Origin of the sequence: Catellatospora paridis, from assembly GCF_009720365.1 — a bacterium.
Lineage (GTDB): Bacteria > Actinomycetota > Actinomycetes > Mycobacteriales > Micromonosporaceae > Catellatospora > Catellatospora paridis.
The window spans coordinates 1-51,014 of record NZ_WBZD01000053.1 but is presented as its reverse complement, the minus strand read 5'-3'; the positions used below and the strand labels follow the sequence as shown (position 1 = coordinate 51,014).

At 73.8% G+C, this 51,014-nt stretch carries 44 protein-coding genes, 1 tRNA gene and 1 pseudogene; 24 read left to right on the top strand and 22 right to left on the bottom strand.

The window, feature by feature from the left end; all coding sequences use genetic code 11:
• The 5 genes from F9C41_RS40475 to F9C41_RS40455 form a co-directional block, all read left to right on the top strand.
• The coding region (locus F9C41_RS40475; RefSeq protein ID WP_155391654.1) for a carbohydrate ABC transporter permease at positions 1-546 on the top strand (546 nt) is incomplete at its 5' end.
• A gap of 142 nt (positions 547-688) precedes the next feature.
• The gene (locus F9C41_RS40470) at positions 689-1,708 is read left to right on the top strand and encodes a LacI family DNA-binding transcriptional regulator (RefSeq protein ID WP_155392152.1); all 1,020 of its coding nucleotides are present in this window, start codon (positions 689-691) and stop codon (positions 1,706-1,708) included.
• 208 nt (positions 1,709-1,916) lie between these two features.
• A complete protein-coding gene (locus tag F9C41_RS40465) occupies positions 1,917-3,917 on the top strand; it encodes an endo-1,4-beta-xylanase (RefSeq protein ID WP_230690390.1) in 2,001 nt (666 codons plus the stop codon).
• Between the two features lie 145 nt (positions 3,918-4,062).
• Entirely contained in the window at positions 4,063-4,518 is a 456-nt protein-coding gene (locus F9C41_RS40460; protein WP_155392150.1) for a MaoC family dehydratase, read from the top strand.
• Complete coding sequence (locus tag F9C41_RS40455) at positions 4,515-4,946, top strand: NUDIX hydrolase (protein ID WP_155392149.1); 432 nt, start codon at positions 4,515-4,517, stop codon at positions 4,944-4,946. The genes F9C41_RS40460 and F9C41_RS40455 overlap by 4 nt, the downstream gene beginning before the upstream one ends.
• A gap of 12 nt (positions 4,947-4,958) precedes the next feature.
• On the opposite strand, the gene F9C41_RS40450 is transcribed toward F9C41_RS40455, so the two are convergent.
• From F9C41_RS40450 to F9C41_RS40435, 4 genes are all read right to left on the bottom strand, one after another.
• Positions 4,959-5,396: a hypothetical protein gene (locus F9C41_RS40450; protein WP_155392148.1), complete on the bottom strand. Its 438-nt coding sequence runs from the start codon at positions 5,394-5,396 to the stop codon at positions 4,959-4,961.
• Between the two features lie 259 nt (positions 5,397-5,655).
• Positions 5,656-6,543: a MauE/DoxX family redox-associated membrane protein gene (locus F9C41_RS40445; protein ID WP_196280170.1), complete on the bottom strand. Its 888-nt coding sequence runs from the start codon at positions 6,541-6,543 to the stop codon at positions 5,656-5,658.
• A gap of 118 nt (positions 6,544-6,661) precedes the next feature.
• Positions 6,662-7,264, bottom strand: a complete 603-nt coding sequence (locus F9C41_RS40440) for a cell wall protein (RefSeq protein ID WP_155392147.1) — start codon at positions 7,262-7,264, stop codon at positions 6,662-6,664.
• 14 nt (positions 7,265-7,278) lie between these two features.
• Positions 7,279-7,689: a septal ring lytic transglycosylase RlpA family protein gene (locus F9C41_RS40435; RefSeq protein ID WP_230690389.1), complete on the bottom strand. Its 411-nt coding sequence runs from the start codon at positions 7,687-7,689 to the stop codon at positions 7,279-7,281.
• Positions 7,690-7,987: 298 nt separating this feature from the next.
• Here F9C41_RS40435 and F9C41_RS40430 point away from each other — a divergent pair, with 298 nt between their 5' ends.
• Entirely contained in the window at positions 7,988-8,794 is an 807-nt protein-coding gene (locus F9C41_RS40430) for a hypothetical protein (RefSeq protein ID WP_155392146.1), read from the top strand.
• Positions 8,795-8,798: 4 nt separating this feature from the next.
• On the top strand, positions 8,799-10,634 hold the full coding sequence (locus F9C41_RS40425) for a glycoside hydrolase family 15 protein (protein WP_155392145.1): 1,836 nt from the start codon (positions 8,799-8,801) through the stop codon (positions 10,632-10,634).
• An 80-nt stretch (positions 10,635-10,714) separates the two neighbouring features.
• Here F9C41_RS40425 and F9C41_RS40420 read toward each other — a convergent pair whose 3' ends face one another.
• Positions 10,715-11,389, bottom strand: a complete 675-nt coding sequence (locus F9C41_RS40420; RefSeq protein ID WP_155392144.1) for an esterase/lipase family protein — start codon at positions 11,387-11,389, stop codon at positions 10,715-10,717.
• Positions 11,390-11,507: 118 nt separating this feature from the next.
• Here F9C41_RS40420 and F9C41_RS40415 point away from each other — a divergent pair, with 118 nt between their 5' ends.
• Positions 11,508-14,276, top strand: coding sequence for an ATP-binding protein (locus F9C41_RS40415; RefSeq protein WP_230690388.1), 2,769 nt, complete (start codon positions 11,508-11,510; stop codon positions 14,274-14,276).
• 13 nt (positions 14,277-14,289) lie between these two features.
• Positions 14,290-14,397, top strand: a pseudogene (locus F9C41_RS41725) (AsnC family transcriptional regulator); the annotation flags it as partial.
• A 188-nt stretch (positions 14,398-14,585) separates the two neighbouring features.
• Here F9C41_RS41725 and F9C41_RS40405 read toward each other — a convergent pair.
• From F9C41_RS40405 to F9C41_RS40365, 9 genes are all read right to left on the bottom strand, one after another.
• A complete protein-coding gene (locus tag F9C41_RS40405; RefSeq protein ID WP_230690387.1) occupies positions 14,586-15,401 on the bottom strand; it encodes a class F sortase in 816 nt (271 codons plus the stop codon).
• On the bottom strand, positions 15,382-15,888 hold the full coding sequence (locus F9C41_RS40400) for a hypothetical protein (protein ID WP_155392143.1): 507 nt from the start codon (positions 15,886-15,888) through the stop codon (positions 15,382-15,384). Before F9C41_RS40400 ends, F9C41_RS40405 begins: the two co-directional genes overlap by 20 nt.
• Before the next feature lie 71 nt (positions 15,889-15,959).
• On the bottom strand, positions 15,960-17,333 hold the full coding sequence (locus F9C41_RS40395) for a vWA domain-containing protein (protein ID WP_230690386.1): 1,374 nt from the start codon (positions 17,331-17,333) through the stop codon (positions 15,960-15,962).
• A complete protein-coding gene (locus F9C41_RS40390) occupies positions 17,330-18,508 on the bottom strand; it encodes an AAA family ATPase (protein WP_155392142.1) in 1,179 nt (392 codons plus the stop codon). Before F9C41_RS40390 ends, F9C41_RS40395 begins: the two co-directional genes overlap by 4 nt.
• An 88-nt stretch (positions 18,509-18,596) precedes the next feature.
• Positions 18,597-20,246, bottom strand: coding sequence for an ankyrin repeat domain-containing protein (locus F9C41_RS40385; RefSeq protein WP_155392141.1), 1,650 nt, complete (start codon positions 20,244-20,246; stop codon positions 18,597-18,599).
• The gene (locus F9C41_RS40380; protein WP_230690385.1) at positions 20,243-21,385 is read right to left on the bottom strand and encodes a leucine-rich repeat domain-containing protein; all 1,143 of its coding nucleotides are present in this window, start codon (positions 21,383-21,385) and stop codon (positions 20,243-20,245) included. Before F9C41_RS40380 ends, F9C41_RS40385 begins: the two co-directional genes overlap by 4 nt.
• Positions 21,382-22,872 (bottom strand): SDR family NAD(P)-dependent oxidoreductase, encoded by a 1,491-nt coding sequence (locus tag F9C41_RS40375; protein WP_230690384.1) that lies wholly within the window; start codon positions 22,870-22,872, stop codon positions 21,382-21,384. The genes F9C41_RS40380 and F9C41_RS40375 overlap by 4 nt, the downstream gene beginning before the upstream one ends.
• Before the next feature lie 25 nt (positions 22,873-22,897).
• A tRNA-Cys gene (locus F9C41_RS40370) sits at positions 22,898-22,970 on the bottom strand.
• 414 nt (positions 22,971-23,384) lie between these two features.
• Positions 23,385-24,221, bottom strand: a complete 837-nt coding sequence (locus F9C41_RS40365) for a patatin-like phospholipase family protein (protein WP_155392139.1) — start codon at positions 24,219-24,221, stop codon at positions 23,385-23,387.
• A 331-nt stretch (positions 24,222-24,552) separates the two neighbouring features.
• Here F9C41_RS40365 and F9C41_RS40360 point away from each other — a divergent pair, with 331 nt between their 5' ends.
• The 6 genes from F9C41_RS40360 to F9C41_RS40335 all read left to right on the top strand — a co-directional run bounded on the left by F9C41_RS40360 (position 24,553) and on the right by F9C41_RS40335 (position 37,289).
• A complete protein-coding gene (locus F9C41_RS40360; RefSeq protein ID WP_155392138.1) occupies positions 24,553-25,488 on the top strand; it encodes a DUF4132 domain-containing protein in 936 nt (311 codons plus the stop codon).
• Positions 25,485-30,266, top strand: a complete 4,782-nt coding sequence (locus F9C41_RS40355; protein ID WP_155392137.1) for a hypothetical protein — start codon at positions 25,485-25,487, stop codon at positions 30,264-30,266. Before F9C41_RS40360 ends, F9C41_RS40355 begins: the two co-directional genes overlap by 4 nt.
• Entirely contained in the window at positions 30,263-31,420 is a 1,158-nt protein-coding gene (locus F9C41_RS40350; RefSeq protein ID WP_155392136.1) for an ATP-binding protein, read from the top strand. The genes F9C41_RS40355 and F9C41_RS40350 overlap by 4 nt, the downstream gene beginning before the upstream one ends.
• Positions 31,404-35,027: a DUF5682 family protein gene (locus tag F9C41_RS40345; protein WP_155392135.1), complete on the top strand. Its 3,624-nt coding sequence runs from the start codon at positions 31,404-31,406 to the stop codon at positions 35,025-35,027. The genes F9C41_RS40350 and F9C41_RS40345 overlap by 17 nt, the downstream gene beginning before the upstream one ends.
• 25 nt (positions 35,028-35,052) lie before the next feature.
• Positions 35,053-36,882 carry an SWIM zinc finger family protein gene (locus tag F9C41_RS40340; RefSeq protein WP_155392134.1) on the top strand — a complete coding sequence of 610 codons (1,830 nt, stop codon included), beginning with the start codon at positions 35,053-35,055 and terminating at the stop codon, positions 36,880-36,882.
• 146 nt (positions 36,883-37,028) lie between these two features.
• Complete coding sequence (locus tag F9C41_RS40335) at positions 37,029-37,289, top strand: hypothetical protein (RefSeq protein WP_155392133.1); 261 nt, start codon at positions 37,029-37,031, stop codon at positions 37,287-37,289.
• Positions 37,290-37,377: 88 nt separating this feature from the next.
• Here F9C41_RS40335 and F9C41_RS40330 read toward each other — a convergent pair whose 3' ends face one another.
• The 4 genes from F9C41_RS40330 to F9C41_RS40315 form a co-directional block, all read right to left on the bottom strand.
• Complete coding sequence (locus tag F9C41_RS40330; protein WP_155392132.1) at positions 37,378-38,145, bottom strand: SigB/SigF/SigG family RNA polymerase sigma factor; 768 nt, start codon at positions 38,143-38,145, stop codon at positions 37,378-37,380.
• A gap of 190 nt (positions 38,146-38,335) precedes the next feature.
• Positions 38,336-39,112: a GAF and ANTAR domain-containing protein gene (locus tag F9C41_RS40325; protein WP_155392131.1), complete on the bottom strand. Its 777-nt coding sequence runs from the start codon at positions 39,110-39,112 to the stop codon at positions 38,336-38,338.
• A 54-nt stretch (positions 39,113-39,166) separates the two neighbouring features.
• Positions 39,167-39,916 carry an ANTAR domain-containing protein gene (locus F9C41_RS40320; protein ID WP_230690383.1) on the bottom strand — a complete coding sequence of 250 codons (750 nt, stop codon included), beginning with the start codon at positions 39,914-39,916 and terminating at the stop codon, positions 39,167-39,169.
• 216 nt (positions 39,917-40,132) lie between these two features.
• On the bottom strand, positions 40,133-40,975 hold the full coding sequence (locus tag F9C41_RS40315) for an SDR family oxidoreductase (protein ID WP_155392130.1): 843 nt from the start codon (positions 40,973-40,975) through the stop codon (positions 40,133-40,135).
• A 155-nt stretch (positions 40,976-41,130) separates the two neighbouring features.
• On the opposite strand from F9C41_RS40315, the gene F9C41_RS40310 reads away from it, so the two are divergent.
• Positions 41,131-41,385, top strand: a complete 255-nt coding sequence (locus F9C41_RS40310) for a DUF6343 family protein (protein WP_155392129.1) — start codon at positions 41,131-41,133, stop codon at positions 41,383-41,385.
• 68 nt (positions 41,386-41,453) lie between these two features.
• A complete protein-coding gene (locus tag F9C41_RS40305; protein WP_155392128.1) occupies positions 41,454-41,807 on the top strand; it encodes a VOC family protein in 354 nt (117 codons plus the stop codon).
• 54 nt (positions 41,808-41,861) lie between these two features.
• On the opposite strand, the gene F9C41_RS40300 is transcribed toward F9C41_RS40305, so the two are convergent.
• Positions 41,862-42,440, bottom strand: a complete 579-nt coding sequence (locus F9C41_RS40300) for a TIGR03086 family metal-binding protein (RefSeq protein WP_155392127.1) — start codon at positions 42,438-42,440, stop codon at positions 41,862-41,864.
• 105 nt (positions 42,441-42,545) lie between these two features.
• Between F9C41_RS40300 and F9C41_RS40295 the strand changes: the two genes are divergently transcribed.
• Genes F9C41_RS40295 through F9C41_RS40275 form a run of 5 tightly spaced genes read left to right on the top strand, consistent with a single transcriptional unit; the run spans position 42,546 to position 46,209 of the window.
• Positions 42,546-43,151, top strand: coding sequence for a hypothetical protein (locus tag F9C41_RS40295; protein WP_155392126.1), 606 nt, complete (start codon positions 42,546-42,548; stop codon positions 43,149-43,151).
• 38 nt (positions 43,152-43,189) lie between these two features.
• On the top strand, positions 43,190-43,810 hold the full coding sequence (locus F9C41_RS40290) for an SGNH/GDSL hydrolase family protein (protein ID WP_155392125.1): 621 nt from the start codon (positions 43,190-43,192) through the stop codon (positions 43,808-43,810).
• Positions 43,811-43,868: 58 nt separating this feature from the next.
• The gene (locus F9C41_RS40285) at positions 43,869-44,561 is read left to right on the top strand and encodes a glycine zipper family protein (RefSeq protein ID WP_196280169.1); all 693 of its coding nucleotides are present in this window, start codon (positions 43,869-43,871) and stop codon (positions 44,559-44,561) included.
• 33 nt (positions 44,562-44,594) lie between these two features.
• Positions 44,595-45,605: an aldo/keto reductase gene (locus tag F9C41_RS40280; RefSeq protein WP_230690382.1), complete on the top strand. Its 1,011-nt coding sequence runs from the start codon at positions 44,595-44,597 to the stop codon at positions 45,603-45,605.
• Between the two features lie 13 nt (positions 45,606-45,618).
• On the top strand, positions 45,619-46,209 hold the full coding sequence (locus F9C41_RS40275; protein ID WP_155392124.1) for a TetR/AcrR family transcriptional regulator: 591 nt from the start codon (positions 45,619-45,621) through the stop codon (positions 46,207-46,209).
• A gap of 1 nt (position 46,210) precedes the next feature.
• On the opposite strand, the gene F9C41_RS40270 is transcribed toward F9C41_RS40275, so the two are convergent.
• Positions 46,211-46,870 (bottom strand): class I SAM-dependent methyltransferase, encoded by a 660-nt coding sequence (locus F9C41_RS40270; RefSeq protein ID WP_155392123.1) that lies wholly within the window; start codon positions 46,868-46,870, stop codon positions 46,211-46,213.
• Positions 46,871-47,036: 166 nt separating this feature from the next.
• Between F9C41_RS40270 and F9C41_RS40265 the strand changes: the two genes are divergently transcribed.
• A complete protein-coding gene (locus tag F9C41_RS40265; protein ID WP_155392122.1) occupies positions 47,037-48,128 on the top strand; it encodes a hypothetical protein in 1,092 nt (363 codons plus the stop codon).
• A 61-nt stretch (positions 48,129-48,189) separates the two neighbouring features.
• Here F9C41_RS40265 and F9C41_RS40260 read toward each other — a convergent pair whose 3' ends face one another.
• A complete protein-coding gene (locus F9C41_RS40260; protein WP_155392121.1) occupies positions 48,190-48,687 on the bottom strand; it encodes a hypothetical protein in 498 nt (165 codons plus the stop codon).
• A gap of 263 nt (positions 48,688-48,950) precedes the next feature.
• Positions 48,951-49,877 carry a LysR family transcriptional regulator gene (locus tag F9C41_RS40255; RefSeq protein WP_155392120.1) on the bottom strand — a complete coding sequence of 309 codons (927 nt, stop codon included), beginning with the start codon at positions 49,875-49,877 and terminating at the stop codon, positions 48,951-48,953.
• 95 nt (positions 49,878-49,972) lie between these two features.
• On the opposite strand from F9C41_RS40255, the gene F9C41_RS40250 reads away from it, so the two are divergent.
• Positions 49,973-51,014 (top strand): DMT family transporter (locus tag F9C41_RS40250; protein WP_155392119.1); only part of this gene is annotated, 1,042 nt, incomplete at its 3' end.

The following is a 51,014-nucleotide window of genomic DNA, read 5'->3' as shown; positions in this document are numbered from 1 at the left end:
TTCGCCCGCTTCGCCTTCCGCGGCCGCGAACTCCTGTTCACCCTGTTCGCCATCGGCCTCATGTTCCCCTTCGCCGTGGCCATCCTCCCGCTGTTCATCCTCCTACGCAGCATGGAACTGCTCGACAACCCCCTCGGCGTCATCCTCCCGCAAGCCGCCTTCGGACTACCCACCACGATCATCATCCTGCGCCAGTTCTTCCGCACCATCCCCGCCGAAGTAGAAGAAGCCGCCACCCTCGACGGCTGCACCCCCTTCGGCTTCTTCTGGCGCGTCCTACTACCCATGGCCCGACCCGCCCTGGCCACTGTCTCCGTCCTGGCCATCGTCGCCAGCTGGAACAACTTCTTCCTACCCCTGGTCGTCTTCACCGACCAGACCTGGTGGACCCTGCCCGTAGGCGTCCAAGCCTTCCAAGGCCAATACGCCGACGACACCGCCCGCGTCCTCGCCTACGTCGTCCTGTCCATGATCCCCGCCCTCGGCTTCTACGCCATCGCCGAACGACAACTCATCGGCGGCCTCGCCGGCAGCGTCAAGGGTTGACGGCGGACCGGGTTCTTCCGGTATATTTCCGCAACTTCTCGGGTGCCGAAGGGTCGGCGCGACGGCTCGGGCGTGCCCCAGGTACGCTCTGCCCGCCGAAACCCTCCGGCCGTAGGCTGAAGCGGTGACGAAGGAGCTGCCCGTGGCTGCGGACGAATCCCGCAAGATCACTATCGCCGCGATCGCGCGCCTGGCCGGGGTGTCCGTGCCGACGGTCTCGCGCGTCATCAACGGCCGCTCCGACGTCTCCCCACAGACCCGCGAACGCGTCGAGGAACTGCTCACCCGCCACGGCTACCGCCGCCGCCCGGCCAGCATGCGGGTCAACTCCGGGCTGGTCGACCTGGTCTTCCCCGATCTCGACAGCCCGTGGGCCGTCGAGATCATCCGCGGCGTCGAGGACGTCGCCCACACCGCCGGCATCGGCACGGTCGTCTCCGCCGTGCACCGGCGCTCTTCCTCGGCCAAGCAGTGGCTGGACAACATGCGCAGCCGGGCCACCGAGGGCGTCATCTTCGTGACGTCCACCCTGGAGCCGCCGCTGCAGGCCGAACTGCGCCGCCTCAACATCCCCGTCGTCATCGTCGACCCGGCGGGCGTGCCGCCGATGGACGCGCCCACCATCGGCGCGACCAACTGGGCCGGCGGCCTGCGCGCCACCGAATACCTGATCGGCCTCGGCCACCGGCGCATCGGCTTCATCGCCGGCCCGCCGCGCCTGATGTGCAGCCGCGCCCGGCTGGACGGCTACCGGGCCGGGCTGGAGTCGGCCGGCCTGCCCGTCGACGACAGCCTGATCTACCAGGGCGACTTCTACCACGAGTCCGGGTACGCGGGCGGCACCGTGCTGCTGGAGCAGGCCGACCCGCCGACCGCCATCTTCGCCTCCAGCGACCAGATGGCCCTGGGCGTGTACGAGGCCATCCGCCGCCGTGGCCTGCGGGTGGCCGACGACGTCAGCGTCGTCGGCTTCGACGACCTGCCCGAGGTCCGCTGGTCCTCCCCGCCGCTGACCACGATCCGGCAGCCCCTCGCCGAGATGGGCATGGTCGCCGCGCGCACCGTGCTGCGCCTGGCCCAGCGCGAGAAGATCGAGAGCCCTCGTATCGAGCTGGCCACCGAACTCGTCGTACGGGACAGCACCGCGCCGCCGCGGTCCTGAGTTCCGGTCGATAGTTTCCGGAAGTTATTGACTTAACCCGATGGCGGGGCGCAGGATTGGGAGCGCTTCCATCGATGTGTGCCGTGTCCTATACCGAGTGTCCTCAATCGCCGGCGTCCCCTGCCCGGACCAGACGCCGCACCGTCCCACGCGCGCGAGGCACTCCGGGGCACCGCACTGACGCTCCGCCATCATGAGGAGGACACCCATGACGCCCCCACGCGTCCCCGTCCACAGAGCACGCCGCCGCCTCGTCCAGCTCGCCGTGGTGGCGCTGCTGTCGGCGTTCGCCGTGCCGGTGCTGTCGGCCTCGCCCGCCAGCGCCTCCGGGCCCCTGCGCACCCACGCCGCGGCCCGGGGCAAGTTCATCGGCTTCGCGGCGGCCACCAGCCCACTGGCCAACGAGGCCGCCTACCGCACCATCGCGCAGACCGAGTTCAGCCAGATCACGGCTGAGAACGTGATGAAGTGGGACACCACCGAGTCGTCGGACAACAACTGGAACTTCAGCGGCGCGGACCAGATCGTCGCGTTCGCGGCCGCGAACAACCAGCAGGTCCACGGGCACACCCTGGTGTGGCACAGCCAGACCCCCGGCTGGGTGCAGGGCCTGGGCGCGACCGCGATGCGCACCGCCATGCAGGACCACATCGCGACGCTGGTCGGCCGCTACGCGAACAACGCGTCCGTGGTGTCGTGGGACGTGGTGAACGAGGTGTTCGACGAGAACGGCGGCTTCCGGTCCAGCTTCTGGTACAACACGCTGGGTCAGAGCTTCATCGCGGACGCATTCCGCTACGCCCGTGCCGCCGACCCTGACGCCCGCCTGTGCATCAACGACTACAACGTCGAGGGCATCAACGCCAAGAGCACCGCGATGTACAACCTGGTCCAGTCGCTGCGGGCGCAGAACGTGCCGGTCGACTGCGTCGGCTTCCAGGGTCACCTGGCCACGCAGTACGGCTTCCCGAGCGACCTGCAGCAGAACATGCAGCGCTTCGCGGCGCTGGGCGTGCAGGTCCGGGTCACCGAGCTCGACGTGCGCATCCAGATGCCGCGGACGGCGGCCAAGGACGCCACCCAGGCGACCTACTACGGCAACGTGATCAACGCCTGCCTCGCGGTGACGGCCTGCGCGGGCGTCACCATCTGGGGCTTCACCGACAAGTACTCCTGGGTCCCGGACACCTTCCCCAGCGAGGGCGCGGCACTGCTCTACGACGCCAATTACCAGCAGAAACCGGCGTACACGGCGGTGCACAACGCGCTCGACAACGGGACCTCGGACACCCAGGCCCCGAGCACGCCGAGCAGCCTGGCCGCCTCCGGGATCACGTCGAGCAGCGTGAACCTGTCCTGGACCGCGTCGACGGACAACGTGGCGGTGACCGGCTACGACATCCTGCGCGCTCCGGGCACCTCCGGCGGGACGTTCGCGTCGGTGGGCACGTCGGCCACGGCGTCGTTCAGCAACACGGGCCTGTCGGCGAACACGTCCTACCGCTACCAGGTCCGCGCCCGTGACGCGGCCGGCAACACCTCGGCCGTGTCCAACACCGTCACGGTCACCACGACCGGCGGCGGCACCGGCGACACCCAGGCCCCGACCGCGCCGAGCAGCCTCGCCGCGTCGGGCACCACGTCCAGCAGCACCAACCTGACCTGGACCGCGTCGACCGACAACGTCGGGGTCACCGGCTACGACATCCTGCGCGCCCCCGGCACCTCCGGCGGCACGTTCGCGCAGGTCGGCACGTCGACCACGACCTCGTTCAGCAACACGGGGCTGTCGGCGAACACGTCGTACCGCTACCAGGTCCGGGCGCGCGACGCCGCGGGCAATGTCTCCGCGGTGTCCAACACCGTCACGGTCACCACGACCGGCGGTGGCACCGGCGGCGGCTGCTCGGTCACCGCGACCGTGCAGACCTCGTGGAACGGCGGCTACGTCATGCAGCCGATCACCGTCACCAACACCGGCACCTCGGCGATCACCAGCTGGACGGTCACGTTCACGCTGCCGCCGAACCACACGCTCGTCGGCCAGTGGAACGGTGTGATCACCACCAGCGGCGGGACCGCGACGGCGAAGAACGCGCCCTACAACGGCAACCTCGCCCCCGGCGCGAGCACCACGTTCGGGTTCCAGGTCGCCCGGCCCAACGGCGACGGCAACACGGCGAGCGGCTTCGCCTGCACCACCCCGTAGTGAGCACAGGATCGCGGCCCCCTCCCTTCGGGCCGTGATCCACCCCCGATGGGCTGCCCGACGGCGCGGGCAGCCCATCTCCACGTCCGCGTCCGGCCGGGGCGCTCTAGGATCTGCGGGACCAGCCGTGATCCGGAGGTATGCCGTGAGAGTGTTCATTTCTGCCGCCGACTTGGCCGAGGCCGTCGGGCAGAGCATCGGGCCCGGCCCGTGGCACCCGGTCGAGCAGGCACGGGTCGACACGTTCGCCGACGCGACCGGCGACGACCAGTGGATCCACACCGACCCGGCGCGCGCCGCGGCCGGGCCGTTCGGCGGGACCATCGCGCACGGATACCTCACGCTGTCGCTGCTTCCGCTGCTGGTGCGTGACCTGTACCGGTTCGAGGGCGCCCGGATGGTCGTCAACTACGGGCTGAACAAGGTGCGCTTCCCCGCGCCGGTGCCGGTGGGGGCGTCGGTGCGGCTGTCCGCGTCGCTCGTCTCCGTCGAGGAGGTCGCCGGCGGGGTGCAGGTCACCGCCCGGATGACGATCGAGACCGACCGCTCCGACAAACCCTGTTGCGTCGCCGAGACGGTGACGAGGGTGTTCTTCGCATGAAGCGGGTGAGCAAGGTCGTCGCGTACATCGTGCGCGACGGGCGGCTCGTGGTGTTCGCCCACGGCGACCACGACACCCTGGCGCTGGCCGGGATCCAGGTGCCCGCGGGCACCGTCCGGCCCGGCGAGCTGCCCGAGGACGCGGTGCTGCGCGAGGCGTACGAGGAGACGGAGCTGCCCGGCCTGCGCCTGGTCCGCTACCTGGGCGTCGGCGAGTACGACACGCGCCCCTCGGCCGACGCCGTGCACGTGCGCCACTTCTACGAGCTCGCGGTCGACGCTGACGAGGTGCCCGAACGCTGGACGACGTACGAGACCGGCGACGGCTCCCACGACCCCATCCGCTTCGACCTGTACTGGATGCCCCTGGCGCAGGCGCACGTGCTGGTCGGCGGCCAGGGCTCCCACCTCGGCCGCCTCTTCGACTGAGGCGGCGGGCCGTCAGTCCCAGTCGAGGCTGAGGAGCAGGTCGAGGAAGTCGGCGAGGCGCTGGGGGCCGCGGCAGACCAGCCGGTGCGCGATGTCGTCGCAGGCCCAGCGGGCTTCGAAGCCGCGCCAGGTGGTGCCGGCGCTGACCCGCACCCGGTGCCGGCCGAGATTGATCCGGGCGATCTGCCGCTCGAGGGTGTCCTCGTCGAAGCCGAGCACGGAGTGCAGCTGGATCTCGGTGGCACCCCGGCGGTAGGCCGTGAAGCGCTGGGTGGCGGTGCTGACCCGGTTGTCGGGATCGGCCAGCCAGGCGGCGGGCAGCTCGGGCAGGCCGGGCCACGTGTCGACCGTGCGCCTGCCCCGTCCGGCCAGTAGCGCGGTGGCCGTGGTCAGGCCCGTCGCGGCGTGACGCAGCGCGGAGGCCTGAAGCTGGGGGACGGTAGCGAGCACGGTGACTCCCGGAGGTCGCGGCGTACGCGACTCGGGGTGGGGAGCGCGACGCGGTGAGGCGGCGGGGGTGGTCGCCGCGAGAGCCCGACGCTGCGCTCGTTCCTACAGTTCACACCACCGAAACCCGCCGCGCTGCCAGGAGCCCACTCTTCGGGAAAACGGATTCCACGCCGGACGGCCGTCCGACCACCCGCGAAGATCGCCGTCTCGTGCCGAAATCTGAGGCCAGACCGCAGATTTCGGCACGAGACAGCGATCTTCAATAGGCTGCCGCGGTGGCCGGGGAAGCGCGGACCCAGTCCGGCTCGGGGGCGTCGGGAGGGGACTGCAGGCTGAGTAGGACCCGGCCGGTGGGCTCGTCGACCAGGACCACCCGCACCGCGGCGGGCTGGTAGCGCTGGCGGGGCACGGCGTACACCGCGGAGGCCTCCTGCCCGGCGTGGCGGGCGGTGAAGATCAGGATGCGCCACTCGTCGTCGTCCCAGTGTTCGCGCAGGTCAGACGTGAGCAGCGCGGCGGTCTCCCGCCACACCGGGCTGCGGTGCAGCTGCTCCACCGTGGAGTCCAGCGGCACCTCGAACCCGCCCGCGGGCAGCGGCCGGGTGAGCCGGACCTTGAGCTGGCGCAGCGGGTCGAGCCAGTGGCGGTCGAGTTCGGGGGAGAGGGCGACCAGCACGGCCACCTCGGCCAGCAGCAGTGCCACGGCCGGCAGCGGCCGGGTCCGCAGCACGTCGAACCAGGACGCGCTCGCGGGCAGTGCGAGCAGGCTCGCGGCCAGCAGGCCGCCGGTGCGGGCGAACGAGCGCCACCGCACCGGCGTGCGGGTCGCGGACAGGCAGCCGCACGACGAGTCGGGCGCGGCGAGGCGGGCGTACGCCAGGTAGCCGGCGAAGCCGAGCGACAGCGCGGCGGAGGCCAGCGCTTCGGCGGGCACTGCGGGTGGGGCCAGCAGGACCAGCCCGAGCGCTGCCTCTACGCCGCCGACCAGCCGGTATGCGGGTAGCGCGCGTCCTTCGCCGACGAGTCGGGCCAGCGCGCTGCGCCCGGCCGCGGCGGCGGCGTGCGGGGAGAGCAGCTTCAACCGGGCCGACCAGAGCAGCACGAGGCCGAGCAGCAGCGGCTGCAGCGGCGCGATCCACGAGATCATCGATCCTCCGGGGTGTCGAAGGGTGTCGTCGGGGGAGCGGGCGGACGCTCGGGGGTCGGGGGCGTCCGCCCGGGTTCGTCGGCGGCGCCGGCCGGGTGGTCCGGCCGGCACCGCTCGGTCAGGCGGCCGCGTACACGGTCGCGATCTCGACCTCGTTGGTGTCGGGCACCCAGGCGCCGATGACCTGGACGTGCTTGCCGACGCGCAGCAGGGACATGTCGGCCACGGCCGGGGTGTTGTTGTAGCGGGCGGCCGAGGTGCCGGGCACCAGGTGGCCGACGATGCGCTTGCCCTTGTGGTCCAGGTGCAGCACGTTGCGGCCGATGGCGGCGATGTGGGCGTGCACGTTGACGATGTTCACCCACACCGAGTCGGCGGCCAGGGTGCCGTCGGGCAGGCGGAGGCCGCGGGCGTACAGGCCGTCGCCGACGGTGACCTGGTCGAACGTGGTGGGGCGCAGCTTCCAGATGCTGGTGCCGCCGGTGATCCGGATGCGCCACAGCGCCAGGTCGGAGCCGGTCACGAACAGCATCCCGGCGCTGATGCCGGTGATGCGGCCCTCGGCGAAGTTGGGGTCGGGGGCGCCTGGCTCGACCGCCTGGTCACCGGCGGCGAAGGCGGCCTCCGGCGCCAGCGAGCCGAGCGCGGTCGCGCCGGCCAGGGCGGCGCTGCCGACGACGGCGGAGGTGAGCAGGCGGCGACGGTCGATGGTCTCGGTCATCTCGGTGCCCCCGTTCACACGGTGTCGACGCTGCAGGGCTGCAGGCCGGAGGAGAGGCTGGCGATCTGGCTGTAGGCGGCCGGGGTGAGGTCGACGATGCGGTTGGTCCCGCATACCGAGCCGCAGCAGGCGCGCTCGCCGCACCACAGGTCGGTCTGCGGGCCGCAGTCGGCGATGGTGGTGCCGATGCGCTTTCCGTTGCAGCGGTTGGTGGTGTAGTGCCGGAAGCCGCAGCCGCGGCGGGTCATGCTGACGCCGCAGGTGTCCGGCCGGGTGATGTTGAAACAGGCGGCCGAGGCGTTCGGCCAGGCGTGCTGGTAGCTCCCGCTGTTGCAGGTGCCGCACGCGCCGTGCCCGGCGGTGCCGCACGGACCCCAGGAGTTGCCGCAGCAGAACCAGGACATCGTTCCGGTGAGGGCAGCCACTGTCCGCCTCCTTTCATGGTGGGGGGTGTTTACCAGGAGGAGCGGCGATGGGCCCATCGACGTTTGTCGAACATCATGGACGGCGGAGAGCTTCGCGGTCAATCCATACACTGAAATATTTCTTCGGATGTGCAAACGGGCGTCAATGGCTCGGACCGAGGGCGTCCCGCGCCGGCTCGGCAAGCCGCCGGCCGACCGCCGAGGGAGGGTCCGCACCTCGGGCGCGCTGCGGGAGGGCCGGACGGCGCCTTGAGTCGACCGGCCACCGGCCCGCCGCCGAGGGGCGTACGCTGCAAAGATGGACGCGACGCGGGCGGGCGTCGGCAGCGACCCGCTGGCCCATATCAATGTCTCCCGGCTCCGGTCTGATCTGCGGGCCGTGCAGGCGCTCGGCACCACCTCGGGCGCGCTGCGGGCGTGCACCGTGAGCGCGGACATCCGCCAGGCCTACGGCACGGCGCTGCGCGCCCGCGACGAGGCGGCGGCCTACCTGCACGGCAACCGCGACTGGACCACGGAGGACCTGGCCGAGGTGATCTGCGGCCACCGCGCCGACGAGAGACGGGTGCGCCTGATCGCCGAGTGGTCGACCGCCCCGCAGCACGCCCCGCAGCACCTCTACGACGCCGGGCACGAGCTGCTGCACCGCCAGCAGCTGGCCAACGAGCTGCGCGACCTGCTGTCCGAGGCCCGCGCCACCGCGGTGCACCACCTGCGCGAAGCCGAGCTCATGCTGCCGCCCGACCCGCTGACCCGGGTGCACAAGGCAACCGACATGGTGCGTTTCAGCAGCTATCACCTGGACGTGGTGGCGGCCAACCGCAACCTGTACGCGGCCAACCTGGTCGTGCACCACGAGTGGGACCTCGACGAGATCGCGGAGCTGGCCGAGGCGGAGCCGGACGCGATCGCGGGCGCCTTGGACGCGGCCCGCACCAATCCGCCGTCGGACGCCGACTCCCGTTCCGTGCGGGAGCTGGCGGCGATCGCGGCGGCCCTCGCCGCGCGCCGCAGCCACTGGGAGTCGGCGCGCCAGGAGGCCGTGGCCGAGTGCCTGGCCGCGGGCGTCGATCCGGAGCGGGTCGCCGCCTACTCCGGAGGCTGAGCCGATGAGCGGCGTGCCGATCGCCGACCATGCCCTGCTGTCGGACTGCCATACCGCGGCGCTGGTCACCCGGCACGGCTCGGTCGACTGGCTGTGCTGCCCCCGTTTCGACAGCCCGTCGGTGTTCGGCCGGCTGCTCGACGACGACGCCGGTCACTGGTCCATCAGGCCGCTCGGCCCGTTCACCGCCACCCGGCGCTACCTGGACCAGACGCTCGTGCTGGAGACGACCTTCCACACCCCGACCGGCACGCTCGCGGTCACCGACGCGATGGCGGTGGGCCCGAACGAGCACCCGCACGGCCACTCCCTGGGCGTCGGCGCGCCGCACATGCTGGTGCGCGCCGTGAGCTGCCGCGACGGCGAGGTCCCGATGCGCCTGCGGTTCGAGCCCCGTGCCGAGTACGGCCTGCTGCGCCCGCTGATGTCGCAGGTGCCGGGCGGGCTCAACGTCCGTGGCGGGCCCGAGTGGCTGATGCTGTCCAGCCCGATGCCGCTGACCTGCGCCGCCGGCAGTGCGTACGGGGAGGTGACGCTGCGCGTCGGCGACGAGCTGTGGTTCGCCCTGCACCGCTCGACGTGGGGGCTGGAACCGGCCCGCATCTGGGCGCAGGAGGAGATCGCCGACTGGATGACGGTCACCGTGCAGGCCTGGCGGGCCTGGTCGAAGTTGCACCAGAACTACGAGGGGCCGTGGCGCGAGCTGGTGCACCACAGCGGCCGGGTGCTGCAGGGGCTGACCTTCCGGCCCAGTGGCGCGATCGTCGCCGCGCCGACCACCTCGCTGCCCGAGAGCATCGGCGGCGAGCGCAACTGGGACTACCGATTCGCGTGGGTGCGCGACGCCAGCTTCACCATGGAGGCACTCTGGGTCGCCGCCTGCCCCGACGAGGCCGGTGACTTCTTCACCTTCATGACCACCGCAGCGGCGGGCGCGGTCGGCCCAAACGACCCGCTGCAGATCATGTTCGGGGTCAACGGCGAACACGATCTGACCGAACGCACCCTGCCCCACCTGCGGGGCTGGCGCGACAGCCGCCCGGTGCGGGTCGGCAACGGGGCCTGGAACCAGCACCAGATCGACGTGTATGGCGAGCTGCTCGGCGCGGCCCACCGGCTCGCCGACAAGATCTCCGAGATGGACGAGGACATGCGCGCGTTCCTGGTCGCGCTGGCCGACACGGCCGTGGTCCGCTGCCGCGAGCCCGACCACGGCATCTGGGAGGTGCGGGGGGAGCCCCGGCACTTCGTCTACTCGAAGGTGATGTGCTGGGTGGCCCTGGACCGGGCGATCGCGCTGGCCGACCGGCTGCAGGCGCAGGACCGGGTGCCGGCCTGGTCCGCGGTCCGCGACGAGATCCGCGAGCGGGTGCTGCGCGAGGGCTGGAGCTCCGCCGCCGGTGCGTTCACGCAGTACTTCGGCTCCACCGACCTCGACGCGTCGTGCCTGATGATGCCGATCGTGGGCTTCCTGCCCGCCGACGACCCGCGCATGCTGGCCACCATCGACGCGATCGCCGACCGGCTCACCGACGAGCGGGGCCTGGTCTACCGCTACCGCACCGACGGCGGTGTGGACGGGCTCGCCGGCGACGAGGGCACCTTCCTGCTGTGCACGTTCTGGCTGGCCCACGCCCTGGCCGAGGCGGGCCGCGTCAACCGCGCCACCGAGGTCTTCGAGCGCGCCGCCGCGTACGCCAACGACGTCGGCCTGCTCGCTGAGGAGGTCGACCCCGACACCGGCGAACTACTCGGCAACTTCCCCCAGGCATTCAGCCACATCGGCCTCATCAACGCCGCCTGGGCCATCAGCCAAGCCCGCCACCGCGCCGCGCTGTGACCGGAGGAAGGGCACCTTCTTGTCGGTTTCCGTAGAGGAAGGGCACCTTCTTGAGGAGAGGGTGCCCTTGCGCTGGGGATTCAGGACTTGAGCAGGGTGCGGACCTTCTGGGAGACGGGGTCGCTGACCAGCAGCCAGGCGTGCTCTATGCAGCCCACGTTCGTGTTGGCCGCCCCGGTCAGGATCGTGCTCTCGTCGGGGTTGATGAACTCGTCGCAGTTCGACCAGTAGGTCTGGTAGCGCACCCCGCCCGGCGTCTCGTCGCCGGCGTTGAGGTCGCGCAGGAAGGAGCTGTCCGGGGCCATCTCCGCGCAGGAGGTGATCAGCCAGGAGCAGATCGGGGTGAGGTTGGTCCCGTGGTTCGGTCCGCCGAGCGACACCCACTGGTCCACATACGACGTGCCGCCGAGGAACTTCAGGTACCACCGGGAGTTCAGGCTGCCCATGGAGTGCGCGACGATGTCGACCTTCGCCGCGCCGGTCTGCGCGCGCACCGAGTCGACCAGGGAGCGCAGCTGCGCGGCGGTGGTCTTGTTGGACTTCGTGATGTCGTACGACATCGCGAACAGCCTCCCGCCGCTCCACCCGTCGGCCTTGAAATCGGCGATCATGTCGTTCCAGTTCCAGGCCCCGCCCTTGTAGCCGTGCACGAAGATCACGGGATCACGTTCGGCGGCCTGGGCGGGCGACGGCGCGACCACGGCCATGGCGAGTACGGCGCACAGCGAGCTGAGCAGACCGGCTGACTTTCGCATCTGTCCTCCTCGATGGAGTTGAGTGGGACAGAGCGTGCGCGATGTCGTACGTGCTTCGCATCCGTGAAACAACGCATCGGTCTTTCGCGGAACGTTAACTTGTGAGTAACTTCTGGGCGTGACCCCGTTGCCGAGCCCGCTGCACGGCCGCGACAGCGCGCTGCTGTCGCTGACGTCCATGCTGGACGGAGCGCGCGCCGGGCGTGGTGGGGCGCTACTGCTGCGCGGCGAGCCGGGGTTCGGCAAGACCGCGCTGCTGGCGTACGCGATGGGCGAAGCCCCGGACTTCCAGGTGCTGCACGGGTGCGGGATCGAGGCGGAGACGGAGCTGGCGTACGCGGGCCTGCACCAGGTGCTGCGGCCGGTCGCCCGGCGCGTGCCCGAACTGCCCCCGCGACAGGCCGAGGCGCTGCGCCGGGTGCTCGACGGGGAGGCCGACGAGTCCGAACACCGCGCCTGCCTGCTGCCCGCGGCGCTGCTCGCCCTGCTGGCGCTGCTCGCCAGGGACGGGCCGGTGCTGGTCTGCGTGGACGACGTCGACCTGCTGGATCCGCCGTCGCGCGAGGCGCTGGCCTTCGCCGCCCGGCGGCTGGACCCCGCTGGCGCGGTCACCGGTGAGGCGGTCGTCATCCTGCTCACCTCCCGCGACGACGACGGGCTGCCGCCGCCGGGGCTGCCGGTGCTGGCGCTGTCCGCCCTGGACGACACCGCCTGCGCCGCGGTGGTCGACCGGGTCGCGCCGGTCGCCGTGGCCGAGGGCGTACGCCTGCGCCTGGCCGCCGCCGCGGCGGGCAACCCGCAGGCCGTCACCGAACTGGTCGCCGCGCTGACCCCGGACCAGCTGCACGGGGTGCGCCCGCTGCCCGAGCCGCTGCCGCCCTGCGCCGGCCTGCAGCGCGCGTTCCTGCGCCGGGTGCGGGCGCTGCCGGAGCCGACCCGGCGGCTGCTGCTGATCGCCGCCGCCGAGGAGGAACTGGACGCGAACCTGCTGATGCGCGCCGCGGACGCGGCCGGCATCGACCTGGCCGCACTGGAGCCGGCCGAGTCGGCCGGGCTGGTGCGTGTCGGCCCGACGGGCGTGGAGTTCCGCCATCCCCAGGTGCACGCCGCGATCTACCAGACCGCGCCGCTGGCCCGCCGCCGCGCCGCGCACGCGCTGCTGGCGGGTCTACTCGACGAGTCCAGGCAGCCGCTGCGCCGGGCCTGGCACCGGGCCGCGGCGGGCCTCGCGCCCGATCACGAACTGGCCGAGGAGCTGGAGTCGGCGGCCGCGTCCGCGCGCCGCCGCGGCGGGTTCGCCACCGCGTCGGCGGCGTACGAGCGCGCCGCCGAGCTGAGCACCGGCGACGACGGGGCAAAGGCGCGGCGGCTGGCCGCGGCGGCCCGCGACGCCTGGCACGCGGGCCGCTCCGCACACGCCCGTGACCTGCTCGACCGCGCCCTGCCGGTGGCTCCGGGCGCGGCCGCGCGCGGCGAACTGGAGCTGCTGCGCGGCGACATCGACCTGCGCGACGGGCGGGCCGTCGACGCGTACGAGGCGCTGCTGACCGCCGCGCATCGGCTCGTCCCGATCGACCCGGAACTGGCCATCCGGGCCATGATGCGGGCCGGTGAGGCGGGCGTGTACGCCGGTGACCACCACCGGTTCCTGCAGGTCGCGGCGCAGGCGGCCCCGCTGCGCGGGGCGGGGTGCTCGCCCCAGGCGACGGTGATGCTGGACTACCTGGAGGCGCTGTCGGCGATCTTCCTGGGCCGGTTCGGCGCAGCGCTGGCCCCGCTGCGGGCGGTGCTCGACGGGGCGCCGCGCATCGACGACCCGTCCGCGCTGATCTGGGCCAGCATCGCCGCGCTGATCCTCGGCGACAACGCCCAGGGCCGGGTGATGGCCTCGCGCGCGGTCGCGCTGGCCCGCGACCGCGGGGCGTTGACCATGGTGCCCAAGGCCCTGGAGTTCAGCGCGTACGCGGAGTTCTGGACCGGGCGGCACGCCGCCGCGACGGCCAACGCGCTGGAGGGCCTGCGCGCCGCGACCGAGACCGGCCAGGGCAACGGGGCCTGCTACCATCTGGCCGCGCTGGCCCTGCTCGACGCGATCCACGGCGACGAGCAGACCTGCCGGCTGCGCGCGCGCACCGCGCTGGACCGCGCCGGCCTGTACGGGCTGGGCCTGCCCGCCGCCCTCAGCACCTGGGCGCTGGCCTTCCTCGACCTGTCGCTGGGCCGGCACGCCGACGCCGCGGGCCGCCTGCGCGGGCTGGCCAGGGCCGGCCCCGGCCAGGGACACATGGCGGTGGCGGCGCTGTCGGTGCCGACCTACGTGGAGGCCGCGGTGCGCACCGGCGCGACCGACGCGGCACGCGCCGCGTTCACCACCTTCGAGCCGTGGGCCGACAGCACCAGCAGCCCGGACAACCTGGCGCTGGCCGCGCGCTGCCGGGCCCTGCTCAGCGAGGGCGGCCAGGCCGAGGAGCACTTCCGTGCGGCGCTGGACCTGCACGCGATGGGCGAGCGCGCGTTCGAACGGGCCCGTACCGAACTGCTCTACGGCTCGCTGCTGCGCCGCCGCCGCAAGCGCACCGAGGCCCGCGTCGAGCTGCGCAGCGCACTGGAGTCGTTCGAACGCCTGCACGCCGATCGCTGGGCCGCGTGGACCCGCGCCGAGCTGCGGGCCACCGGCGAGTCCGCCCGTCCGCGCCTGGCCGAGCCCGACGGCGAACTGACCCCGCAACAACGCCAGATTGCCCGCCTCGCCGCGCAGGGCGCCACCAACCGCGAGATCGCCGCCCAGCTCTTCCTCAGCCCGCGCACGGTCGAACATCACCTGGGCAACATCTTCGCCAAACTGTCCGTCCGCTCCCGCGTGGAACTCGCCAACCTCCTGCCCTGAGGAAAGCTGGCCCGCCGTACGCCAGCGCATCCAGCGCCTGACCGATGCCGGGGTCATGCAGATCGCCGCGGTCACCGACCCGCTGAAGACCGGATGCCCGGTGATGGCCCTCCTCGGCATCCACGTCCACCGCTTCACCTGGGGCATCCCCGACTGACGGGCCCCGGTCCCGGTCCCGGTTCGGCCGCGTTGATCATGATGTTATGGCAGGAACACGCCGTCGAACCGTGCCATAAGTTCATGATCAACCCGGCAACCCGGCAACCCGGCAACCCGGCAACCCGGCAACCCGGTGACCCGGTGACCCGGTCAGCTGGGGCGGGCGGGGCGGGATTTGGTGAGGGTGGCGAAGACGACGATGTTGTTGAGGTAGTTGCGGTCGGTGCGGTCGTACGGGGGGCCGCAGGTGACCAGGCGCAGGCCCATGTCGTCGGTGGCGCCGTAGACACGGTGGGCCGGGAACTCGTCCTTGGGGAAGGACTTGACGACGTCGACGGTGAAGGTGGCCAGAGAGCCGTCGAGGCGCTGGACCTCGATCTTCGTGCCGGGTTTCAGCGAGCCCAGCTGGAAGAAGACCGCAGGGCCGCTGGTACGGGTGTCGACATGGCCGACGATGACGGCGTTGCCGCGCTCGCCGGGGCTGGGCCCGTAGCGGTACCAGCCGGTCAGGTCCGGGTGTTTCAGCTCGGGCACCTGCAGGCTGCCGTCGAAGTTGGTGCCGACGGTGACCACCACCGCGTCCACCTTGATCGACGGGATCTTCACGCGCACCGGGGCGGACCGGTCCAGCGGCCGGATGCCACGCGCGTCGGGCCGCCGGTCGGTGTCGACGAGCTGGTAACGCCCCGCCGCGTCGTCGGAGGGCTGGGGCGGCCCGGCCGGGGTGATTCCGAACGCGGCGGCGATCAGTCCGATGCCGGCCAGCGCCGTGCCGACCAGCAGCAGGATCGCCCGGCGGCCGGTGCGGCCCCGGCCGCGGTGACGGCCCCGGCGGATCTCGGCCGCCGTCAGCGGCACGACCTCGGGTCCCGAAGCGGCCAGTGGCACGACCTCCGGCGAGGAGGCGGCTGAGGTCTCGGACGCGGGTCCCGTGCCGGACGCGGGCTCAGGCGCAGTGGTGGCCACGGTACCTCCGGCGCAGCATCACGAGGGCGCCCAGGCCGGACACGGCCAGCAGGCCGGAGCCCGCGCCGAGCAGGGCCCGGCTGGGGCCGTCGGAGGTGGATCCGCCGCCGCCCGCGGGCGCGCCGGTCGGCGAGACGACCAGCGTGCCGGCGCCCGTCTCGCCGTCACTGCAGGTGACGTTGAGCTGGTAGGTGCCCGGCAGGGTCGTCGACGGCACGGTGAGCTCGGCGTTGAACGCGCCCGGCCCGCCGTCGGTGTACGGGTTGAGCGTGATCTCGGACGGCCCGCCGATCGTGGTGCCGCTGACCGACGCGGAGGTCGCGCCCGCGCCGCAGTATGCGGCGAGCGTGAACCGGCCGCCCGGCGCGACCGCGGACGGGTTCACGGTGACATCGGCCGCGGCGAGCGCCACCGACGGCGAGACCAGCGTCGCGGCGGCGACGCCGATGGCTGCGGACAGGGCCGCACGCCGAAGAGACGTACCCATGGCTGCTTTTCCTTCCCCGGAGATCCGAAGATCTGCTGGGTATTACAAAAGCACCCTTTCCCGGACGCAGTTCACGTTTTGCCTGAAGTCATGGTGATCGGAATGGCTTCGATCCAGGATGGAGGCTTGGGCGCGTCCGCCCCGACCAGACCGGCGATGATCCGGGTGCGCGACAGCGCCGCGTCCGGCCACGGCGTGTACCCGTCGGTCAGCACGATCACGAAATGCGGCGGCTCGGGCACGGCCAGCGCAGCCCGGACACCCACCCGCATGTCGGTGCCGCCGCCGCCGGCCAGCACGACCTCACCGACCGTGGACACCCGCCGCGCGGCGTGCACGTCGGCGTCGCAGGCCAGCACGGCGACGCGGTTGCCGCGTACGCCCACCGCCCGCAGCACGCCGCCGACCTCGGCCAGCACCGCCGCCAGGTCGTCGTCGGACATGGATCCCGAGGTGTCGATCACGATCGCCACCCGGGGCAGCGGCCGCCGCAGGCTCGGCAGCACCACGCCCGGCAGCGCGGCCCCGCGCCGCGACGGCCGCCGGTACGTGTAGTCGACCGCCCCGCCCGCCCAGGCCGCCGCCTCGCGCACCGCTCCCGCGAGGGCCTGCCGCCAGTCGATCGTCGGTTCGAGGACCTGCTCCGCCCAGCGCTGCCAGCCCTTGGGCACGGTGCCGCGGCTGCGGGCCTGGGCGCGCACCGCCTGCGCGGTCTGCCGCCGGATCGCGTCGGCCTCCACCCCGCGCACGATCGGCGCAGCCGCCTCGGGAAGCTCCCACGGCGCCTGGTGGCCGTGCGCACCCGAGCCGCACTCGACCGGCGGGCAGTCGCACGGAGCACCGCCACCGGCGTCGTCGCCGTCCGCGGCGGCCGCGGCGCAGCGGCCGCGGCAGCGCGGCGTGGCCGGCAGCGACGGCAGGTACTGCTCGAACAGCAGGCCGGTGGGCAGGTCGTACAGCGCCGGATGGATGCGGCCCTCGGGCAGCGGCAGGCCGTCCGCGACCAGGTCGTCGTTGATCTCGCAGTCCTGGGCGAGGTTGACCCGGTGGTGGTCGGCGCGCTGGTCGGCGGTGAGCCGGTCGGCCCGGCCGTGGTGGTCGCGCAGCAGGTGCGCCACCTCGTGGATCCACACCCCGGCGAGCTGCTCGACCGGGGTGTCCTCGACGAACCTGGGGGACACGTAGCAGCGCCAGTGCCGGTCCACGCCCATCGTCGGCACCCGGTCGGTGGGCACCACGGTCAGGCTGTACAGCGCGGTGGCCAGGTAGGGCCGGTCGCCCGCCGCCCGGAACCGCGCGGCCAGCAGCTTCGCCCGGTCCAGCGGGAGCGCACGCTCCGGTGCGCCCGCCGGGGTCGACGGCCCCGCCGGTGCGGCCGCGCCGGTCTCCTGCCGCATCCGATCCGCCTGCGGGGTGCGCGGGTCGGTCGGCGGGACGGTGGTCATCGTCCGGCCGGGAGCATGCCGGACAGGCTCAGCACCTCGACGAACGCGTCGATGGCGGGCGGCACGGGCCAGTCCGTGTCGCGCAGCGCCGCCAGGTCCAGCGCGGCCCGCGCGGCCACGTCGGGCACTCCCGCGTCCACCGCCTTCGCCAGTACCACCCAACCGGCGTCCCAGCGCTGGTGGGTGGTCCGCGCCTGCACCGCCGACACCACCGCGGTCAGGAACGCCAGCTGCCGGTCACCCCGCTCGGGCAGCGCGAACGCCTTCGGGTCGGCCAGCACCCGCTCCGGGTCGGGCAGGTCCAGCTCCTCCAGGTACGTGCTGAACTCCAGGCCGGCGCCGTCGCCGACCGCGCCCACCAGGGCGGTGGTCAGCGCGTCCCGGCCGGTGTCGGTGGACAGGTGGAAGGCCAGCAGCCGCAGCGCCATCTCCCAGCTGCGCGGCGACGGCCAGGCCCCGCCCCGGCTGTCGGCGTCGGCGGGCAGGTGGTGCACCAGGCCCGGCCGCGCGGTCAGGAAACCCGCGACGGTGCCCCGGGCCCGGGCCACCGCACCCGCCATCCGTGCCGGATGCACCACCGGCACGGTGATCGCGGGCCAGGTGCCGGCCAGGCCGCGGGCGACCACCCGCGGATCGTGCGTCCAGTGCAGGTGCACGAAGCGGTTGGCCAGCGGCGGGCTCAGGTGCCAGCCGTCGGCCGCGCTGGCCGGCGGGTTCGCCGCGGCGACGATGCGGATCGACGCGGGCAGCTCCAGGCTGCCGACCCGCCGCTCCAGCACCACCCGCAGCAGCGCGGCCTGCACCGCCGGAGGCGCGGACGACAGCTCGTCGAAGAAGAGCAGGCCCTGCCCGGTGCGCGCGAGCCGCACCGCCCAGTCCGGCGGCGCCATCGGCACCCCGTCGGCCGCCGGGTCGTCGCCGACGATGGGCAGCCCGGCGAAGTCCGACGGCTCGTGCACGCTGGCGATCACCGTCTCCAGCGGCACACCCAGGCCCGTCGCGAGCTGCTGCAGCGATGCGGACTTGCCGATGCCCGGCTCGCCCCACAGCAGCACCGGCAGGTTCGCCGACACCGCCAGCGCCAGCGCCTCCACCCGGGGATCGGACACCGGCTCGCTGCGCCACGCCCGCGTCGCCGCGATCAGCTCGTCCGCCGCCCGCAGAGCCTCACTCACGCGTACTCCTCGCTTCGCTCGTCACACGCGGCCGAGCGGCCCATGGTTCGCTCGCTGCGCTCGCTCATGTACTCCCCGCTGTGCTCGCTCACGTGCGCTCCTCGATGTATTTCGCGATCAGCTTGAGGTCGCGGTGGTTCTCACCGCTCTCGTCCTCGTAGTACTCGAAGCCCTTGTACTCGACCAGGTCCGCGACCGAGGTGCCGTTGTCGTCCTCGGCCATGGGGTCCGCGCCCGCCTCGAGCAGCGCCAGCACCAGCGCGGGTGTGCCCACCCAGCCCACCGCGACGTGCAGCGGGGTGCGCCGGCGGTGGTCGCGGGCGTCGATCGGCAGGCCCGCGGCCAGCAGCCGGGGCAGCAGCACCTCGTGGTCGAGGCAGCGCAGCAGGTGCAGCAGGGTCGAGCCGCGGCCGTCGCGCACGTGCGGGTCCAGGCCCGCGTCGAGCAGCGCCAGCAGCGTCTGCGTGTCGCCGTGCAGGATGGTCTGCATCAGCTCGCGCCGCTGGTCCTGCAGCGCGCGGGGCAGCCGGGCCCGGCCGTCGGTCCAGCCCTGCTGGGCGGCGAAGCAGCCGGCCACCTTGCCGCCGAGCGCCCGCAGCGCCTGCTCCCGCCGCACCTCCTCGGGCGCGTGGTCGAGCGGGACGAGCCGCCCGCCGGTGTTGTCGATCCGGTGCCACTGCCCCCGGCAGCGCACCCGCACCGGCGCGAAGGCAGGCCCGCGTGCCGCGGCGGGGCCGTCCGGTGCGCCCGGGAACAGCGCCGCGCGCACCAGCGGGTGCAGGTCCGCCGGCGCGATCAGGCCGCGGTACAGCAGTTCCAGATCAGGGGGTACGCGGTACCGCGGCTCGGCCAGCACGGGCAGGTCACTGCGGCGCTCGTCCTCGCCGAGCATCCGGACCCGCACCGTGTCGCCGTCCGGGGTGAACAGGAAGCGCAGCCGCCAGTCCGCGTTGAGGACCACGCCCTCGGCGGCGAACCGCCGGGCGAGCGCCCGCACCGCGGGAGCGAGCGCGACCAGGTGCATCCGGTGGCCCAGCACCTGCTCGCGGGTCACCTTGTAGTGGCTGTACCGGAATGCGGGCAGGGTGTCGTCGAGCGCCAGGCCGGCCTCGCGCCAGGCCTCGACCAGCCGATCGGCGGCCAGCAGGTTCGCTGAGCGCTCGGCCCGGGACGGCGCGCCGTCGCCGTGCGCGGTGGCGAAGCCGTCGAACGGCACGGGCGCGCCATCGGGGGTGAGGAACGGGAGCCGCTGCGTGTCGCCGCCGTACGCCTCGCGCAGCCCCGCCGCCTCGTCCGCGTGCCACAGCTGGCCGGGCAGCTCGGGCCCGGGGGCCTTGCCCAGCGGCGCCACGGTCAGCCGCAGTCGCTGCGAGCCGTCCACGGTCTTGGGCAGCTCGACCTGCAGGGCCACGGTGTCCTGGTCGATGACGCCGACGCGGGGCGCGAGCGTGAAGACCAGGCCGGTGGCGAGGCTGGTCCGCCCGCCCAGCGCCCGCGGCAGATGCCAGCGCAGCAGGTCGGGTGCGAACCCGGCCAGTTCCGCGCCGATCCGCTCGGCCGTCTCGGCCCCGAAGCGGCGGCCCACGTCGGCGAGGTCGACGTCGGTGTCGACCCGGCCCGCGGCGCAGGCCCCGCGCCAGTCCCCGGCCAGCCGCCGGTCGGCGCACTCGGCGATCATCCGCGGCGGCACGGCGTAGCGGCGCACCCGCTGCCAGACGGTCAGTTCGGCGTCGGTCACCGGTACACGCTCGCGATCGCGCTGATGTCGGGGTGCGGCTGCTCGGCCGGGCCGAGGGTGGCCGCGGCCAGGCGCCGCAACCGGCGCGGCACGCCGTGGTTGATGCCCAGGTAGCGCAGCGGCATGTCGTCGTTCAGCGCGGCCAGCAGCAGCTTCGCGCCGCGCCCGGTGATGCCGGTGAAACGCAGGTCCAGCCGCCGCAGCCGGCTCGCGGGCAGCACCGCCGCCAGCGCGGCCGCGCCTTCGTCGCCGACCGTGTTGGGCAGCGCACCCAGCGCCCGCTCCGACGGCGGCCGGGCCAGGTCGAGCGCGGTCCACGCGCCCAGCCGCGCCGCCAGCGCGGCCACCCCGGCCGGGGTGAGGCCGTTGCCGCCCAGGCCCAGCGTCATGGGCAGTCCTTCGACCGCCTCGCCCAGCGCGGCCGCGCCGTCGTCGCCGAGATGGTTGGCGGCCAGGTAGAGCTCGCGCACCCGGCCGTCGCGCACGATCGCCGACAGCGCGGGGACCGCGTCGGGCCGCAGCCCGTTGCCGCCCAGGAACAGCCGCTCCAGCGGCGTCCGCCGGTGCGCCAGCACCTCGGCCAGGGCCTGCAGGCCGTGCCGGGTGAGCCCGGTGTTGACCAGGTCCAGGGTCCGCAGCGTGGTGTTGGCGGCGAGGGCCGCGCACAGCCGGGCCACGCCCTCGTCGCCGATCGGGTTGCGCTTGAGCCACAGCGCCCGCACCGTCGCGTCGGCCGCGAGCCGTTCGGCGAGCGCGCCCGCGCCGTCCGCGTCGATCCGGTTGCAGCCCAGGTAGACGGTCTGCACCCGGTGCCCGGGCGCGAGCGCGTCGGCGACCGCGCGGGCCCCGTCGCTGCCCAGGCCGTTGGTGCCCAGCAGCAGGTGGGTGGCGTGCGGGAAGCGTACGGCGGCCTGCACCACCCGGGCCGCGACCACCGGACCGAGGCCCTGCTTGCACAGGTCGAGCCGGCCGTCGGGCTGCAGCGTGCCGCGGGGGAAGTCCTCCGCCGCGGCGACCCCGGCCGGGTCGCCCAGCCGGGTCAGCAGCGCGTCGAAGTCCGCCGGATCGGCCAGCCCCGCCTCGGGGTGGGCGATCGCCGGGCAGCGCACCGGGTTCGCGAGGGTCTCGTGCTCGGTCACCATGCCACCTGCCGGTAGTCCTTGAGGAACGCCCCGTGCACCGGTTCGCCGGCCTCGGCGCGCACGATCGGGTCGTACACCCGTGCCGCGCCGTCGATCACGTCCAGCGGCGGGCGGAAGCCGGCCTCGCGCTGGGCCTGCTTGTCCGGGTGCGGCCGCTCGTCGGTGACCCAGCCGGTGTCCACGCTGTTCATCAGGATGCCGTCGCCGTGGTAGTCGTCTGCCAGCGTGCGGGTAAGCATGTTCAGCGCCGCCTTGGCCATGTTGGTGTGCGGGTGGCGCTGGGTCTTGTTGTCCCGGGAGAAGCTGCCCTCCATCGCCGACACCTGCACCACGTGCCGCACCGGACGCGGCGCCGCGGCCAGCAGCGGGCGCAGCCGCGAGGTCAGCAGGAACGGCACGAAGGCGTTGACGACGTGCACCTCCAGCCACTCGCGCGGGCTGACGTCCTGGGCGTGCAGCGTCCAGGAGTTGACCTCGCGCAGGTCCAGCGGCTGGCCGGTCTCGTCGGTGTGCCCGGCCGGGAACAGGGCCTGGGCCAGATCCGGCAGCACCACGGCGGTTTCCGGGCGGTGGCGCGCCGCCGTGGTGGCGATCGCGGCGGCCGGGCCGGTCAGCGGCAGCAATTCGGCCGCACGCACCTCGCGGTGGTATGCCGCGGGCCGGTGCAGGGTCTGCGCGGCGTTGTTGACCAGGATGTCGAGGTGCTCCCAGCGCCGCCCGACCGCGTCGACCAGGCCGAGCACCCCGGCCAGGTCGAGGAAGTCGGCACCGTGCACGTGCAGCCGGTGCGACCACGCGGCCGCGTCGGGCAGCGCGGCGAAGCGCCGTGCCGCGTCATGGGGGAAGCGGGTGGTGACCAGCACGTCCGCGCCGTCGCGCAGCAGCTTGAGCGCGACGTGGAAGCCGATCTTCACGCGGCCGCCGGTGACCACGGCCCGGCGGCCGGTCAGGTCGCAGCGGGCGTCGCGGCGCGCGCGGTTGTGCTCGGCGCACGGCGGGCACAGCTGGTGGTAGTCGGCGTCGACCTGCCGGAACTGCTCCTTGCACACGTAGCAGCGGCGCGGCCGGTGCAGCAGCGGCCGCGCGGGGCCGCCCTGCTCGCCCGCTTCGGCCGAGACCGCCTGCGTGCTCCGGTCGCCGTGGGGCAGCGGGCGGTGCACGGCCGCGGCGTGGGGGATCTCCTCACGGAAACGGCTGGCCGTGGCCAGCAGCTGCCGGTCGAGCTGCTCGCGGTGTGCCGCCCGGTCGGCCTTGCGGCGCTTCTTGCCACCGCGGTGCGCCTCGGCGACGGCCCGTTCGACGGCCAGCGCCGCAGGCCCGTCCAGCTCGCCGCGCCCGGCGGCCGCCAGCACCCGCAGGCAGACGTCGAGATCGGACGGTGGCATCGGGCCGGACTCTGCCACGGGGCCGGGCGCTGCCGCCTGGCTGGGCGGGGCGGCCGCGGGCACGCGTGCCGCCGGCACGTCCGTGCTGCTGTGCGGCATGCACCCTCCCCAGGCCTGGTAGGGGCGAGACTGGTCGGATTCGAACCGACGTCCTCCAGCTTGCAGTCAAGGCGCGACGACCTCTGCGCTACAGCCTCGCCGCGCGGGACGATACCCGACCCCGCCGACACGTCACCGCCCCGACTGCCGTAGGCCGCCACGGGTAAACGGTTAACAAGGGCACCTTGCTCCACACATGGCGATGTGCAGAGTCGCTGCTCGTCTCGCTGACGCGAGCCGACGATGCCCTTGCTTTCCTCAGTGGAGGGTGGGGAGGAAGGGGTGCGAGGCAATAGAAAGCGCCCGTCTTGGCAACCACGGGGGAAGTCGCCAAGACGGGCGTCGCCATCGAGCATAGCGCGAGCGGAAGGCTTTGGCCACTCCGGGGCCGCGCGCGCGGGGGAGAGTGGCGTCACATGGTGTTTTGGCTGGTCAGGGTATTGAGGCAGGGATGGTTGTGCGCGTTGCTCGGAGGTCGCTGGAAGCCTCCTGAAAGGAGTGTCGGCGGGCGGTCAGCACCAGACCGCGCCGACCCGCGTGACGACCTGCGCGGCCTGGGCGCGTCCGGCGCGGGCCGAGCCTGCGCGGTGGGCCGGGTCGAGCATGTTGCGGCCGATCGCGGTCCGCGCGTCCCGGTCCGGGCTGATGACCGTGACCTGCGCGCCGGCCGCCGTCAACTCGGCGACGTGCCGGGCCGTGCTGGTGACCAGCCCGCCGCCGACCGTCACCGGCGCGATGATGACCACCCGCTCGTGCCCCTGGGCCAGGTCGGCGTTGGTCGCCGAGCGCATCCCGCCGTCGATGTAACGGTGGCCGTTGACCGCCGCGGGCGGCCACACGCCGGGAACCGCGCAGCTGGCGGCGACGGCGTCGATGAGTTCCACCCCGCTGTCGCGGTCGAACACGGTGAACTCGCCCGTGTGCGCATCCGACGCGGTGATCTTCAGGGGCTGCTCCGGCCACTCGGCCACCGGCAGCCGAGACGCGATGACCGCCTTGCGCTCCTCGGGCGTCATCGACGCGGCGGCCAGCGCGAGCGCGCCGAGGCGGGCCCGGTACTGCTCCGGGGCGCGGCTGCGCACCATCGCCCAGCCGTACGCCAGCAGGGTGCGCATGCCGATGCGGGCCGCGACCTCGTCCTTCGGGTCCTCCAGCTGGGTCTGGTAGCGCTCCTCCAGGCTCGGTTCGGAGGCCATCAGCGAGGCGACCACCGATCCGGCCGACGTGCCGACGAGCAGGTCGGCGGTGCTCAGATCCACCCCGGCCTCGGCGAGCCCGGCCAGGATCCCCAGCTCCCACGCGATACCGGTGACCCCGCCGCCACCGAGTACGAGCGCTCTGCCCTTCACCGCCGCCTCCTTCGCCTCCGCCGACGCCCTGCCCAGCGAGCCGGCGGAACCGGTTCTGTCACCGGAACCGCACGCGCCGCTGGACCTCCGACGGTACTCCCGACGTGCGCGGTCGTGCCCGCATATGCCCGCCGACAGGGCCGTGCGCACGTATCCGCGGCCCGGCCGCACCGGCGAGCGACCCCCGACGCGCGCCGCCGCGGGCGGTGTGGCCGAATGGTTCCCGGTCGGTATGCCGCGGACGGGGCGGGGCCGCGACCAGCCGTGTACGCCGGACTGTCGGCACGGTGGTTTAGCGTCCGGTGTCTTCGACAGGGAGGTGGCCGTCCACATGGGATGGTTGGTGGCATCGGGTGGCTATGAAGTCACCCTGCGCGGCAGCGATCTGATCGCCCGCAACGCCAAGGGCAAGGAGCTGAAGTCGGTGCCGTCGGCGCTGCGCGACGACCCGGTGGTGACCGGGCTGCGGCAGCTCACCGAGTGGCTGGGCCGGCACGAGGTGCAGTGCCGGTCCGACATCGAGCGGTGGATGGTCCGGTCGCTGCCGGTGCCGGTCGCCGTGCTGGCCGACGTGTGGGCCGACGAGACCTGGCGCGCGGCGCTGACCGACCTCGTGGTCGGGGTGCTCGACGACGACGGCGTGTTCGACCCGGACGAGGTGGGCTTCCTGCGCGACGCCGCCGCCGGGCAGATCGGCATCGTGAACCTCGACGGCGACACGGTGCGGCTGCCCGCGACGCGGGTGGTGATCCCGCACCCGGTGACCCTGCCCGACCTCGACGACCTGCGCGAGTTCGCCGCCGACCTGGGTGTTTCCCAGTCCGTGGACCAGTTGTTCCGGCAGATCTTCGTCCGGCCGGCCGATGCGGATCCGTCCGCTCGGCGCGTCGCCGACTACTCCGGCGGCAAGTACGCCGAGCTGCGCCACCTGACCGCCCGTGCCACCAAGCTCGGCTACCCGGTGCGCGGCGGCAACGCGGTCTGCCGCGTGTTCGAGGGCGGCGTGTCCGTCGAGGCGCGCTCCTGGGTCGGCTCCGACGACCCGTACTACGAGACCGAGACCGGGGACCTGGTCTTCACCGACCGCACCGGCACCTCGCTGACGCTGGGCGAGGTCGGCCCGGTCGCCTGGTCCGAGGGCACCCGCATGGCCGCGGCCCTGTACGCCGGGCGCGTCGTGGAGAAGGACGAGGACTCCGACGCCGCCGAGGACCAGGTCGCGGACGACGACGAAGACGACGACGACGAGGACGAGGACGAGGCATGAGCGAGCAGAACCTCACGCTGTTGGAGGCGGGAGCCGTGCTGCCCGCCGGTTCGCCGGTGGCCAAGGACGACACCGTCGACGCGCTGACCTCGCGCGCCTACCGGCACCCGGTGCTGGGTGAGCGCACCGTGGTGCGGCTGGTGCCCGCGACCATCGGCGTGGCCGAGGACCTGAGCATGGAGTTCCTCGGGTTCGACAAGCCCGCGCCGGTCAACGAGGTGGGACTGGTCCGCCAGCAGGCGCTGGGTTTCCCCGCCTGGGCGCTGGTCCACGACCCGGCCAACGGCCACCACGCGCTGGCGCTGGTCAAGGAGATCGAGCGGCTGGCCCGGCAGGCGAAGTCGCGCATCGGCCCGGCCAAGGACGGCTTCAACGCCCTCGGCGAGCGGCTGGCCCGTGCCGTGCCGCACTTCCTGCCGACCTACTACGAGGAGGCGGGCCGGGCGTTCCTGGCCGCCGACAGCACCACGTACGCGGCGACGATGTTCGGCAAGGCGCGTGACGCGGAGCGGGCGTACGCGCTGGGCATCGACGAGGAGCGCCAGCACGCGGTGTTCCTGGAGTTCGCGCTGGCCGGCGCGCTGACCGCGAAGGCGCTGTCGCAGCACGCCCGCGAGCTGTCGGCGCGCTCCACGCCCGCGGACGCGTACGAGCGCTTCCTGCGGCTGTGCGTGGAGCGAACCCTGGGCGGGCTGCCGCCGTACGCGCAGATGCACACGGACCTGCGCCGCCTGGCCAAGGCCGCCAAGCTCGACCAGGGCGAGGCCGACCGGCAGGTGCTCGAACAGCTGCTGGCCGCGCCGTCGCTGTCGCGCGCGCCGGAGGGCTTCTGGGCGGCGTACGCCGGGCCGCTGGCCGAACTCGCCGCCGCCGACCCGGCCCTGCGCGGCCGCCTGCTGGGCATGTTCCCGCAGCACGTCGCCGACGAGGTGTGGCTGGACATGTTGGAGCGGGCCGGGGCGACCGCCGCGCTGACCGACCCCCAGGGCAGCGTTCCGTTCGCGGCCGAGTCGCCCGACGGCCCGGCAGGCTGGCTGGGCCGCTTCGACGTGCACCGCCAGCGCCGGGGCTGGCGCCAGAGCGGCCGCTCGGTCCAGCTGCTGGCGCTGCTGGAGCGGATGTCCGGCCGGTTGAAGGCCGACGGGCTGCCGGTGGTGCTGTGCCGTCGCCACAGCGGCGTGGACCTCGACCTGCTCGACGCGTGCCTGGCGCTGGGCGTGCCGGTCGCCGATCCGGACGACACCGCCCGCTACCAGGTGTCGCGCTGGCTGTCCGACGAGCGCGAGGGCCGCCGCGACCTGGTCGCCGTCGCGGGCGACGGCCGTTTCCTGGGCGCGCTCGCCGAGAACGTCGAGCAGCACCTGCGGCCGAACTACCGGGAGACCGCGGGCGACCCGGAGCGGGTGCGCGCCGTCACGGCCGTGCCGGGCCTGCGCACCGCGGCCCACACCCTGCTGGACCGGATCGCCGCGGACACCGCCCGGCACGGCCTGCCCGCCCTCGCCCGGCACCTGGACCGCCTCGCCCTGCTCGGCTGCCCCGACGGCGTCGCGGTCAACCCGGAGGCCGCCGAGCGCGTGCTCGGCCACGACGTCGCCGCGATGCTGGGCCGCTCGCTGCGGACCGGCCTGCTCGACGAGCTGGGCTGGCCCGCGCTGGAGGAGGCGATCGCCCGGCTCGGCGTGACCCCCGCCGACAACGAGGACACCATCGGCATCGTCAGCCAGTACCCGTACCTGGTGCTGCGCCGCGGCGACCTGGTGCTGGTCGTCGGCGAGCACGGCGTCGAGCTGGAGCACCTGCTGCGCATCCCCGCCGACCAGCGCCACTACCTGTGGCGGCTGGTGCTGCGCTACGTCGACAAGCAGCTGCTGGTGTGCTGGGACGTCGGCCGGGAGCGGGCCGGTTACTGGAGCGGCGCGCCCGACGACGTGTTCACCGTGCCCGACAACGCCTTCGACATGTCGGACGCCATGTCGCTGCCGCTGCCCGGCGGCGGGCGCACGCTCGGCGGACGCCCGCTGCACGTCGGCGACCGCAGCGAGCGCCACACCGGGCGGGTGCTCACCGACGGCGCCTCGTACTGGGTGATCCGGCACAACGGCGACAAGCTGGTGTGCCAGGAGTTCGACCCGGCCACCGGCGAGCGCGGCCGGGCCAGCCTGCCCGCGTTCCTGGAGGACGGCGCGGCCGACGGGGAGTCGCTGGTGCTGCACCTGTCGCGGCTCGCGCCGCGTGATCCGGCCGCCGCCGGACAGGCGGCTGCGCTGCTCGGCTGGCGGGTGCGCCGCCGCGCCGACGGCAGCCTGGCGGGGCAGTCGACCGACGGCACCGCGTACACCCTGCCCGCCGGGGCCGGCATCCGCGGCGACCTGTCCGGTGCGGTGCGCCTGCCCGGCTCGGACACGGTCTGCGGCGTGTTCGCCACCCGCGACTGGCGGCGCAGCTCGATGACCCTGGCCGACACCGAGGGCTGGCTGCTCGGCGAGTACACGGTCCCGCAGGGCCCGTCGGCGTACGCCCGCGGCACCCGGCTGGTGCCCGGGGCCGCCTACTGGCACCTGCTGCGCCCGCGCGACGAGGCCGGTTCGGCGGCGCTGCGCGCGGTCACCGACGAGTGGTGCGCGGAGCTGTTGCGTGAGGCCGTCGCGGCGATCGCGGCCGCGGACGACGACGCCGCCGCACAGGAGGCGCTGGTCGCCCTGGTCGCGCGGCACCTGCCGGAGGTCACCGACCCGTCGCTGCGGGCCGGGGTCGCCGGGCTGGTGGAGCGGGCCGCCGTGCACGTCACCCGTCTGACCGAGCTGCGCGACCGGTGCGAGGGCCGGGCCGTCGAGACCGCCCCGAAGACCGCCGAGCAGTGGACGGGCGGCGTGCAGGACCACCTGCTCATCGGTGCCCTGTCCGGCCTCATCCGGTACTGCTATAGCCGCAGCGACAGCGCGGTGCGGCTGTTCGCCGGGACCGGCGCGGCGTTCACCGCGGCGCAGGCGCCCACCGGGCAGCTCGACCTGGAGGCCGACGACGACTGGTTCGACGCGCTCGGCATCCTGCCCGCCGCGATGTACCGCGCGGCGAGCCCGGTGACCAGCCCCGAGCACCGGGCCGCGCTGGTGGAACTGCTCGCCGTGGTCGCCCGCAGCGGGCTGCTCACGCCGGGCTCGCGGCTGCGCAAGGTCGAGCTGAAGGCCGATCAGCCCGTCGACGAGGACGGACTGCCGGGCACGGTGCTGACCTTCGGTGCGCGCCGGCTGCTGGTGCTGTCGGCCGACGCCGACGACCGCGAGGTGAAGGGACTGGAGTACGCCCCCGACGGGGTGTTCGGGGCACTGCCCGGATACGCCATCACCCGCGAGCGGACGCTGGACACCGGCGGGGCCACCCCCGACCGGATCGCGGAGTTCACCCGCCTGCTGGCCGAACACGGGCCGATCGCCTGGCAGCGGGAGCGGGTCGCCGGGCTGTCCGACGCCGCCGGGACCAGTGTCGCCGAGGCCACCATGGTGCTGGCGGGCCTGCCCCAGCAGGCGTGGCACAAGCCGGAGACGGAGTGGGTGCGTGAGCTGCTCGGCGTCGACGCCGCCGCGGCGGGCGCGGCGGCGACCCGGATGCGCTCCGGCAGCGTGACCGTGACCGCGGGGATGCTGGCTCTGCTGCTGCCGGCGGACCTGGCCGCGCTGTGGCGGTCCGGCCCGGCGTCCGCGGAGTTCGCCGCCGCCTGGACGGCCCGCCACGGCGTACGCCGCCCGGTGCGCGACGACCTGATCGTCGCCATCGACAAGGCCGATGTGGACGGCTCGATGAACGCCTCCGAGCTGATCCACGGCATCGCCAGCCCGGACACGTGCCGGTGGCTGCACGGCCCGGTCGACGGCATCGACGACGACGACGTGTTCGTCGCGCTCGCGAAGTGCCTGCCGTGGCTGGTCTACCACCTGCCGGCCGACGACCCGGTCCGGGCCGCGCTGCCGCGCGCGGTGGAGCTGGCCCAGGCCCGGCTGGCCGACCCCGCGCTGTCCCTGCCGGTCGGCTACGTCACCGAGCGCAAGGCCGACGCGCTGCTCGCGGCGACCGGCGCGACCCCGGTGACGGGCCCCGACGGCAGCGTCTCGGCGGGGGCGGTGCTGCTGCCCCCGGACAGCGGCTGGCGGGTGGTGCACCTGCGCCCGGCGCTGCTGACCGGTGCCGACGACCCGGTGCTGCACGTGCTGCGGGCCAGACTGGACAGCCACCACGAGGGCACCGCCGCCGCGCTGCACGCGCTGCTCGGCGGCCAGCTCGCGCGGCTGGTCGGCTACCCCGTGCCGGCCGGGATCGACGGATTCGCCCAGGACCCGACCCGGTCCGTGCCCGACCTGGTGGCGCGGGTCGCGCAGGAACGGGGCCTGCCCGCCGACGCGGCCGCGCTGTACCTGCAGCTGCTCGCGCTGCCCGACCCGACCGACCGCAACACCGCGCTGTGGACGGGCTGGAAGCCGGCCCGGCTGAAGGCGGCCCGCGCCGCGCTGGCCGCCACGGACCTCGTGGTCGAGGCCAAGCGGCCACGCGCCGGGCGCAGCCTGTTCCTGCCCGGTGGCTGGCTCGCGCTCAAGGCCCCGCACCTGCCGCTGGAGCGGTGGAAGCTGCCCCTGCTCATCGGCGGCGAGAACGGGGTGTCCGGGCTGGACATCGTGCTGCCGGTCGCGCCCGCGCCGCAGCTGTTCGCGCTGGCCTGGGACAGGATCACCGCGGGCGACGGACCCCGATTCGACGAACTGGTAACCGAGAGGCGCCGATGACCACCACCACGACCGCCCGGCAGGTGGACCCTGCCGAGCACGCGTACGCCGGCGAGCTGGCGTTCCTGGCCGCGTACGACGGCGGGCCGCGCCCGCCCGGCTGGCGGCTCACGCCGCGGGCCGTGGTCACCTTCATCACCGGCAGCGACGGCCGCGAACTGGAGCTGGCCAAGGAGGACCGCCGCGACGGCCTGCCGCACAAGCTGACCGTGCCGGCGAAGTTCGTCGGCGAGCGGGCCCTGGTCGAGCGGTGCGTGGTCACCCTCGCCGGGGAGCGCGGCCTGCTGCTGGTCGGCGAGCCGGGCACGGCCAAGTCGATGCTGTCGGAGTTGCTGTCCGCGGCCGTCTGCGGCAGCAGCGAGCTGGTCGTGCAGGGCACCGCGGGCACCACCGAGGACCAGCTGCGCTACGGCTGGAACTACGCGCTGCTGCTGGCCCACGGGCCGAGCAGCGAGGCGCTGGTGCCCTCGCCGATCCTGTCGGCGATGCGCACCGGTGCGGTGGCCCGGGTCGAAGAGATCACCCGCTGCCTGCCCGAGGTGCAGGACGCGCTGGTGTCGCTGCTGTCCGACCGCCGCATCGCGGTGCCGGAACTGGCCGGCACCGACGGCGCGACCGTGCACGCCGCGCCCGGCTTCACCCTGATCGCCACCGCGAACCTGCGCGACCGGGGCGTGTCGGAGATGTCGGCGGCGCTCAAACGCCGCTTCAACTTCGAGACCGTCGGCCCGATCAGCGACCTGGCAGCCGAGACCGCGTTGGTCGGCAAGCAGGCCCGGGCGGCGCTGGAGCGGGTGAAGGCCCCGTTCGCGGTCGACGATGCGGTGCTGGAGGCGCTGGTCACCGCGTTCCGGGACCTGCGCGAGGGCCGTTCGGTCGAGGGCTGGGACGTGGAGCGCCCGTCGACGGTGATGAGCACCGCCGAGGCCGTCGCCGTGGCGACCTCGCTGGCGCTGGCCCAGGCGTACTTCCCCGGCGACCGCGACGTGCTGTCGCTGCTGCCCGGGCACCTGCTCGGGGTGGTGCGCAAGGACGACCCGGCCGACGGCGCGAAGCTGCTCGGCTACTGGGACGGGGCGGTGCGCCGCCGCGCCGAGGACGGCGCACGGCTGTGGCGGCGGCTGTGGGAGCTGCGCGATGTCCTCGGTGGCTGAGACGACGGTGGAGACGACGGCGCTCGACGGAGACCCGGCGGTCGCCGTCGCCGAGCTGGCCGGGCAGCGCGACCCGTTCCTGATCGGCGTGCGGCACCACTCGCCCGCGCTGTCGGTGGTGCTGCCCGACCTGCTCGACCGGTGCGCGCCCGAGGCGCTGCTGCTGGAGCTGCCGCCCGAGCTGGGGCAGTGGCTGCCGTGGCTGGCCGATCCCGACACCACCGCGCCCGTCGCCCTGGCGGGCGCGGTCGGTGACGCGGGTCTGGCGTTCTACCCGTTCGCGGACTTCTCACCGGAACTGGCCGCGGTCCGCTGGGCGCACCGGCATGGCGTGCCCGTGGTGCCGTGCGACCTGCCGCTGGCCGACCGGGCCTGGCACGAGCGGGAACAGCCCGCGGCCGGACCGGCCGCGCAGCGGCTGTCGCTGGCCTCAGCGCTCAAGGGCGCCGCGACCGGCCGCGCCGACGAGGACATGTGGGACCGGATGGTCGAGGCCCGCGCGCCGGGCGCCGACCCGGAGGCGGTACGCCGGGCGGCGCTGCTGGTCGGGTGGGCGCTGCGCCGCGACGCCGAGACCGGGGAGGGGGTGTCCACTCTGGACCTGTGCCGCGAGGCGTACATGCGCGGGTGCCTGGCCGAACACGCCGGGAAGCGGGTCGCGATGCTGGTCGGCGCGTTCCACGCCCCGGCGCTGCGCGAGGCGGGTCCGGCGAACCCGGCTGCGGCGGGGGCGAAGGTGGTGACGTCGCTGGTGCCGTACACGTTCGGGCTGCTCGACGCCCGGTCCGGCTATCCGGCGGGCATCCGCGACCCGCAGTGGCAGCAGTCCGTGCTGACTGCCGCGGGCGATCCGGCGCAGGTCGAGGCAGCGGCGCTGGCCGCCGTCGTCGCGGTGTGCGCGAAGGTGCGCGCCGCCGGGCACCCGGCCGGGCCGGCCGAGGCGCGCGAGGCCGTCCGGCTCGCCGTCGACCTCGCCCGGCTGCGCGGGCTGCCCGCGCCCGGCCGCGGCGAGCTGGTGGAGGCGCTGCAGAGCGTCCTCGCCCACGGTGAGGTGCTCGGCCGTGGCCGTGTCGTGGCCACCGCGATGGAACATGTCATGGTGGGGGACCGGCGCGGACGGCTCGCCCCTGGCACGCCGCGCTCGGGCCTGGGCCCGGCGGTCCGCGAGCTGCTGGCCGCGCTGCGGCTGCCCGGCCCCGGCGATGCCGCCAAGGACACCAGGCTCGACCCGCTGCGCTCGGACCTGGACCGCCGCCGTGAGGTGACCCTGCAACGGCTGGCCGCCTGCGGCGTGGCGTACGCCGAACCGGTCGCCGGTGACGGCGGCGTGGGCGGCGTCGACGCGATCACCACCCGCTGGCGGCTGCAGTGGACCCCGCACACCGAGGCCGGGATCGAGGTCGCCGGGCTGCGCGGGGTGACCCTGGAACAGGCCACCGAAGGCGCGCTCGGCGAACGCCGCCGCCGCGAGACCGCCACCGGCGGCCCGTCGGCGGCCGAGGTGGCCGCGGGCCTGCACGACGCGGCGGTGTGCGGCCTGCCCGCGCTCGCCGCCCGGCGGCTGGACGAGGTCGCCACGATCGTGCCCGCGCAGGGGTCGCTCACCGAGGCGATGACGGCGCTGGCACTGCTCGACCGGCTGCGCCTCGGTCACGTGCCGGGCCTGCCCGAACCGGACCGCACGGCCGTCGCTGCGGCCGCCGAGGCGGTGGAGACCGCCGCCGTCCGCCAGGTCGACGGGCTCGCGGGCTCCGAGGACGTCGCCGACGCGCGGGCGCTGGCCGCACTCGCCCAGCGCGCCGAGGCGTCCGGCTCGGCCCTGCGGCTGACCGACGCACTGGTCCGGCTGGCCGCCCGGGGCACGCCGCTGATGGCCGCCGCCGCCGGTGCGGTGCGGGTGCTGCTCGGCCACGTGCCCGCGGAGGAGTTCGGGGTGCGGGTGGCGTCCTGGGTGGACACCGCGGGCACCGACGAGGCCCGCCGCACACTGCAGGGGCACGTCAGCGGCCTGCTGGCCGTCGCCGAACCGCTGCTGCAGGCCGCCTCCGGGGTGCTGACCGGGCTGCTCGATCGCGTCGAGACGCTGTCCGACGAGGCATTCCTGACCAGGCTGCCCGCGCTGCGCGGCGGCTTCCACACCGCCAGCCCCGCCGGGCGCGACCGGTTGCTGGCCGTCGTCGACGAACGCCTCGGCGGGCATGTCGCCGACCTAGGCGACGTCGACGACCCCGACGGGCTGCTGGCCCGGCTGCTTGCCGACCGCGCGGGCCGGGCGGCGCTGGTGGAGCTCGGCCTGCTCGCCGCCGACGGTGCGGCGTCCCACCGGCTGGCCGAGGGCGCGACCCCGGCCCTCGGCCCGGACGCCACCGGTTCGGAGTCGGGCGGTACCCCGGTCGCCGCCGCAGGCCCGGCCGAAGCCAGTGCCACGAAGCCGAGCGGCGTCCCGGTGGCCCAGAACCGTGCCGGATCGTCCACCGGCTCGGACGCCAGGCCCGCGCCGTCCGGCGAGCTGTCGCCCGCCGACCGCTGGCGGCTCATCCTGGGCCGCGACCGGGCCGGCATGGGCGGCAAGGCCAGGCGGTACGCGACCGCGCTGGACGAGCTGTACGGCATGGGCCGGGGCGAGGGCGCGCGCGAGGACCGCGGCGCCGGAGCCGGCCGCGAGCCGTCGTTCCCCGGCGTACGGGAATGGTCCGAGGAGCTGTCCGCGCTGTTCGGGCCGGGCGTACGCGAGGAGGTGCTGGCCGCCGCCGTGGAGTCCGGCCGCCTCGACGCGGCGCTGGAGCTCGACCCCGACGCGGTGCGCCCCTCCATGGACCTGCTGCGCGACGTGCTGTCGCTGGCCGGCGGTCTGCCCGAGGCGACCGTGGCCCGGCTGCGTCCTCTGGTCGCCCGCATCATCGCGGAGCTGACCAGGGAACTGGCGACCACGCTGCGTCCGGCGCTCAACGGCCTCACCACGCCCCGGCCCACCGCGCGCCCCGGCGGGAGGCTGGACCTGGCCCGTACCCTGCGGGCGAACATGGCCACCGCCCGCCGCGGCGAGGACGGCCGGGTCACCGTGGTGCCCGAGCGGCCCGTGTTCCGCACCCGCGCCCGCCGCGGCGTGGACTGGCGGCTGGTGCTGGTGGTGGACGTGTCCGGCTCCATGGAGGAGTCGGTGATCTGGTCCGCGCTCACCGCGTCGGTGCTGGCCGGGGTGCCCGCGCTGAGCACGCACTTCGTGGCGTTCTCCACCGAGGTGGTGGACCTGACCGACCGGGTCGGCGACCCGCTGAGCCTGCTGCTGGAGGTCAAGGTCGGCGGCGGCACGCACATCGCCGCCGGGCTGCGGCATGCCCGGTCGCTTATCACCGTGCCCACCCGCACGCTCGTGGTGCTGGTCAGCGACTTCGAGGAGGGGTACTCCATGGGCGGCCTGCTGGCCGAGGTGCGGGCACTGGTGGAGTCCGGCGCGACAGTGCTGGGCTGCGCCAGCCTCGACGACGCCGGTCGGCCGCGCTACTCGGTCGCCGCCGCGGGACAGCTGGTCGCGGCCGGTATGCCGATCGCGGCGCTGAGCCCGCTGGAACTGGCCCGCTGGGTCGGGGAGCAGGTACGTCAATGAGCACGAGGAGCAGAGGGGAGCGAGGGTGAGCGGGCTGCCCGCGGTGACCGCCCCGGCGCTGGCGGAGACACTGGACGCGCTGCCGGGACGGTTGCGCAAGAAGGTCGACGACGCCGTGACGCGGGCCGCCGCCTGGCCGGTGTCCACCGCGGACGGCCAGGTCACGGTCACCGTCGACGAGAGCACCGCGGTCACCTTGGTGTTGACCGACGGCGTGGTGCGCACCGGGGCCGACGCCCGGTGCAGTTGCCTGCTCGCGCCCAACTGCCTGCACCGCGTCGCGGTGCTGGCAATGGCCCCGGTCCACGACGGCCTGGACGACGAGCCGACGCACGACCCACGGGCGGCGTCCGGCGAGGCCGGGACCGGTCCGCACGGCGCGGACCCTGGGTCGACGGTGGACGGTGTGCCCGCGACCGAAGCGGACGACGCCGAGCCGCCGTCGTCGCTCACCGCACGCCAGCGCGGCGCGGCCGAGGGGTTGTGGTGCGCCGGGGCGGCGGTGCTCGATGCGGGCACGTCCGGCAGCGGCCTGGTGCTGCGTACCGCGCTGCTGCGGGCCGTGCACGAGGCCCGCGCCAACGGGCTGCACCGCGCGGCCGCGGCGGGCACGCGGGTCGCGGCCGGGCTGCAGGCGATGCGCGAGGCGCAGCCCCAGTTCCGGCTCGCGGAGCTCACCGACGATCTGCGCGACCTGCTGACCGTGTCACACCGGCTGCGTGACCCGGCCCTGCCGGGTGGACTGGTGGCCGAGCTGCTGGGAGTGTCTCGGCGTGGCTACGACCCGCAGGCCGGGCTGCGCCTCTACGGGCTGTGCACGGTCCCCGTCGTCGCCGAGTCCGGTTATGCGGGAACGGCGACCTACGTGGTGGACCGCGACGGCCGGTTGTGGACCGTCACCGACGTCGCCCCGGGTGGCGCGGACCGGGCCGCGCGCTCCGGCGACACCGTGGTGGCGCTGGGCGAGGCGGGGTTGACCCATCGCGAGCTCACCCGCGCCGGGATGATCGTCTCCGGCGGCACCGCCAGCAGCTCGGGTCGGCTGGGCGCGGGCCGCGCCGTGCGCGCGGTGCGCGCGTCGGGCGCCGGTTGGGCCGACGAGCCGCTGCGCGGCCTCTGGGAGCAGCCGCTGGAGGAGCAGGTGAGCCGGGCCTTCGCCGCGCTCGCCGAGCCGGCAGGTGATCGTCCGGCCGGGACGGACCTGATGTTCCTGACGGTGCGGGTGCGTGGCGCGGCGGCCGGTGACGCGGTGCTGGCGGAGACCGCCGGCGGTGCGGCCGTGCTGCTCACCGTCGCCGACGACCACCCCGAGCTGGCATACCGGGACAACATGCGGCTGCTCGGTGCGGCGGCCGGCCTCGAGCTGCTGGTCGTGGGCCGTCCCGATCCCGCCCGCCGGGCCACCGTCGCCGCCCTGTCGATCGGGCTCGCGCCTGGCACCGGGGATGGGCTGCGCCTGCCCGAGAGCTGGTCCGGCCACGCCGACCTGGGCTTCGACCGGCTGCATCGCAGCCAGCTGCGGGCCGGTGACGGCACCGCGTCCACGGCTCGCCCGCCCGCGACCGGTGATCCGGCGCTGCAGCTGCTGCGCCGCCACGTGGAGCGGATGGTCGCCGGCGGCCGTGCCGTGCACGCGGTGGCCGACACCCAGGAGCGCAGCCTGCGCAGGGCCCGGCTGGATCTCGGCGCACACCTGCTGGCGTCGGTGACGGCTGCCGCCCGCCATCGGCCCCGGAACGTCTTCGGCCGGGTAACGGCCGACGACGGCGAGGACTTCGCCCGGGCCTGGCTCGCCGCGGCCGTGTACGAGAGAGCGGCGACGCAGGCCCTCATAGAGACCTCGTGGCTGGCGTGAGCGGCAGCCGACAGCCCGGCACGATGCGCAAGGAGGCCGCCGGAGGGATACTTGACGGCAGCGGGGGTCGACGCGTTCAGGTCGAGGAGAGCCCGATTTCGGGCTCGCGGTCGCCTGATGGCGGATTCCCGTGGGAGGAGCCCGCGGTGGCTGACAACATCGAACTGATCATGCGGTTTCACCCGGTGGGTGGCGAGGACGTGGCCCTGCTGTGTTCCGATTTCGCCGGTCCCGACGAGGCCCTGGAGGCGGTCGCCAGGGCGCTCGATGAGCGGCGCGGTCTGATCCTGTCCCGGGCGAGGTACAACCGCGAGGCGGGCGAGAACGGTGTCGTCATCAACCTCGCCAATGTGGTCTCCGTGCGTGTCTCGACGACCGACAGCGACACCACCGGCCAGTACCTCTGAGCGACCGTGCGGTCGGCCGGTCGGCGGCGTAAGGGCACAGCCGCCGGCCGGCGACCCGCCGTAGGTCTTGTCCTGCGGCGTCGTGGCGTCACTGCGGCAGCTGCGCCCGCAGCCTGTCGAGAGTGCGCTTCAGCAGCCGTGACACGTGCATCTGGGAGAGCCCGACCTCGGCGGCGATCTCGGACTGGCTCATCCGGGCGTAGACGCGCATGACGAGAATGCGGCGTTCCCGCGGTGCGAGGCCGGCCAGCACGGGTCGCAGGCACATACGTTCCTCGACTGCCGCGTAGCGTCTGTCGACGTCGCCGATGCTGTCGATGAGGTCGGCGCCCGTGCTGCCCGCCGGTGACGTGTTCAGCGAGAGCACGCGATACGCGTGCCAGGCCTCCATCGTGGTCAGCACGTCCGCCAGCGCGACGTGCAGATGGTCGGCGATGTCGGCGGGGGCGGGCGTGCGACCCTGCTGCTGGCTGAGCTCGCGGGCCGCGGTGGCCACCCGGGGGCCCAGCTCCTTGACCGTACGCGGCACCCGCATGCTCCATGCGGCGTCACGGAAATGCCGCTTGAGTGCGCCGAGGATGAAAGGCACCGCGTATCCGGTGAAGGGCACCTGCTGAGCGGAGTCGTATCCGTCGACTGCCTTGATCAGAGCAAGGGCGGCGACCTGTGCCAGATCTTCGAGGTGCTCCCCGCGTCCGGCGAAGCGCCGGGCGAGTCGCCCTGCCATCGGCAGGTTCTCCTCGATCACCTGGGCGCGGATCCTGGCCCGGTCGGGATGATCGGCCGGAAGCTCGTCCCGCCGGCTGAGCAGCTGCTCGGCGGACTGCGCCGTCGTGCGCTCGGCATGGATTGTCATACGGATCAACGCCCTGGGACTGGAGGCAGCGGTGTGCCGGCTGAGCCGGCAGGCCTCTGCTGAGGCAGCCGGTGTTGCCTGGTCACGACCGCGGGGTCCGGGCGGCGTGTACGACTTGGCGGTTCTGCGTGCACCGGCACTGTGCGCAGTGTCGGCCGCAACGGGCGGGTTCTGCCCCGATGCGTTGCGTTCAGCCTACGCTGCCCTCCGAACGGTGCAAGGGGATCGGCGCGCGCCCGGAGGTCGTGGGTGCCTGCTGCGTGAGCCAAATCGACTCTGATCCGTCGACCACCGTCCGGGCCAGCTCGGACAGCCGCCGGTTGTTGCGGCGGGCGGTGTCGCGGAGCAGGTCGAACGCCTCGTCCATGTCGACGCGGCGGCGTTCGGCGATGACGCCCTTCGCCTGCTCGATGATGATGCGGCTGTTGAGCGCGGCCTGCAGCTGTTCGGCCAGCGTCTCGTGGTGGCGTATGGCGCGCGCCTGCAGCAGCCCGATCGTGGCCACGTCGGCGAGCGCCTGTCCCAGCTGGATCGTGCGTTCGTCGAGCGCCCCCGGCTGACCGCCGAAGAGGTTCAGCGCGCCGATGAGGTCCGAGCGCAGCCGCATCGGCAGCGCGTGGACCGAGGCGAATCCGCTCTCGCGGGCCTGGGCGACGAAGCGCGGCCAGCGATCGGCGGCGGTCGACAGGTCCGCGACCGCGACCGGCCGACCGGAGTGGAAGCACTCCGGGCAGGGTCCCTCATCCGTCTGCAGCTGGAGCAGTTCCAGCAGCCGGGTCTGCTCGGTGGACGCGGCAGCGACCCGCAGCGCGCCGCGCTGGTCGGTCAGCAACACGCCGGCGGCCGATACGCCGAGCACCTGTGCGCATCGCACCGTGACCTGGTGGAGGAAGTCCATCAGATCGAAGTCGTCGACCAGCGTGTCCGCCAGCTCGACGAAGGCCTCTGCCAGCTGTCGCTCACTCATGCGCGCTCCCTCTACAACGATAGTCCTCTGCGCGCGCGTGCCGGTCCTGGGCGGTCATGCCATCTCCTCATCACGCTCATAGCTCCCCGGCGGGTCGGGCTCGAACCGCAACCGGCGCTCGACCACATCGCGGGCCACGTCGCCGAGCCGGCGGTCGTGGGCGTAGGCGTAGGCGCGAAGCCGGGCGAAAGCGGCCTCGGCGCTGGTTCCGAGCTGTGCCACGATCATTCCGGTGGCCTGGTGCACCTGCACCTGGTGTGCGGTCGGGTCGTCGCGCTGCCAGGCCAGCTCGGCGGTGTCCGGTTGCAGCCCTGCCGCGTCGTCGATCACCATCATGGCGGTGGCGTCGGCGAACGCCAGCGCGTCGGCGAGTTCGTATGAGCTCATCGGGCCGGGCCGAGCGCGGTAAAGATCGAGCACGCCCAGCCGGATCGCGCCGATCTGCAGCGGCAGGGCGAACACGGCACGCGCGCCGCTGTCCAGGGCGGCCGGGGTGAACACGGGCCAGCGGGTCAGGCTGTCCGGTGAGCGCAGATCGAGCGCGATCACCGGCCCGCCTCCTGCGAACGCGTCGACGCACGGGCCCTGTCCGAAGGTCAGCTGCCACTCTTCAAGATCGGCGGCTATCCTGTCCGAGGTGTGCACGACATCCCGGACGGTGGAGCTGCTCATGATCGTCACGCCGGCTCCGTCCACGTTGACGCCTGCCACCGCCGCGGCGCAGATGTGCGCCAGCGTTGCCGGCGCACCCTGTGACTGCTTGCCGACCTGCGCCCACACCCGCATGACCCGCTCATTGGTCATGCGGCACCGCGCGGGTGAGTGACCTGCTCAGGATCATGGTCCGCGGTGGCGGTAACGCCATCGACAGCAGTCGCACGGCGACACCGGTCGAAGATCTTCGTGCTCACGAGACCTCCCAGGGTCGACGTTCGTGGACGTCGCCGAGGTCCGGAGCCAACGTATAACACCCAGCCTACGCGCGCCCTCCGCCGATCGGCGGCCTGGAAGGGCGCGCCGTCAGCCCAGGCGCAGCAGCTCCTCGAGGTTCACCCCGGGCGCATTGGTCAGCCGCTCCACGGTGCCGGTGGTCGATGCCAGTTCCCCACGGGCGATGGCCAGGTACGTGCTGACCCACGCCTCGACCTGCCAATCGGGGGCGCCGTAGGCGGCCCGGGACGCGTAGGCCTCCTCGACGGTCTCGTCGTGGTAGCTCGTCTGCCGCCCGGTCACGAACGTGATGATCTCGGCGACCTGCTCCAGGGTCAGCGCCTGCGGCCCGCTCAGCTCGTACGTCTGCGCGTCGTGGCGGCCGGGCTCGCGCAGCACCAGTGCGGCGACGCCCGCGACGTCGCCGATGGACACCCCGGCCACCCGGCCCTGGCCCGCCGGGCCGCGCAGCACCCCGTCACGCCCGGCGAACATCGGCAGCATCTCCAGGTAGAGGTTGTTGCGCAGGAACGTCCAGGCCAGCGGCGTGCCCCGCAGGTGCTGCTCGGTGGCCCAATGATCGCGGGCCAGCGTGAACGTCGCGTCGGGGCGCGCACCGAAGAACGACGTGTACACCAGCCGGCGCACCCCGGCCTCGACGGCGGCGTCGATGAACGTGCGGTGATCGTCCACCCGCTCGGCGGACTCCGCGCCCGAGACCATGAACACCGTCTCCACCCCGGTCAGTGCGTCGCGCACCGCCGCACGGTCGCGGTAGGCCGCTCGGTGCACCTCCGCGCCGGGCAGTTCGGGGGCGCGGCCGGGGTCGCGCACCACCAGACGCTGGGGCAGCCCTGCCTCGGCGAGGCGCTGTGCCACCTGTAGGCCGAGCCGGCCGGTGGCCCCGGTGACCGCGACCGGCGCATCGGACATGGACCTCTCCTGCCTGGTAGGGGTCAGCTCTCATGGTAGGTGCGCGCGGTGGCGCGGCGGGCGCGCCGGGGGTGAGGCTCGCCGAGGACGTTGCGGCGTGGAGCGGATCATCCTGGGCCGTCCCGGCGCGGACTAGCATGGTGGGGGAGGCCACGATGACCAGACAGAAGCCGGACGGCACCCACGACCACCCGTACAGCGCGCTCAACCTGCGCCTGGCGCTGGCCGGGTTCGGGCTGGTGTTCGCGGGGGTGCTGGCGGTGATCTCGTTCGCCTTCGGACTGACCTGGCTGGGCTGGTTCAGCGTGCTGCTGATGGCCGTCACGGTCGTCGACCTGATCGTGATCTCCCGCCGGCGGCGGCAGCGCCGCCGCGAGGAGCACGGCGCGCCGCATTCGCTTTTCGAGTGAGCCCACCGTGCGAACCGGACCGCGGTGAAGTGTTCTGCTGCCCAGGTCAGGCGGCATATCATCAAGACATGATCAACGGTATGCATGCTCTGATCTACAGCACGAACGCCGATGCCGACCGGGCCTTCTTCCGCGACGTGCTCGGCTTCCCGCACGTGGACACCGGTGAGGGCTGGCTGATCTTCAAGGCGCCGCCCGCGGAGATCGCCTTCCACCCGGCCGACGCGCACACCCGCTGCGAGCTGTACCTGACCACCGACGACGTGGAGACCACGGTGGCGCAGTGGAGCGAGCGCGGCCTGGAGATCATCGTCGCGCCGGCCAAGCGCGAGTGGGGCACCGAGGCCGTGGTACGCCTGCCCGGCGGCGCGACCCTCGGCGTCTACCAGCCCACCCACGTCACCGCCTTCAGCGCGGCCTGATCCCCCCGCCCGCGCCGCGTCGGCCCGCGGCTGCTCCGCCGGGTCCGGGCCGAGTCAGTCCGGGGCCCACGCCGGATCGCGGCCGAAGGCGGCCAGCAGGCGGTCCTGCGCGTCGGCCCCGTCGGACAGGTCGATCCGCGGGCCGATGATCCCTGCCCCGCGGTACTCGTTCTCCTCGACGTCGAACCAGTCCGCGACCACCTTCACCGCCTGCGGGTCGAGCGCCGGGTCGACCCCGAGCGCCACGGCCAGGTCCCAGGCGTGGATGAGGTGGTCCGCGGTGAGCTGGTAGGCGTACTCGCTGGCGGCGGTGTCGCCGAAGGACAGATGCACGATCCGGTCCATCGCCCCGGGCGCGGTGACCGCGGCCTCGGCCTCGCGGGCCGCGTCGGCGGCCGCCGTGACGGGATCAGCGCCGAGCAGGTCGCCGGCGAACCGGTCGCCGACGTCGTCGGGGGTGGCCCCGGCGAAGATCGGCACCGTCCAGCGGTCCTCTCCCACCAGATGGTTGACCAGCGTCCGGACGTCCCATTCCGGGCAGGGCGTGGGCGACGACCACTGCTGCGGCCGCACCTGCGCGACGCGGTCGGTGAACTCGGCCAGACTGGCCCGGTAGCCGTTGAGCAGGTCCATGGCATCCACCTCGCCAAGCAGTATATGCAGGCAGAACGGGCCGAGATCCGGCTTCGGCGACCCGGGCGGCCGGGCGGGACGTACCGTCGGGAGGGGAGGTCCGTCATGTTCGTACAGGTCATCCGCGGCCGCGTGGCCGACCCCGAGGCGGTGCGCGAGGCGTTCGAGCGCTGGGTGCGCGAGCTGTCCCCGGGCGCCGACGGCTGGCTCGGCAGCACCGGCGGGGTCACCGCCGACGGCCGGCTGGTGATGCTCGCCCGGTTCGCCTCGGCGGAGGCGGCCCAGGCCAACAGCAGACGTCCCGAGCAGGACCGCTGGTGGCAGGACACGGCGTCGCTGGTGTCCGAGCCGACCTTCCACGACAGCGCGGACGTGCGCGGCTACCTCGCCACCGGCTCCGACAAGGCCGGCTTCGTGCAGGTCGTCACTGGCCAGACCACCGACCCGGACAAGATGATGGACAGCGTCGTACGGCTGTCGGCCAGCCTGCACGCGTTCCGCCCGGACCTCATCGGCGGCACGGTCGCCCTGCACCACGACGGCACCTTCACCGAGGCGGTGTACTTCACCTCGGTGGAGCAGGCGCGGGCGGGGGAGCAGCGGCAGCTGCCGCCGGAGCTGCAGGGTGCGCTCGACCGGGCCGAGGAGCTGACCTCGATGCTGTCCTACCACGACCTGACCGACCCCTGGCTGCTGTCGCCGCCGCGCTGAGGGTCGCGCCCCCGGTCCCGGGCGCTTAGCATGGGCCGGTGATTTTCCAGCCCCGTCAGCGCATCGTGTTCATCGGCGACAGCATCACCGACTGCGGGCGGCGCGACGCCGCCGCGCCGTACGGCAACGGCTACATGAGCCTGGTGCAGGCCCTCGTCACCGCCGCCCATCCCGAACTGGGCCTGAGCTGGGTCAACCGCGGCATCAGCGGCGACACCGTGCGCGACCTCGCCGCCCGGTGGCAGCACGACGTCGTCGAGGAGCGCCCCGACTGGCTCAGCGTGAAGATCGGCATCAACGACGTCTGGCGCTTCTTCGAGAACCGGCCCGACGCCGCCGTCCCGCTCGACGAGTACGAGGCCACCCTGCGCTCGCTGCTCGCCACGGCCGTCGAGCGCACCGGCTGCCGCCTGATCCTCGCCGACCCGTATCTGATCGAGTCCGACCGCGACGACCCGCAGTACGTGATGACCGGCGACTACGCCGCCGCCGTCGCCGCGCTGGCGAAGGAGTTCGGCGCGCTGCACGTGCCGGTGCAGGCGGCGTTCGACCGGGTGCTGACCTCGACCGGGCCGGCCGACTGGGCCCACGACCGCATCCACCCGAACCTGGCCGGCCACGCCGTGATCGCCCGCGCCTTCCTCGACGTCATCGGCTGATCAAGACGGTCCGGGGGTGGTGGTGGGTGGGTAGGGTGCGGGCATAGGGGCGTATGCGGTGGGGGCGCTGTCGGCGCTCATCCAGGTCGCGGCGGCTGTCGTGGCCGGATCGCTGCTGGGTGCGGGCGGGGCCGTGCTCGCGGGCGCGGTGGTCGCGGTCGTGGCGGTGCCCTACGGCTGGGCGGTCGGGCGGGTGCGGGCGTATCCGCCGAGCGTGCGAGGGGTCGCGCTGTTCGCCGTCGACCACACCTGGAGCCTGGTCAACACGATCGCCGGGGCGGGTTTCCTGGCCGTCAACCTGGCCCGCGGTCACCACCTGGACCCGCTGCGCTGCTGCCGCCGCGGCCGGATCGACATCCACGAGCAGGCCATGCGGGGGTACGCCACCACGCTGGGCAACGTGATCGCAGGCGGGACTGCGGCCAACGAGCGCCACGAGGACCTGCACGTCCGGCAGGCACGCCTGCTGGGGCCGCTCTACCTGCCGCTCGTGGGTCTCAACTACGTCCTGTTCAGCGTGCTGCCGGTGTGGTGGCTCTACCACGACCACGACGGCTACCCGATCACCGGTCCGGGGCGGTACTTCACCCGCGGCGTCTACCTGCACGTCTGGCACGAGGCCTGGGCGTACCGTCGCGACGTCCGGGACCGGTACGGCGACCTGCCCGTGCCGAGGCCCGGTCGACGACACCCACGCCGCACCCGGCGCAGGCGGGGTGACCGCGGTCACCATACGGCTGACAAAACTTGAAATCTGTCATCTGTCAGTCGTAACGTATGCCGCATGGCTACCGACACCATGAACACACGACAGCTCGGCACGTCCGGTCCGCGCGTCTCCGCGCTGGGGCTCGGCCTGATGGGCATGTCCGACCTGTACGGCCCCGCCGACGAGGCGGAGAGCATCGCCACGATCCACGCCGCCCTGGACGCCGGGGTGACCCTGCTCGACACGGGCGACTTCTACGGCATGGGCCACAACGAGCTGCTGCTGCGCGACGCGCTTCGGGGCCGCAACCGCGACAACGCCGTCATCAGCGTCAAGTTCGGCGCGCTGCGCGACGCCGCGGGCGGCTGGAACGGCGTCGACACCCGGCCGATCGCGATCAAGAACTTCCTCGCGTACACCCTCAAGCGCCTGGGCACCGACCACGTCGACGTCTACCGCCCGGCCCGGCTCGACCCGAACGTGCCGATCGAGGAGACCGTCGGGGCGCTCGCCGACCTGGTCAAGGCGGGCTACGTCCGGCACATCGGGCTGTCCGAGGTCGGCGCGTCGACGCTGCGCCGGGCCGCGGCCGTGCACCCCATCGCCGACCTGCAGATCGAGTACTCGCTGATCTCCCGCAACATGGAGCACGACATCCTGCCCGCCGCCCGCGAGCTCGGCATCGGCATCACCGCCTACGGCGTGCTGTCCCGCGGCCTGCTGTCGGGCCACTGGTCACGCGAGCGGGCCACGGTGGCCGGCGACTTCCGCGGCCACCTGCCCCGTTTCGCCGGCGACAACCTGGACCGCAACCTGGCCCTGGTCGAGGCGCTGCGCGAGGTCGGGCAGGACAAGGGCGCCAGCGTCGCGCAGATCGCGGTGGCCTGGGCGCTGGCCCAGGGCGACGACATCGTGCCGCTGGTCGGGGCGCGCACCCGGGCGCGGCTGGAGGAGTCGCTGGGCGCGCTGCCGGTCGTGCTGACCGAGACCGACCTGGCCCGGATCGCGTCGGCCGTGCCAACCGGATCGGTGGCCGGAGACCGCTATGACCCGCATTCGATGTCGGCGCTCGACAGCGAGAGGTAAGGTCTGCCTCGTTATGGCAGACGCTCCGCTCACACCCGACCGGATCCTGGAAGCGGCGGAGGAAGCCCTCCGCCGCTTCGGGCCGGCGAAGGCCAACGTCGTCGATGTCGCGCGCGCGCTGAACGTCAGCCACGGCAGCGTGTACCGGCACTTCCCCAGCAAGGCCGCGCTGCGCAACGCGGTCGCCGAGCGCTGGCTGGCGCGGCTGGCCGAGCCGCTGGCGGAGATCGCCGCCGAGCGCGGCCCCGCCCAGCCACGGCTGCGGCGGTGGTTGGACGCCCTGTGTGAGGCCAAGCAGAGCCGGGCCCGCGACGAGCCCGAACTGTTCACCACGTACTACCACCTGGCCCTGGAAGCCGACGAGGTGGTACGGGCGCACATCAACGCGTTGGCGGCCCAGCTGGGCGAGATCATCGCCGACGGGGTGGGCCGCGGCGACTTCACGGTCGCCGACCCGTTCCGGGCGGGCCGGGCCGTTTTCGACGCGACCAGCCGCTTCCACAACCCCGCGCACATCGCGGAGTGGAACGATCCGGACATGAAGGCCGCGTACGAGGGAGTGTGGCTGCTGATCCTCAGCGGCCTCGGCGTGTCGCAGCGGTGAGTCAGGCCTTCGCGGGCCCGCGCAGCTCCCATACCCGGGTGTGCTTGACCGTGACGCTCTCCAGCGCGAACGGCGTGGGCACGTCGTAGGCGGCGACCTCGCGGAACAGCGGCTTGGGCAGGAACGCCCGGTCCGGGTCGCCGACCAGCACACGGGCGCCGTTCTTGGCGGCCCGCCGCAGGAAACCGATCATCCGGTCGGCCATCGCCTGGCTGTAGAAGACGTCCCCGGCCAGCACGACCTCGGCATCGCCCGCGTCGCCGCCCAGGATGTCGGCCTGGTCCACCGACACGTCCGCCCCGTTGGCCGCGGCGTTGAGGCCGATCGCCGCGCAGGACAGCGGGTCGATGTCCACCGCGCGCACCGACGCCGCCCCGGTCAGCGCCGCGGTGACCGCGACCAGCCCGGAGCCCGCGGCCAGGTCCAGCACCCGCTTGCCGGCCGTCGTCTCGGGGTGGTCGAACACGTACCGGGCCAGCGCCTGACCGCCGGCCCAGGCGAAGGCCCAGAACGGCGGCGGCTGCTCGCTGCGGTACTCGCCCTCGGTCAGCTCCCAGAGGCCGATCGGCTCGTCGGCCTGGTGCAGCTTCAGCTCCGGCAGGAAGGGCACCGGGGCGAGCGCGGCGTACGAGCGGACGAAGTCAGCAGCGGTGTCGGTCACCCCCGAAGTGTGCCGCCTGGCCCTCCCGGCCGCCCGTCCAGGGCCGGTGACGCCTGCCACCGACCACAGAGCGCGTCGGGCGACGCCGGCGAGGGATCGTCATGTTGGGTGGACGCCCCGCCGGCCTGCCGGTTGCGTCTGGGCGGGTTGCCCCGTTTAGCTCAGTATGATCCGATTCGTCATCCTCGCGGCGGGGGTGCTGCTGACAGCCGTGGCACTGCTGTCGACGGCCGACGTGGACAGCCGACCGTGGCCCGGCAAGCCGGACCCGGCGGCCGTGGCCGCGCCGGATCCCGTCGTGTCGGGGGAGACCGCGGTGTCGCCGGCGGCGCAGACCGCCGAGCCCGCCGCGTCGTTCGCGGGCGTCCCGTCGCTCACCGTGCCCGGCACCGCGGCGAAGGCCGGGCTGCCGATCGCCATCCACACCGCCGACCTGCCCGCCAGCGAGGCGTCCGGTCTGGTGGCCAGCCGCCGGCACCCCGGGGTCTTCTACTGGCTGCGCGACGGCGGCGGGGCCACCTCGGAGCGGCCGCGGGCCGCGCTGTGGACCATCAGGCTCGGCGAGCAGGCCCAGGCGTATCCGGTGCGCCGCGGCGAGAACTTCCCGTTCGCCCAGGTCTTCGAAGCGCCGAACACCGATTGGGAGGACGTCGTCATCGACGACGACGACAACCTGTGGATCGGCGACATCGGGGCCAACAACTGCGTGAGCATGCAGTACCTGTACCGCACGCTCGAACCCGAGCCGGACACCGATGACCCGTTCATGGTGACCGCGCGGTATCCGCTGACCTTCCCGGACCCGGCTCCGGGGTGCAGGACCCGCAACGCCGAGGCGATGCTCTGGCTGGACGGCGAGCTCTACCTCTTCGCCAAGACCGCCAACTCTCCCGTGTACCGGGCGGTGCTGCCCGCCGAGCGCAATGCCGCGGTCGCCCTGCTGCCGGTGACGAAGTTCGACTACGCGGTGAACAAGATCTCGGTCAGCACGGTCTCCGACGACCGGACCCGGCTGACCCTGGCCGGTCACGCCCGCTACTGGGTGTTCGCCGCCGACCCGGCGCTGACCGGGGACACGTTCCTGCGCGAGGCGATGAGCGGCAGGCCGGTGCACACCGGCGTGTTCGACTCGGCGACGGGCAACGCCTCGGTGGAGGGCGGCAGCTACGTGCCGGGCACGCACGACCTGCTCTTCGTCGCCGAGAACAAGGAGATCTTCCTGGTCCCCGACGGCCCGGCCGCCGCCGACGCCCGCTGAGCGACCTCCGGCACGCCGGACCCGTGCCGCGGGAGGGCTGGCACGGGTCCGGCGCCGCGGGTCAGCAGCCGCCGCAGTTGTAGAACAGGATGTCCCAGTGGTTGCCCTCGTCGGTGTAGAGGTTGCCGGCGCCGGAGCGGTACTGGTAGCCCCAGCCGGAGATGTAGCCGACGTAGGTGAAGTGCGCGGTGATGTAGTTGCCGATGCACGCGTACTTGCTGATGTCGAGCTTGTAGCCGTTCCAGTGGCTGTAGGTGCCGGAGGAGTGGCCGGTCTCGGTGCCTGCGGTGATGTTGAGGGCGCAGCCGCTGGCGCTCTTGAGCGTCTTGATGCCGTTGATGGTGACCTGGCGGACGTCGGTGAACGAGGTGCAGCTGGCGTTGTTGCGGTTGCTGCAGTTGCCGCTCGAGGACCAGCTGATGCCGGCCGCGCTGAGCTGCGAGGCCGCCTGAGCGTGGGTGAGGAAGGTCGCGGCATGCGCGGGACTGGCGAAGGCCAGCACCGACGCGACGACGCCGGCCACGATCACGGTGAGGGCGCGGGGTACGAAGCGGGACATGGGGGTGCTCCTGGGGGTGTGGAGTTATTTGCCGTCCGCTGCGCAGCGATGGGAAGATTTTTACCACACATAGAAGAGTGACGCTAGATGGCAAAGTGTCACTCGACCGGTCACGCTCCGGTGTAGACGGCGACGCCCGCGTCGGCCGACCAGGCCACTCACCTAGCAGCCTAGGAAGATCTGGCGATGGTGTCCGGTGCCACGACGCCGCGGCGCGCGCAGGCGGGGAAGCGGGCAGCCCACGTCTGCCAGGCGGACCCGGATCAGGCGGTGCGTGCCCGCATCGCCCGGTCCAGGCCGCGCATCCGGGCGGTGACCAGGTCCACCACGACGCGGCTGGCGGGGGAGAGCTCGCCCTCGCGATGGACCACGGCGAACGTCTCGTACATCGCCGGGCGCAGCGGGGCCCAGCCCAGCCCGGCCGGCAACCGGTCACCGAGGCCGTGCAGCACGCCGCGCCAGGTGACCGTGTCGGCCAGGCCGCGGGCCGCGATGTCCAGGGCGGTCTCGGTGTCCTCCACCTCGATCCGGGGGCGCAGCGGGTGGCCGGTGCGCTGCACCGCCTGGGCGAGCTGGCGGCGGGTGGTGTCCGTCTCCCGCCAGCTCGCGTCGGGCAGCACCAGCTGGGCGGCGGCGAGATCGGCGGCGGTGATCCGGGCGTGCAGCCGGGCCGGATCGGCGCTGACGTACACCAGCTCGTCGCGCAGCACCGGGGTGACGACCATGTTCTCGTCCTCCACCGGCAGCGCGATCACCGCCGCCTCCAGCCGGCCCTTGCGCAGGTGCTCCAGGACCTCGGCGGAGTTCTGCCCGACCAGCTCGACCCGCACCCCGGGGTGGCGCTGCAGCACGTCGGCGACCAGGTCAGCGGCGAGGTAGAACCGGGCGGTGCGGAACACGCCGAAGCGCACCGTGCCGGTCAGCAGCTCCCGCACCGAGGCCACGGCTCGTCCTGCCTCGTCGACGGCGGCCAGTGCCACGGACGCGTGCGGCTGCAGGGCGCGGGCCGCCTCGGTGGGCACCAGACCCCGCCCGACCCGCCGGAACAGGGTCGTGTCGAGCTGCTGCTCCAGCAGCCGGACCTGCTCGGAGATCGACGGCTGCGCATAGCCGAGGGCGCTCGCGGCGGCGGTGAACGAGCCGTGCTCCAGGGTGGCCAGAAAGCAGCGGAGCTGGTGCAGCGAGAGCAAGGTTCCTCCTCGGCTTCAGCTAAAGGAAATGCCTTCGGATAACGCTGGAAACCAAGGCTACCTCGATGGCTCGACCCGGCCTAACGTTCTGTGTCATGACCACCACCGTCTCCGCGCCCGCCGCCGTGAGCACACCGCAGGCCCGCTCCGCCAGGCGCGGCACCGTGCTGGTGCTCGTCTCCGCGACCGGATTCGGCATGTCGGCGGTGTTCGCCAAGCAGGCGTACGCGGCCGGGTTCAACGTGCCGACCATGCTGGCCGGCCGGTTCGCGCTCGCGGCGGTGCTGCTGTGGGCCGTGGTCGCCTGGCGGCGCGCGCCGCTGCCCCGCGGGCGGGCTCTGGCCGTGAGCGTCGGGCTGGGCGCGGTCGGTTACGCACTGCAAGCCGGGTTCTACTTCGGGGCGCTGGCCCGCATCGACGCCTCGCTGACGGCGCTGCTGCTGTACGCGTACCCGGCGCTGGTCACGGTGCTGGCGATCGCGCTGCGCCGGGAGCGCCCGGACCGCCGCCGGCTGGCCGCGCTGGCCTGCTCGGCCGCGGGCATGCTGCTGATGCTCGGGGCGGGCGGGGTCGGCGGCTCGGTCGCCACCGGGGGAGTGCTGCTGGCGTTGGGCGCCGCGGTCGCGTACGCCCTGTATCTGACCGTCTCCGCCGGCCTGCCCGCCGGTCTCGACATCTTCGCGGTGACCGCGGTGGTGTGCACCTCCGCAGCCGTCAGCCTGGCCGCCACGGGCCTGGCCACCGGCAGCCTGCACGCGCCGCACCAGGCGGCGGGCTGGGTGTGGATCGCGCTGCTGGCCGTGGTGTCCACGGTGATCCCGGTCGCCGGGATGTTCGTCGGCGTGCGTGACGTCGGCGCGTCCGCGGCGGCGATCCTGTCCTGCGCCGAGCCCGCCGTGACGGTGGCCACCACCGCCCTGGTCTACGGCGAGCGCCTGAGCCCCGTCCAGGCTGCCGGCGGCCTGGCCGTCCTGGCCTCGGTCGCCGTCCTCCAACTCCGCCGTCGCGCCGCCCGGCCGCAGCCGGCGCCGCGCTCCCAGGAGCCGCCCGCCGCCGACCCGGCCCCGGACGTCCCCGCCGAGCCCGTGCCGGCAGCCGTTCGCGTGGGTGGCCGCGCCCTGCGCCGCCGCCTGGCCC

Coding starts and splice junctions, on each gene's coding strand:
- F9C41_RS40465 (WP_230690390.1), top strand. CDS start 1,917: ATGACGCCCCCACGCGTCCCCGTCCACAGAGCACGCCGCCGCCTCGTC.
- F9C41_RS40455 (WP_155392149.1), top strand. CDS start 4,515: ATGAAGCGGGTGAGCAAGGTCGTCGCGTACATCGTGCGCGACGGGCGG.
- F9C41_RS40445 (WP_196280170.1), bottom strand. CDS start 6,543: ATGATCTCGTGGATCGCGCCGCTGCAGCCGCTGCTGCTCGGCCTCGTG.
- F9C41_RS40440 (WP_155392147.1), bottom strand. CDS start 7,264: ATGACCGAGACCATCGACCGTCGCCGCCTGCTCACCTCCGCCGTCGTC.
- F9C41_RS40430 (WP_155392146.1), top strand. CDS start 7,988: ATGGACGCGACGCGGGCGGGCGTCGGCAGCGACCCGCTGGCCCATATC.
- F9C41_RS40425 (WP_155392145.1), top strand. CDS start 8,799: ATGAGCGGCGTGCCGATCGCCGACCATGCCCTGCTGTCGGACTGCCAT.
- F9C41_RS40420 (WP_155392144.1), bottom strand. CDS start 11,389: ATGCGAAAGTCAGCCGGTCTGCTCAGCTCGCTGTGCGCCGTACTCGCC.
- F9C41_RS40400 (WP_155392143.1), bottom strand. CDS start 15,888: ATGGGTACGTCTCTTCGGCGTGCGGCCCTGTCCGCAGCCATCGGCGTC.
- F9C41_RS40395 (WP_230690386.1), bottom strand. CDS start 17,333: ATGACCACCGTCCCGCCGACCGACCCGCGCACCCCGCAGGCGGATCGG.
- F9C41_RS40375 (WP_230690384.1), bottom strand. CDS start 22,872: ATGCCGCACAGCAGCACGGACGTGCCGGCGGCACGCGTGCCCGCGGCC.
- F9C41_RS40360 (WP_155392138.1), top strand. CDS start 24,553: ATGGGATGGTTGGTGGCATCGGGTGGCTATGAAGTCACCCTGCGCGGC.
- F9C41_RS40355 (WP_155392137.1), top strand. CDS start 25,485: ATGAGCGAGCAGAACCTCACGCTGTTGGAGGCGGGAGCCGTGCTGCCC.
- F9C41_RS40350 (WP_155392136.1), top strand. CDS start 30,263: ATGACCACCACCACGACCGCCCGGCAGGTGGACCCTGCCGAGCACGCG.
- F9C41_RS40345 (WP_155392135.1), top strand. CDS start 31,404: ATGTCCTCGGTGGCTGAGACGACGGTGGAGACGACGGCGCTCGACGGA.
- F9C41_RS40330 (WP_155392132.1), bottom strand. CDS start 38,145: ATGACAATCCATGCCGAGCGCACGACGGCGCAGTCCGCCGAGCAGCTG.
- F9C41_RS40325 (WP_155392131.1), bottom strand. CDS start 39,112: ATGAGTGAGCGACAGCTGGCAGAGGCCTTCGTCGAGCTGGCGGACACG.
- F9C41_RS40320 (WP_230690383.1), bottom strand. CDS start 39,916: ATGACCAATGAGCGGGTCATGCGGGTGTGGGCGCAGGTCGGCAAGCAG.
- F9C41_RS40315 (WP_155392130.1), bottom strand. CDS start 40,975: ATGTCCGATGCGCCGGTCGCGGTCACCGGGGCCACCGGCCGGCTCGGC.
- F9C41_RS40310 (WP_155392129.1), top strand. CDS start 41,131: ATGACCAGACAGAAGCCGGACGGCACCCACGACCACCCGTACAGCGCG.
- F9C41_RS40305 (WP_155392128.1), top strand. CDS start 41,454: ATGATCAACGGTATGCATGCTCTGATCTACAGCACGAACGCCGATGCC.
- F9C41_RS40300 (WP_155392127.1), bottom strand. CDS start 42,440: ATGGACCTGCTCAACGGCTACCGGGCCAGTCTGGCCGAGTTCACCGAC.
- F9C41_RS40295 (WP_155392126.1), top strand. CDS start 42,546: ATGTTCGTACAGGTCATCCGCGGCCGCGTGGCCGACCCCGAGGCGGTG.
- F9C41_RS40280 (WP_230690382.1), top strand. CDS start 44,595: ATGGCTACCGACACCATGAACACACGACAGCTCGGCACGTCCGGTCCG.
- F9C41_RS40275 (WP_155392124.1), top strand. CDS start 45,619: ATGGCAGACGCTCCGCTCACACCCGACCGGATCCTGGAAGCGGCGGAG.
- F9C41_RS40265 (WP_155392122.1), top strand. CDS start 47,037: ATGATCCGATTCGTCATCCTCGCGGCGGGGGTGCTGCTGACAGCCGTG.
- F9C41_RS40260 (WP_155392121.1), bottom strand. CDS start 48,687: ATGTCCCGCTTCGTACCCCGCGCCCTCACCGTGATCGTGGCCGGCGTC.